The sequence below is a fragment of the Escherichia sp. MOD1-EC6300 genome (assembly GCF_002965045.1).
Classification (GTDB): Bacteria; Pseudomonadota; Gammaproteobacteria; order Enterobacterales; family Enterobacteriaceae; genus Escherichia; species Escherichia coli_F.
The window spans coordinates 1-57671 of sequence record NZ_PTRH01000015.1 but is presented as its reverse complement, the minus strand read 5'-3'; the positions used below and the strand labels follow the sequence as shown (position 1 = coordinate 57671).

At 49.7% G+C, this 57671-nt stretch carries 47 protein-coding genes, 1 tRNA gene, 2 pseudogenes and 1 CRISPR repeat array (1 of these 51 running past the window's edge); of the genes and pseudogenes, 19 read left to right on the top strand and 31 right to left on the bottom strand.

From position 1 onward, the window contains the following. The 3 genes from BGE37_RS19580 to BGE37_RS19570 all read right to left on the bottom strand — a co-directional run. Nucleotides 1-334, bottom strand: partial view of an MFS transporter gene (locus BGE37_RS19580; RefSeq protein WP_161397385.1) — the 5' end (the start) only. It extends 1076 nt beyond the left edge of the window; 334 of the gene's 1410 nt are visible here — the first part of the coding sequence; its start codon is at nt 332-334; the stop codon falls past the left edge of the window. 21 nt (nt 335-355) lie between these two features. Beyond that, nucleotides 356-1810 (bottom strand): FAD-binding oxidoreductase, encoded by a 1455-nt coding sequence (locus tag BGE37_RS19575; protein WP_000059300.1) that lies wholly within the window; start codon nt 1808-1810, stop codon nt 356-358. A 69-nt stretch (nt 1811-1879) separates the two neighbouring features. Continuing rightward, the gene (locus BGE37_RS19570) at nt 1880-2665 is read right to left on the bottom strand and encodes an SDR family oxidoreductase (RefSeq protein WP_105288357.1); all 786 of its coding nucleotides are present in this window, start codon (nt 2663-2665) and stop codon (nt 1880-1882) included. A 318-nt stretch (nt 2666-2983) separates the two neighbouring features. Between BGE37_RS19570 and BGE37_RS19565 the strand changes: the two genes are divergently transcribed. Together BGE37_RS19565 and BGE37_RS19560 are read left to right on the top strand one after the other, a co-directional pair. Next, complete coding sequence (locus BGE37_RS19565; RefSeq protein ID WP_105288356.1) at nt 2984-4261, top strand: MFS transporter; 1278 nt, start codon at nt 2984-2986, stop codon at nt 4259-4261. Between the two features lie 26 nt (nt 4262-4287). After that, nucleotides 4288-5766: an FGGY-family carbohydrate kinase gene (locus BGE37_RS19560; protein ID WP_105288355.1), complete on the top strand. Its 1479-nt coding sequence runs from the start codon at nt 4288-4290 to the stop codon at nt 5764-5766. A 637-nt stretch (nt 5767-6403) separates the two neighbouring features. Then, a CRISPR array of direct repeats spans nt 6404-7287; the repeat unit is 29 nt; unit sequence CGGTTTATCCCCGCTGGCGCGGGGAACTC. Nucleotides 7288-7625: 338 nt separating this feature from the next. On the opposite strand, the gene queE is transcribed toward BGE37_RS19560, so the two are convergent. Beyond that, nucleotides 7626-8297, bottom strand: coding sequence for a 7-carboxy-7-deazaguanine synthase QueE (queE, locus tag BGE37_RS19555; protein ID WP_001199973.1), 672 nt, complete (start codon nt 8295-8297; stop codon nt 7626-7628). Between the two features lie 172 nt (nt 8298-8469). Here queE and BGE37_RS19550 point away from each other — a divergent pair, with 172 nt between their 5' ends. The 4 genes and pseudogenes from BGE37_RS19550 (at nt 8470) to BGE37_RS19535 (ending at nt 12056) form a co-directional block, all read left to right on the top strand. Continuing rightward, nucleotides 8470-9072 carry a LemA family protein gene (locus BGE37_RS19550; RefSeq protein WP_032185013.1) on the top strand — a complete coding sequence of 201 codons (603 nt, stop codon included), beginning with the start codon at nt 8470-8472 and terminating at the stop codon, nt 9070-9072. A gap of 13 nt (nt 9073-9085) precedes the next feature. Next, nucleotides 9086-9757, top strand: a pseudogene (locus BGE37_RS19545) (TPM domain-containing protein); the annotation flags it as partial. Between the two features lie 251 nt (nt 9758-10008). Continuing rightward, nucleotides 10009-11157 carry a TPM domain-containing protein gene (locus tag BGE37_RS19540; RefSeq protein ID WP_032185015.1) on the top strand — a complete coding sequence of 383 codons (1149 nt, stop codon included), beginning with the start codon at nt 10009-10011 and terminating at the stop codon, nt 11155-11157. After that, nucleotides 11154-12056, top strand: a complete 903-nt coding sequence (locus BGE37_RS19535; protein ID WP_123057339.1) for a TPM domain-containing protein — start codon at nt 11154-11156, stop codon at nt 12054-12056. Before BGE37_RS19540 ends, BGE37_RS19535 begins: the two co-directional genes overlap by 4 nt. 59 nt (nt 12057-12115) lie before the next feature. Here BGE37_RS19535 and eno read toward each other — a convergent pair whose 3' ends face one another. From eno to rlmD, 7 genes are all read right to left on the bottom strand, one after another. Then, a complete protein-coding gene (gene eno / locus BGE37_RS19530) occupies nt 12116-13414 on the bottom strand; it encodes a phosphopyruvate hydratase (protein WP_000036723.1) in 1299 nt (432 codons plus the stop codon). Nucleotides 13415-13501: 87 nt separating this feature from the next. After that, entirely contained in the window at nt 13502-15139 is a 1638-nt protein-coding gene (pyrG, locus tag BGE37_RS19525; RefSeq protein WP_000210878.1) for a glutamine hydrolyzing CTP synthase, read from the bottom strand. A 227-nt stretch (nt 15140-15366) separates the two neighbouring features. After that, the gene (gene mazG, locus BGE37_RS19520; RefSeq protein WP_032185017.1) at nt 15367-16158 is read right to left on the bottom strand and encodes a nucleoside triphosphate pyrophosphohydrolase; all 792 of its coding nucleotides are present in this window, start codon (nt 16156-16158) and stop codon (nt 15367-15369) included. Between the two features lie 71 nt (nt 16159-16229). Beyond that, nucleotides 16230-16565 (bottom strand): endoribonuclease MazF, encoded by a 336-nt coding sequence (gene mazF, locus BGE37_RS19515; RefSeq protein WP_000254750.1) that lies wholly within the window; start codon nt 16563-16565, stop codon nt 16230-16232. Further along, the gene (gene mazE, locus BGE37_RS19510) at nt 16565-16813 is read right to left on the bottom strand and encodes a type II toxin-antitoxin system antitoxin MazE (RefSeq protein ID WP_000581937.1); all 249 of its coding nucleotides are present in this window, start codon (nt 16811-16813) and stop codon (nt 16565-16567) included. Before mazE ends, mazF begins: the two co-directional genes overlap by 1 nt. A gap of 77 nt (nt 16814-16890) precedes the next feature. Beyond that, entirely contained in the window at nt 16891-19125 is a 2235-nt protein-coding gene (relA, locus tag BGE37_RS19505; protein WP_000226815.1) for a GTP diphosphokinase, read from the bottom strand. A 47-nt stretch (nt 19126-19172) separates the two neighbouring features. Next, nucleotides 19173-20474: a 23S rRNA (uracil(1939)-C(5))-methyltransferase RlmD gene (gene rlmD / locus BGE37_RS19500; protein ID WP_000046780.1), complete on the bottom strand. Its 1302-nt coding sequence runs from the start codon at nt 20472-20474 to the stop codon at nt 19173-19175. 56 nt (nt 20475-20530) lie between these two features. On the opposite strand from rlmD, the gene barA reads away from it, so the two are divergent. Next, nucleotides 20531-23287, top strand: coding sequence for a two-component sensor histidine kinase BarA (barA, locus tag BGE37_RS19495; RefSeq protein WP_105288354.1), 2757 nt, complete (start codon nt 20531-20533; stop codon nt 23285-23287). Nucleotides 23288-23518: 231 nt separating this feature from the next. Here barA and gudD read toward each other — a convergent pair whose 3' ends face one another. The 7 genes from gudD to syd form a co-directional block, all read right to left on the bottom strand. Then, a complete protein-coding gene (gene gudD, locus BGE37_RS19490; RefSeq protein ID WP_105288353.1) occupies nt 23519-24859 on the bottom strand; it encodes a glucarate dehydratase in 1341 nt (446 codons plus the stop codon). A 20-nt stretch (nt 24860-24879) separates the two neighbouring features. Next, nucleotides 24880-26220 carry an enolase C-terminal domain-like protein gene (locus BGE37_RS19485; RefSeq protein ID WP_105288352.1) on the bottom strand — a complete coding sequence of 447 codons (1341 nt, stop codon included), beginning with the start codon at nt 26218-26220 and terminating at the stop codon, nt 24880-24882. 1 nt (nt 26221) lies between these two features. Further along, nucleotides 26222-27574, bottom strand: a complete 1353-nt coding sequence (gudP, locus tag BGE37_RS19480; RefSeq protein ID WP_000097090.1) for a galactarate/glucarate/glycerate transporter GudP — start codon at nt 27572-27574, stop codon at nt 26222-26224. Nucleotides 27575-27993: 419 nt separating this feature from the next. Next, entirely contained in the window at nt 27994-28443 is a 450-nt protein-coding gene (locus BGE37_RS19475; RefSeq protein WP_032303689.1) for a flavodoxin, read from the bottom strand. Nucleotides 28444-28460: 17 nt separating this feature from the next. Further along, entirely contained in the window at nt 28461-29243 is a 783-nt protein-coding gene (gene truC / locus BGE37_RS19470; protein ID WP_032303690.1) for a tRNA pseudouridine(65) synthase TruC, read from the bottom strand. Next, nucleotides 29243-29572 carry a YqcC family protein gene (locus BGE37_RS19465; RefSeq protein WP_105288351.1) on the bottom strand — a complete coding sequence of 110 codons (330 nt, stop codon included), beginning with the start codon at nt 29570-29572 and terminating at the stop codon, nt 29243-29245. The genes truC and BGE37_RS19465 overlap by 1 nt, the downstream gene beginning before the upstream one ends. A gap of 621 nt (nt 29573-30193) precedes the next feature. Continuing rightward, the gene (gene syd, locus BGE37_RS19460) at nt 30194-30739 is read right to left on the bottom strand and encodes a SecY-interacting protein (protein WP_000342437.1); all 546 of its coding nucleotides are present in this window, start codon (nt 30737-30739) and stop codon (nt 30194-30196) included. A gap of 67 nt (nt 30740-30806) precedes the next feature. On the opposite strand from syd, the gene queF reads away from it, so the two are divergent. From queF to xni, 5 genes are all read left to right on the top strand, one after another. After that, nucleotides 30807-31655, top strand: a complete 849-nt coding sequence (gene queF / locus BGE37_RS19455) for an NADPH-dependent 7-cyano-7-deazaguanine reductase QueF (RefSeq protein ID WP_000100430.1) — start codon at nt 30807-30809, stop codon at nt 31653-31655. Nucleotides 31656-31766: 111 nt separating this feature from the next. Next, a complete protein-coding gene (gene ppnN, locus BGE37_RS19450) occupies nt 31767-33131 on the top strand; it encodes a nucleotide 5'-monophosphate nucleosidase PpnN (RefSeq protein WP_000627995.1) in 1365 nt (454 codons plus the stop codon). Nucleotides 33132-33687: 556 nt separating this feature from the next. Then, nucleotides 33688-34977, top strand: coding sequence for an HAAAP family serine/threonine permease SdaC (gene sdaC / locus BGE37_RS19445; protein ID WP_000450486.1), 1290 nt, complete (start codon nt 33688-33690; stop codon nt 34975-34977). 57 nt (nt 34978-35034) lie between these two features. Further along, the gene (gene sdaB, locus BGE37_RS19440; protein WP_000626401.1) at nt 35035-36402 is read left to right on the top strand and encodes an L-serine ammonia-lyase II; all 1368 of its coding nucleotides are present in this window, start codon (nt 35035-35037) and stop codon (nt 36400-36402) included. 111 nt (nt 36403-36513) lie between these two features. Then, nucleotides 36514-37269, top strand: a complete 756-nt coding sequence (xni, locus tag BGE37_RS19435; protein WP_105288350.1) for a flap endonuclease Xni — start codon at nt 36514-36516, stop codon at nt 37267-37269. 54 nt (nt 37270-37323) lie between these two features. Here the strand turns inward: xni and fucO are convergent, their stop codons facing one another. The 7 genes and pseudogenes from fucO to BGE37_RS19400 form a co-directional block, all read right to left on the bottom strand. Next, nucleotides 37324-38472: a lactaldehyde reductase gene (gene fucO / locus BGE37_RS19430; protein WP_105288349.1), complete on the bottom strand. Its 1149-nt coding sequence runs from the start codon at nt 38470-38472 to the stop codon at nt 37324-37326. 27 nt (nt 38473-38499) lie between these two features. After that, nucleotides 38500-39147, bottom strand: a complete 648-nt coding sequence (gene fucA / locus BGE37_RS19425; RefSeq protein WP_000442593.1) for an L-fuculose-phosphate aldolase — start codon at nt 39145-39147, stop codon at nt 38500-38502. A 132-nt stretch (nt 39148-39279) separates the two neighbouring features. Beyond that, nucleotides 39280-40277 (bottom strand): annotated as a pseudogene (locus BGE37_RS19420) (LacI family DNA-binding transcriptional regulator). Nucleotides 40278-40341: 64 nt separating this feature from the next. Beyond that, the gene (locus BGE37_RS19415) at nt 40342-41922 is read right to left on the bottom strand and encodes an FGGY-family carbohydrate kinase (RefSeq protein ID WP_105288348.1); all 1581 of its coding nucleotides are present in this window, start codon (nt 41920-41922) and stop codon (nt 40342-40344) included. Nucleotides 41923-41975: 53 nt separating this feature from the next. Further along, nucleotides 41976-42926, bottom strand: a complete 951-nt coding sequence (locus BGE37_RS19410) for an ABC transporter substrate-binding protein (RefSeq protein ID WP_105271794.1) — start codon at nt 42924-42926, stop codon at nt 41976-41978. 73 nt (nt 42927-42999) lie between these two features. Next, the gene (locus BGE37_RS19405; protein ID WP_000156205.1) at nt 43000-43983 is read right to left on the bottom strand and encodes an ABC transporter permease; all 984 of its coding nucleotides are present in this window, start codon (nt 43981-43983) and stop codon (nt 43000-43002) included. Between the two features lie 3 nt (nt 43984-43986). Continuing rightward, nucleotides 43987-45486 carry a sugar ABC transporter ATP-binding protein gene (locus BGE37_RS19400; protein WP_105271795.1) on the bottom strand — a complete coding sequence of 500 codons (1500 nt, stop codon included), beginning with the start codon at nt 45484-45486 and terminating at the stop codon, nt 43987-43989. Nucleotides 45487-45955: 469 nt separating this feature from the next. On the opposite strand from BGE37_RS19400, the gene fucI reads away from it, so the two are divergent. From fucI to fucR, 4 genes are all read left to right on the top strand, one after another. Then, complete coding sequence (fucI, locus tag BGE37_RS19395; RefSeq protein WP_038355742.1) at nt 45956-47731, top strand: L-fucose isomerase; 1776 nt, start codon at nt 45956-45958, stop codon at nt 47729-47731. Between the two features lie 108 nt (nt 47732-47839). Continuing rightward, nucleotides 47840-49258, top strand: coding sequence for an L-fuculokinase (gene fucK, locus BGE37_RS19390; RefSeq protein WP_032185025.1), 1419 nt, complete (start codon nt 47840-47842; stop codon nt 49256-49258). 1 nt (nt 49259) lies between these two features. After that, nucleotides 49260-49682 (top strand): L-fucose mutarotase, encoded by a 423-nt coding sequence (gene fucU / locus BGE37_RS19385; protein ID WP_000920840.1) that lies wholly within the window; start codon nt 49260-49262, stop codon nt 49680-49682. A gap of 57 nt (nt 49683-49739) precedes the next feature. Further along, nucleotides 49740-50471: an L-fucose operon activator gene (gene fucR / locus BGE37_RS19380; RefSeq protein WP_010378533.1), complete on the top strand. Its 732-nt coding sequence runs from the start codon at nt 49740-49742 to the stop codon at nt 50469-50471. A gap of 43 nt (nt 50472-50514) precedes the next feature. On the opposite strand, the gene rlmM is transcribed toward fucR, so the two are convergent. From rlmM to BGE37_RS19360, 4 genes are all read right to left on the bottom strand, one after another. Further along, complete coding sequence (rlmM, locus tag BGE37_RS19375) at nt 50515-51615, bottom strand: 23S rRNA (cytidine(2498)-2'-O)-methyltransferase RlmM (RefSeq protein ID WP_001045520.1); 1101 nt, start codon at nt 51613-51615, stop codon at nt 50515-50517. Beyond that, on the bottom strand, nt 51608-52003 hold the full coding sequence (locus BGE37_RS19370) for a DUF423 domain-containing protein (RefSeq protein WP_000203905.1): 396 nt from the start codon (nt 52001-52003) through the stop codon (nt 51608-51610). The genes rlmM and BGE37_RS19370 overlap by 8 nt, the downstream gene beginning before the upstream one ends. Before the next feature lie 18 nt (nt 52004-52021). After that, nucleotides 52022-52939, bottom strand: a complete 918-nt coding sequence (gene gcvA, locus BGE37_RS19365; protein WP_000044401.1) for a glycine cleavage system transcriptional regulator GcvA — start codon at nt 52937-52939, stop codon at nt 52022-52024. Between the two features lie 350 nt (nt 52940-53289). Continuing rightward, the gene (locus BGE37_RS19360) at nt 53290-53517 is read right to left on the bottom strand and encodes a YgdI/YgdR family lipoprotein (protein WP_000750398.1); all 228 of its coding nucleotides are present in this window, start codon (nt 53515-53517) and stop codon (nt 53290-53292) included. A gap of 191 nt (nt 53518-53708) precedes the next feature. On the opposite strand from BGE37_RS19360, the gene csdA reads away from it, so the two are divergent. Further along, entirely contained in the window at nt 53709-54914 is a 1206-nt protein-coding gene (gene csdA / locus BGE37_RS19355) for a cysteine desulfurase CsdA (protein ID WP_105288347.1), read from the top strand. Then, entirely contained in the window at nt 54914-55357 is a 444-nt protein-coding gene (gene csdE, locus BGE37_RS19350; RefSeq protein WP_032185027.1) for a cysteine desulfurase sulfur acceptor subunit CsdE, read from the top strand. The genes csdA and csdE overlap by 1 nt, the downstream gene beginning before the upstream one ends. A gap of 50 nt (nt 55358-55407) precedes the next feature. On the opposite strand, the gene tcdA is transcribed toward csdE, so the two are convergent. After that, nucleotides 55408-56214, bottom strand: coding sequence for a tRNA cyclic N6-threonylcarbamoyladenosine(37) synthase TcdA (tcdA, locus tag BGE37_RS19345; protein ID WP_000117724.1), 807 nt, complete (start codon nt 56212-56214; stop codon nt 55408-55410). Between the two features lie 76 nt (nt 56215-56290). After that, entirely contained in the window at nt 56291-57388 is a 1098-nt protein-coding gene (gene mltA / locus BGE37_RS19340) for a murein transglycosylase A (protein ID WP_000678652.1), read from the bottom strand. A gap of 208 nt (nt 57389-57596) precedes the next feature. Here mltA and BGE37_RS19330 point away from each other — a divergent pair. Continuing rightward, a tRNA-Met gene (locus BGE37_RS19330) sits at nt 57597-57670 on the top strand. Nucleotide 57671 lies beyond the last annotated feature (1 nt).

Sequence of the window (57671 nt, the reverse complement as noted above, 5' to 3'; positions counted from 1 at the left end):
TGAAGATTTTTTGCCGCCCGATATGGTCGGAGATCCAGCCCAAAACCAGGCTGCCGATAAACAGGCCAAGTAGCGCCGAGCCGCCGATCATTCCCGCCATAAACGGCGTCAGTTGCATGGCTGGAGTAAGCTGAATTATGGCGTAACCAATGACGCCGAGAACATAACCGTCGGTCAGGTGTGCGCCGAAAGTCAGCGCAGCAATTCGACAGTGAAAACGGTTAAGTGGTAAATCATCCATTCGCACCGGTGAAGTGTTCATCTTTACCCCTTCATTGTCCGGTAATAAGAACGGCTTCCCGGTTGAGAAGCCGAAAAGGCAACGTCCCGTCATCGCGAAACGCTACCTGACACATTATTTTTCAATCGGATAGATAGTACCCGTATTCATAATGCCGTTAGGATCGAACTGCTTTTTCAGCCCTTCCAGCAACGCCCACGCGCTGCCGTGTTCCAGTTTGCTCCAGTGAACACGATGTTTACCGATACCGTGATGGTGTACCATCGAACCGCCGAGGCGAATGGTTTCTTCGCAGATGATTTTGTTGAGCGGATTGTGGTATTTGTCGATTTCCTCTTCCGGCTTACAGTCAACAACGTTGTAGTCGTAGACAAAATACATGTTGGTGCCGTTCTGATAGCTGTGGGAAGAGTGACCGCCCAGCATAGTGATGTCGTCGGCATGTGGGAACTCGGTACGAATACGGTTAATAACACTTTCGTAGATTTCGTGGATGCAGCTCCAGCAGCCGGAGACTTCGGTGGTAAAGCCCATGTTGCCGGTTTTGAGGATCTGCACACGTTCGGCAGCCACTTTATCCGGTCCCCAGTTCAGGTTGTTAAACCAGGTTTCGATCAGCTTGCTGTCCACGCGCTGGCATTGCGGGTAACGTGCCACGATTTCAGCAATCCCTTCGCCCGTCGCCTTCGCAATGCGAGGGTTACCTTCAGCCATAAAGATCAGCACGCATTTTCCGTCGGCAAAATGGGTGAAGTGTTGGGTGCCATCTTCAGCGTCATACAAACGAGCGATCGACGGACGATATCCTTCCACCATGATTTCACGCAGGATGTTGAAGCCGGTTTTCATGTCTTCCAGGATATAGCCGTAGAAGAGGTTGTTTTCCGGGGTGAATTTAAAGATTTTCACAGTAACTTCAGTGATATAGCACAATGCGCCTTCGTTGCCGATGATGATGTGACGAATGTCCGGACCCGCCGCGCGTCGTGGCACGTTTTTAATGCGTGTCACGGTGCCATCAGCCAGTACTGCTTCCAGGCCAACGACCATATCCTCGATTGCGCCGTAGAGTGTGGAGAACTGCCCGATACTACGGGTCGCCACCAGTCCCCCCATCTGTGCCAACGGTTTTGACTGCGGAGAGTGCCCCGTGGTGTAACCTTTTTCACGCAACGCGTTTTCCAGCACTTCCAGCGGAACGCCACATTGCGCCGTCGCCTGCATATTCTCTATATCAATATTAATGATTTGATTCATTGCAGAGCCATCAAGCACCACCGAGTTTTCCACAACGGTTTCCAGCCCGCCTTCGGTAGCGGAAGCACCGGTACGTGGTACGCCGTTAATTTTGTGTGCATTCATAAAATTCAGCACACGGGACACTTGCTCAGTGGAACCGAGTTTTACGACCGCTGCCGGAATAGGCAAAGTATAAATACCATGAATATCCGGAAATTTACGAAAACGATCAATACTGTTTTTCTTCAATACCGTTTCATCGGTAATTACGCGATCTGCACCAACAATTTCCTTTAGCTGGTCGACAATCGCTGCGCGAGATAAAGACATAGTAATTCCTTCCTGATAATAAAAATGGAATAGTCATTAATAAAAGAAATCAGAAACCACCGTTATGGATTAGCGCACTAAATAACCGCCATCAACCACTAATAAATGCCCGTTGACATAATTCGATGCCGGACTTGCGAGAAATATGGCTGCGCCCATTAAATCCTGAGTATCGCCCCAACGGTTTGCTGGAATATGATCAAGAACGCGCTGATTGGTTTCTGGATTACTGCGTGTCGCCAGGGTGATATCGGTAGCGTAATATCCTGGGGCAATACCATTTACCTGAATATTATATTGACCTAATTCATCGCAATAGGCTTTGGTAAATCCGGCAAGGGCGTGTTTAGTGGCAGAATAAGCAGGTGACCATTGACCACCTAAGTAAGAGAATAATGAACAGATATTAATGATTTTACCGCTTTTCTGCGGGATCATAATTTTTGCCGCTTCATAGCTTAACTCGAATGCGGCGGTCAGGTTCACGTCAATCATCGGGTCCCAGTCGGCACGACCGAAATCCAGCACCTTATTCAGCTTACATATACCGGCATTGTTAACCAGAATATCGACGGTGCCGAAACGTTCACAACAGGCGGTAATTATCTTCTGCGGCGCGCCTTCTGCGGTGATATCCACCTGCATGAAGTCCACCTCAACACCCTGTTTTTCAATCATTTCCTTTGTTTCGCCATTATCTTTAACGAAACTTGGAATAAAGATATTTGCGCCTGCTTTTGCCAGCGCCATGGCAAATGCCTGGCCTAAACCGCTATTCCCGCCGGTAACAATTGCGGTTTTACCTTTCAGGGAGAAAAGATCCATTGAGAACGCATTGAGAGATTCGATTGACATAGTTAGCTCCAATTTCCGTAAGGCAAAAAAAAAGAAAGGTAACTTCCCCCGCGAGAGGGAAGTTACCTTTCTCATTATCTCTGGTAACTGGAGATAATTTTTAGCATAAGGGCATAAGCGCTAATGTGATCGTAATCACAGTGTGATATTCGTATTATCAAATAATTTTAAAAAGCAGAAGCGTGACTACTCTCACACAACCCCCCTGCTTTCCATGTTATTTCTTATTGCAATTACTAGAGACCTGAGAAAAGTAATCCACCTGAAAGGGCGGCTTACTTTTCTCTTTTTTTTGTCTATTACAAATGGGAATACGATATGCAACACAACTCATATCGCCGTTGGATAACCCTAGCGATAATTAGTTTTAGTGGCGGCGTTAGTTTTGATCTGGCTTATTTACGTTATATTTATCAAATTCCCATGGCGAAATTTATGGGATTCAGCAATACCGAGATAGGTTTAATAATGAGTACCTTTGGTATTGCGGCTATTATTCTTTATGCCCCCAGCGGCGTTATTGCCGATAAATTTTCGCATCGCAAAATGATTACTTCCGCGATGATCATTACCGGATTGCTGGGTCTGTTAATGGCAACGTATCCACCGCTGTGGGTAATGCTCTGTATTCAGGTCGCCTTTGCGATAACGACGATTTTAATGCTGTGGTCGGTGTCGATTAAAGCCGCATCGTTGCTTGGCGATCATAGCGAGCAAGGGAAAATTATGGGCTGGATGGAAGGGCTGCGCGGCGTCGGTGTAATGTCGCTGGCGGTGTTTACCATGTGGGTCTTTTCTCGCTTTGCACCGGATGACAGCGCCAGCCTGAAAACGGTCATTATCATCTATAGTGTGGTTTACATCTTGTTGGGGATTCTGTGCTGGTTTTTTGTTAGCGATAACAACAACCTGTGCAATACCAACACCGAAGAAAAACAGTCATTCCAGCTTAGCGACATCCTTGCCGTTTTGCGTATCAGCACCACATGGTACTGCAGCATGGTGATTTTTGGCGTCTTCACCATCTACGCCATTCTGAGTTACTCCACCAACTATCTGACCGAAATGTACGGCATGTCGCTGGTGGCGGCGAGCTACATGGGGATTGTGATCAACAAAATCTTCCGCGCACTGTGCGGCCCACTTGGTGGCATTATCACCACCTACAGCAAAGTGAAATCCCCTACCCGCGTGATCCAAATCCTTTCCGTACTCGGCCTGCTGGCGTTAACTGCCCTGCTCATCACGAACTCTAACCCGCAATCGGTCGCGATGGGGATTGGTCTGATTTTACTTCTGGGATTCACCTGTTACGCCTCACGCGGGCTGTACTGGGCCTGCCCTGGCGAAGCGAGAACACCGTCTTACATTATGGGCACCACGGTAGGTATTTGTTCGGTGATTGGATTTCTGCCGGATGTCTTCGTTTACCCAATTATCGGCCACTGGCAAGACACCCTGCCCGCAGCAGAAGCCTACCGCAATATGTGGCTGATGGGCATGGCGGCGCTTGCCATGGTGATCGTCTTTACCTTTTTGCTGTTCCAAAAAATTCGTACTGCTGATAGCGCCCCCGCAATGGCTAGCAGCAAGTAAGCCAGGAAAATTACAGGAGAAAAATCATGTCGAAAAAATACATCATAGGGATTGATGGCGGAAGTCAGAGCACAAAAGTGGTGATGTACGATCTGGAAGGTAACGTGGTTTGCGAAGGCAAAGGCTTATTACAACCGATGCACACTCCAGATGCCGATACCGCAGAACATCCTGACGATGATTTATGGGCATCATTATGTTTTGCTGGTCACGATTTGATGAGCCAGTTTGCCGGGAATAAAGAAGATATTGTCGGCATTGGTCTGGGATCTATCCGTTGCTGCCGTGCGTTATTGAAAGCCGATGGCACGCCAGCTGCGCCGTTGATTAGCTGGCAGGATGCACGCGTAACACGTCCCTACGAGCACATCAATCCTGATGTGGCATATGTCACCTCTTTTTCAGGTTATCTGACACACCGTTTAACCGGCGAGTTTAAAGACAATATCGCCAACTATTTTGGTCAGTGGCCGGTGGATTATAAGACCTGGGCATGGAGCGAAGATACCGCGGTAATGGAGAAGTTTAATATTCCCCGACAGATGCTTTTTGATGTGCAAATGCCGGGCACTGTACTTGGGCATATCACACCACAAGCCGCGCTGGCGACACATTTCCCGGTTGGACTGCCCGTTGTTTGTACCACCAGTGATAAACCGGTAGAAGCACTGGGAGCAGGGTTACTGGATGATGAAACGGCGGTAATTTCTCTTGGTACCTACATCGCGTTGATGATGAACGGCAAAGCACTGCCGAAAGATCCGGTTGCGTACTGGCCGATCATGTCTTCTATTCCGGAAACCTTGCTGTATGAAGGTTATGGTATTCGAAAAGGTATGTGGACGGTGAGTTGGCTGCGCGACATGCTAGGCGAATCGTTAATTCAGGATGCCAGGGCGCAGGATCTTTCACCGGAAGATTTGCTCAACAAAAAAGCTTGTTGTGTGCCGCCTGGCTGTAATGGTCTGATGACGGTGCTGGACTGGCTGACCAATCCGTGGGAACCGTACAAACGCGGAATTATGATCGGCTTTGATTCCAGCATGGATTACGCATGGATTTATCGTTCGATACTGGAAAGCGTGGCGCTGACGCTGAAGAACAATTACGACAATATGTGTCATGAAATGAATCACTTTGCGAAACATGTGATCATTACTGGCGGTGGTTCGAACAGCGATCTGTTTATGCAGATTTTTGCCGACGTGTTCAACCTTCCGGCACGCCGTAACGCCATTAACGGTTGCGCAAGTCTGGGGGCCGCGATTAATACAGCGATAGGTCTGGGGCTATACCCGGATTACGCAACGGCTGTCGACAAAATGGTTCGCGTGAAAGATATCTTTATGCCGATTGAGAGCAATGCCAAACGCTACGACGCGATGAATAAAGGCATTTTCAAAGACCTAACCAAACACACTGATGTGATCCTGAAAAAATCGTATGAAGTGATGCATGGTGAGTTGGGGAATGCAGATTCGATCCAGAGCTGGTCGAATGCGTAAGTGAGGAAGGCCGGGCGGGAAACTGCCCGGCCTGAACATACCTGAATGGTTATCCCCGCTGGCGCGGGGAACATAAGTTCGACAACTTAAAAAATGATAACAAGTCCGGTTTATCCCCGCTGATGCAGGGAACATAATAAAAACTTTAACTAGTTCGGTTTATCCCTGTTTTTACAAGGAATATTAACTACACTCGATGTCTTTAGAATAAAAGACAATACGAATCGCACTTTATCAATTTTCACTTAAAGTATGAACTGGATATCTTTATTCATAAGAACTATTCATCAACAGCGTATAGAGGCGGTTATGTAAAACCACTCATTAGCCTCAAAACAAAGACAAACTTCCAGATTTATTACTTAATCAATGAATAACAAGCTTAAAAAATACACTGTTATTCTAAAGAAAAAATTAACAGGCATTAATTAATATTAAAAAAATAATATATTAAAATTTCTTAACGGTTTAAGGATTATACATATAACACTTTGATTAAATTTGATTTTTTGTATCGATAATTGTGAACTTATCTGGCATGGGGAACTATTTTGAACATGAGGTGTTATGTGGATATGTTGCTTATTACAAGTACAGCTAATATAAAAACTTGAGAAAGAGATAACGGGTTATATGGTGGTTTATCCCCGCTGGCGCGGGGAACACATGACGACCCATGACAGATGGCGTTTAACGTACGGTTTATCCCCGCTGGCGCGGGGAACACATCATATTTATGAAATTCGCTATTTGCTGAATCGGTTTATCCCCGCTGGCGCGGGGAACTCCTGTGAGTTATTCAAATGGGCGTCCAGTGATGCGGTTTATCCCCGCTGGCGCGGGGAACTCAACAGTTAACTGGATCTTGTCACGGGAAAAAGCGGTTTATCCCCGCTGGCGCGGGGAACTCCGTATTCAGATGTTGGCGCAGCTGCTGCAAGCCGGTTTATCCCCGCTGGCGCGGGGAACTCAAGGAAGATGCCTATAAAAAGGTTAACGCCCGCGGTTTATCCCCGCTGGCGCGGGGAACTCATAATTGATCGTGATTATCACGTTAGCGCCGCCGGTTTATCCCCGCTGGCGCGGGGAACTCTGTATCGTCTTCTACTAATTGCAGCTGAATGCCGGTTTATCCCCGCTGGCGCGGGGAACTCCGCTACACACTGTCCAGGAAATAGCGGGACGTCGGTTTATCCCCGCTGGCGCGGGGAACTCCACATTGTAAGGTTATAGCTGACAATGTCAGCCGGTTTATCCCCGCTGGCGCGGGGAACTCTACCAATCCGCACACTCCCACCACAAAAACGACGGTTTATCCCCGCTGGCGCGGGGAACTCCTGGCGGCGGAGCGGGAATAATCCTGATAACTCGGTTTATCCCCGCTGGCGCGGGGAACTCATCGCGAGCAAGAATTACAGATCCTGCACCGTCGGTTTATCCCCGCTGGCGCGGGGAACTCGCAAGGGCCAGACGGTAGCAACAATTTTACCGCCGGTTTATCCCCGCTGGCGCGGGGAACTCTCTAAACATAACCTATTATTAATTAATGATTTTTTAAGCCAGTCACAATCTACCAACTTTACAGGATCACACAAACAACACATCCATTATGTTAAAGAACACTTAATCCATTGATTAAAAAGGTAAATGTTTAAGATAACTCTATACCCACTAAAATCTACCAAACTTCACTGCAATAATTTTCACTCCAGCGAAAAATTAACGCCAGAGAATTTGTAGAGAATGATAATGATTAGTCCAGGACGGGCAAAATGGAGGTTTTTCAGAGGCGACAAAGAATATAAATGAGCAGAAGTCTTTACAGGTTCCACCCATTTATAACGCTTATAAATGTTTAATCAGGCAATATTTAAATATTTATGTGTTTGCATCGACAAACGCCAGTTGCGTGCAATGCAGGTTTCAATGCACAAACGTGTGGCATCATCCTTTTGGCTAATCGGCTGCAGTGCAATGACTCGTGGTTTATCATCGGTCAGCGTTGCCAGTAGTTCATCCAGTGCTTCAATATCACGTACGCGTCCCACTGGATGCTTGATTTCGTTGGCTCGCTCCAGTGCCTGTGACAACACTTCATAGCCGCCGCGCATGTTCAGCTTTGGCGATACGGTAACCCAGGTATTCGGCGTGCAGCGTACTTCATGAGTACCGCTGGTTTCGATCTGGCAGCTAAAACCGTTCTTTTCGAGCAGGTCAGTCAGTGGCAGCAAATCATGAATGCAAGGCTCACCACCCGTAATCACCACATGCCGCGCGGTGTATCCCTGACGACCAATGACAGCCAGCAAATCTTCACTGCTCGCCGCCCCCCACTTATCACTCTCTTTGGTCTTCGCCAGAATGCTGAAAAGGGAGACTTCCCGATCCTCAAGCTTTTCCCAGGTGTGTTTGGTGTCGCACCAGGCACAGCCGACCGGGCATCCCTGTAAACGAATAAAAATGGCGGGGACGCCGGTAAAGTAACCCTCACCTTGCAGGGTCTGGAACATCTCGTTAATCGGGTACTGCATAGCATTCTCTGTGAAGTGGATAATTGTTAATTATTGCAGATCCTGCCACAACAATCATGCCTTATTAACATTCTGTTACAGGCAGGTTTAAGGCAAAAAGTGGATTAGATCATAAAGAATAAAATGAAGTGGCGTATTATGTTTTAAGGAATTAATTAAAAGGGATTTAACCATGCTCAGAACATTCATCGTAATTATATTTATTTTCAATTTATCAGGCTGTGGATATAACGATATTCAAACCTATGATGAGCAGGTTAACGCTTCCTGGTCTGAGGTATTAAATCAATATCAACGTCGCGCCGATCTTATTCCTAATCTTGTCGCCAGTATTAAAGGTTATTCCAGCCATGAACAAGAGGTACTGGAAGCCGTAACATTGGCACGTAGTCAGGCTAATCGCGCCAGTAACGCTCTTCAGCAAACTCCGGGAGATGAACAAAAATTACAAACCTGGCAACAAGCTCAGGCGCAGGTGTCTCGCACTCTCGGTCAGTTAACGATAATTAGTGAACGTTACCCTGAGCTAAAGGCCCAGGAACTCTATCAAAATTTGATGGTACAGCTCGAAGGAAGTGAAAATCGAATTGCCGTTGCGCGAGGAAGATATATTAAAGCCATCGAACAATATAATGTCACTATCCGCAAATTCCCCGCAGTGTTAACCGCAAAAGTCATGGATTACACACCAAAGAAAAATTATTTGCCGGATGATGTCGCCGCTGTGAGTAAAGCCCCGACAATAGATTTTAGCCAGAATACTAATGCTCATTAAGCGAGGAAGTCCTGTGCGAAATTTTATCTTCCTTATGGCTTTCTTTTGTTCATCTGTGTTTGCCATACAAATTCCAGTGCCTGAATCACCCAGGTATGTGAATGACTTAACCGGTAAATTGACGAACGATGAAGTAAATACTTTGACCAATCAGATTAAAGAGCTGACGCAAAAAAGCCACGCACAACTGGTCGTGTTAGTGGTTGAAACAACGGGCGATGAAACCATCGAGCAGTACGCTACGCGGGTATTCGATAGCTGGAAACCGGGTGATAAAGACCGCGATGATGGCGTTCTACTGTTAGTCGCCTGGCAGGATCATACCGTGCGTATTGAAATCGGTTACGGACTGGAAGGCGTTATTACGGATGCGCAGTCCGGGAAAATTATTCGCAACAGTATTATTCCGGCATTTAAAAATGGCGACCTTGCTGGCGGCTTGCAAAAGGGAATAAGCGATATTGATAATCGTCTGACGGGGAATAATTTAGCAACGATAACACCGACCGATCACCCTTTGCCCTTTAGCGGTTGGTGGGCTTTGTTAGTCTGGGCAATAGTACTGACCTTTATTTCCGCCAGAGGATATTTCAAAACGCTGGGACTAATTTGCTTCACAGCTATTGTACTGGCCTTTGTTTTACCTATAGCAGGTTTCGGCGGAAGCTGGGGAGTACTCGCAACATTACTCTGCTTCGCCACACCGTTCCTGGCTGTCGCTATCGCTTTTACCCCCTTCGGCAAAAAGGTTCGGGATTCGATGCGCAGTGCCAACCGACCGTCACGCTACGAAAGAAGTAACTCGGCCTCCTGGCGTTCTTCATCATCGTCGTCATCTTCCTCTTCATCCTCTTTTGACAATGATAATTTCAGCGGCGGCGGCGGTTCATCTGGCGGCGGTGGCGCCTCCGGGCGCTGGTAACAAAAGGAATTGAAATGCGTATTTTTCTCTTACTTCTGATGCTATGTGGTTTCCAGGCATTCGCTGAACAATTGCCTTCAGTAACTGACTTAACCGGGACATTAACGACAGAAGAACAAACTGCTTTAACTCAACAATTACAGACTCTCGAGCAGCAAAACCACTTTCAGGTGGCCGTGTTGGTAACGCCGACCACTGGGGGTAAAGACATTAAACTTGCAGCCTCGCAAAGCTACGGGTTATATCACTGGAAACCTGTTGGAGAGAAGCGGTACGGCGAAGGTATCTTAATTCTCGTCGTTTGGCCGGAAGGGCTGGCGTCAATGAAGATTGGGCATGGACTGGAAGAGATGCTGCCACCGGAACAAGCTGCGCAAATTGTTCATTACCATATGCAACCGGAATTCAAAAAAAATAATCTCTTCTCCGGGTTAACGCAGGGAATTGAAGGCATCGCACAGTTTACCTATATAAAAGCGAATCTTAGCCCTTTGGATGCTTTAGCCAATCATCTGTTTGCTAATCCGCAACGCTCTCTGCCATGTCTTGCCTGGACACTGCTGATGATCGTTGCCATCGTTGTCCTCTGGCGATTTACCACCCATCCAGGGCCTGGCATATGGATGATATCGATGATTACCCCTATGGTCTGGTTTTTCTGCTTTCAGAACGATGTCATCATTCGACGGATATCGGTCGTTTGTTTTAGTTTATTTTTCGCAGCAATCTGCTGGCAGCGTCTCGCGGTAGTTTTTAATATATGCCGCGCATTTCCTATGATGCTGGCCCCCCAAAATAAAAACGCTAAAGTGAAAAAACAAAAGAAGGCTCCGCAGGTTCGTGAATCAGGACGAAATTCATTGTTTGTCGTGCTGCTGATAATTGTTGTGGGATGGTGCCTGGTATTTGCCAGTAATAAAGATATTGCGTTCATCTCAACAATTATTGGGCTAATTGATCATTTTATCGGCCCAATAACCATTGCTGGCATCGTTCTGCTGATCATTGTGGCCAAATCTACTGGCAATCTTAAACTGGGATCAGGGCATAAAAGCAACAAGAAAACGGGGAATCGTAATGCTCATTCTCGTTCTTCGTCGAAAAACTCTTTCCGCGGTGGCGGCGGTTCTTCTGGCGGTGGCGGTTCATCCGACCGTTGGTGATCGTTATGCGTATAATCCTTTTTCTACTCACTTTATGGTGCCTTCCTGTGCTTGCCCAGCAAATTGCTGTGCCGGAGCTGCGCCAACAGGTGACCGATATTACTGGTACCTTAAGCACGTCTGAACAACAATCACTGACACAACAGCTGCAGGATATTACACAAAAAACACGGGCACAGGTTGCCGTATTAATAGTGCCATCCACCGGAGACGATACCATTGAACAATATGCAACACGCGTTTTTGATAGCTGGAAACTGGGAGATAAGCAGCGAAACGATGGCATTTTACTTCTGGTTGCCTGGGAAGATCATGCTGTTCGTATAGAAGTCGGCTATGGGCTGGAAGGGGTGGTTACCGACCTGCAAGCGGCAAAGATTATCCGTGATATATTAATCCCTGCTTTCAAAAGTGATGACCTGATGGGGGGGTTAACACTGGCAAGCGAAAATATCGGCGCACTTCTGATGAATGGTGAATTACCGGAAGGCAGGGGGAATTATTACAGTATCAATCCCCCTATCCCATTTTCGCTTGCTGTAATTATATTGCTGGCAGTGCTTTCATATTTTATTGTTTTTACCGATCCGTCGAATTTACCCTGGATAACTCTCACTGCCGCAATTTACGGGATGGTATTCCTCTATGTTGCCGAGCCAGGACCATGGACGAATTTAATCGTTGCCTGCGGTATGTTAACGCCTTTTGCGATCGTAGCGCTGCTTATCTTTTGGCTTATCGTTAATAAAAAGCTACGAGCCAAATACAAGACGCTCGGTAAAGAAAGAGCTTCAAGAAAAGGTTCTTCTTCATCCTCTTCCGGTGGCGGCTCAAGTGGCGGCGGATTTAGCGGAGGTGGCGGTTCTTCTGGCGGTGGCGGCGCGTCTGGCCGCTGGTAACTCAACCATAAAAAATGCCAGCCCGAAGGCTGGCATTTTTAAATCAGATAAAGTCAGGCTTATGCCTGGCCTTTGATCTCTTTACGACCGTTGTACGGTGCTTTTTCGCCCAGAGCTTCTTCGATACGAATCAGCTGGTTGTATTTAGCAACACGGTCAGAACGGCTCATAGAACCCGTTTTGATCTGGCCTGCAGCAGTACCAACAGCCAGGTCAGCGATGGTAGCATCTTCAGTTTCGCCAGAACGGTGAGAGATTACTGCAGTGTAGCCAGCGTCTTTCGCCATCTTGATTGCAGCCAGAGTTTCGGTCAGAGAACCGATCTGGTTGAATTTGATCAGGATGGAGTTAGCGATACCTTTTTCGATACCTTCTTTCAGGATCTTGGTGTTAGTTACGAACAGGTCGTCACCAACCAGCTGGATTTTGTCGCCCAGAACTTTGGTCTGGTATGCGAAACCGTCCCAGTCAGATTCGTCCAGACCGTCTTCGATAGAAACGATCGGGTACTGTTTGGTCAGTTCTTCCAGGAAGTGAGTGAATTCTTCAGAGGTGAACGCTTTGTTGCCTTCGCCAGCCAGAACGTATTTACCGTCTTTGTAGAATTCAGAAGCTGCGCAGTCCATCGCCAGAGTGATGTCTTTGCCCAGTTCATAACCAGCAGCTTTAACAGCTTCAGCGATAACAGCCAGAGCTTCAGCGTTGGAACCCAGGTTCGGCGCATAGCCACCTTCGTCACCAACAGCAGTGTTCATGCCTTTCGCTTTCAGAACTTTTGCCAGGTGATGGAAAACTTCAGAACCCATGCGGATGGCTTCTTTCACAGTTTTCGCGCCAACCGGCTGAATCATGAATTCCTGGATATCAACGTTGTTGTCAGCGTGCTCACCACCGTTGATGATGTTCATCATCGGAACCGGCATGGAGTATTTGCCCGGAGTACCGTTCAGTTCAGCGATGTGCTCGTACAGCGGCATGCCTTTAGCGGCAGCAGCAGCTTTGGCGTTAGCCAGAGATACAGCCAGGATTGCGTTCGCGCCGAATTTGGATTTGTTTTCGGTGCCGTCCAGGTCGATCATGATCTTGTCAATGCCAGCCTGATCTTTGGCATCTTTGCCAATCAGCGCCTGAGCGATCGGGCCGTTAACTGCAGCAACAGCTTTAGTTACGCCTTTGCCCAGGAAACGGGATTTGTCACCATCGCGCAGTTCCAGAGCTTCACGGGAACCAGTAGAAGCACCTGACGGAGCAGCTGCCATACCGACGAAACCACCCTCCAGATGTACTTCGGCTTCAACAGTCGGGTTACCACGGGAGTCGATGATTTCACGACCGATGATTTTTACGATTTTGGACATTAGGTTTTCCTCAAGTCACTAGTTAAACTGAAACTCCAGACAAACAACGCGTACCCTGGGTACGCGTTGCCGTTCTAACTTTTTTACTTACTTCGCCTGACGTTTCTGGAACTCACTGGCGGCTTTCACAAAGCCTGCAAACAGCGGGTGGCCATCACGTGGAGTAGAAGTAAACTCCGGATGGAACTGACAAGCCACGAACCACGGATGATTCGGAACTTCGATGATCTCGACCAACTGATCATCCCCGGAACGGCCCGCAACGCGCAGACCTGCATCTTCAATCTGTTTCAACAGCATGTTGTTGACTTCGTAACGGTGACGATGACGCTCAACAATTGTCGGCGCATTGTACAGCTGGCGAACCAGGCTATCGTCAACCAACTGGCACTGCTGTGCGCCGAGACGCATGGTACCGCCGAGATCGCTCTTCTCGCTACGAACTTCAACGTTGCCGTTTTCATCGCGCCACTCGGTAATCAGCGCCACAACCGGGTACTTACAGTCTGGCACAAATTCCGTAGAGTTGGCGTTCTCCATGTTGGCAACATGGCGAGCGTAATCAATTAACGCCACCTGCATACCCAGGCAAATGCCCAGATAAGGAATATTGTTCTCACGCGCAAAACGCGCGGTCGTAATCATGCCTTCTACGCCACGATAGCCGAAACCGCCAGGTACGAGGATTGCGTCCAGACCTTTAAGGATTTCAACGCCGCGCGTTTCAACATCTTGTGAATCGATCAGTTTGATGTTGACGCTGACACGATTCTTCAGCCCACCGTGTTTCAGTGCTTCGATCACGGATTTGTAGGCGTCCGGCAGTTCAATGTACTTGCCGACCATACCAATGGTGACTTCACTTACCGGATTCGCTTCTTCGAAGATAACCTGTTCCCATTCGGACAGATTCGCTTCCGGGCAGTTTAAGCTGAATCGTTTACAAATATAATCGTCCAGCCCCTGCGATTTCAACAGGCCCGGAATTTTATAGATGGAATCGACGTCTTTCAGAGAAATAACCGCTTTTTCCGGAACATTACAGAACAATGCAATCTTCGCACGTTCGTTCGCCGGAACAGCGCGATCTGAACGACAAATCAGAATGTCAGGCTGGATACCGATGGAGAGCAGTTCTTTTACAGAGTGCTGAGTCGGTTTGGTTTTGACTTCACCAGACGCTGCCATGTACGGCACCAGCGTCAGGTGCATAAACAGGGTGTGCTCACGGCCAATTTCAACAGCCATCTGGCGAATCGCTTCAAGGAACGGCAGGGATTCGATATCACCTACAGTACCGCCGATTTCTACCAGTACCACGTCATGACCTTCGCCGCCTTCCAGCACGCGCTCTTTGATAGCGTTAGTGATGTGCGGAATAACCTGTACGGTTGCGCCGAGGTAGTCGCCGCGGCGTTCTTTGCGCAGAACGTCAGAGTAGATACGACCCGTGGTGAAGTTGTTGCGGCGGCTCATTTTGGTACGAATGAAACGCTCGTAGTGCCCCAGGTCCAGGTCGGTTTCAGCGCCGTCTTCAGTAACGAACACTTCCCCGTGTTGGATTGGGCTCATAGTACCTGGATCGACGTTGATGTACGGATCCAGTTTCATGATGGTCACATTGAGGCCACGGGCTTCAAGAATGGCTGCGAGGGAGGCTGCGGCAATGCCTTTACCCAGAGAGGATACGACCCCGCCGGTCACAAAAATATAGTTCGTTGTCATGCTGAACCTGAGAAGTTAGGTTGAAAAGACGATGGAATAACCAGGACGGGAAAGCAGTATACCCGAACATGACCTGTGCCACAAACTTTCATTATCCCTCCTCTTCGCCAGCGCACTATTGAAATCAGGAGTGAGAAAATAGCCCCTTTGGGGTAAATGTTTTTGACGCAAATCAAGCGCTTGTCATTTAAAAAATGACACAAATCGCGCTTGACCGCGTAATTCCCTTAGAGATCAATTTCCTGCCGTTTTACCTGTTGCCAGACTTCTTCCATTGTTTCGAGGTCAACACCTGTCATTTCCAGTCCACGCGCGGCAACAATACGCTCCACTTCGCGAAAACGGCGCTCGAATTTTTCATTGGCTTTTTGCAATGCGATTTCCGCTTTTGTCCCTAAATGACGAGCCAGATTGACCGTGGCAAACAGCAGGTCACCCATTTCCTCCTCCAGTTTAGCCTGGTCGACAACAGCCTGCCGCGCCTCGTACATCACCTCGTCGATCTCTTCGTAGACCTTATCGACTACCGGGCCGAGCGTCGTCCAGTCAAAGCCAACGTTGGCGCAACGTTTCTGGATTTTTTGCGCACGCATTAAAGCCGGCAAACTACGAGGAATATCGTCCAGCGCCGAATGCTGCGCTTTCTGCGCGCGCTCTTCGGTTTTGATTTGCTCCCAACGGGCGAGCACTTCATTACTGTTTTCGGCAGAACTGTCAGCAAAAACATGCGGATGGCGACGCTCTAATTTATCGCTAATCGCAGCGCAAATATCATTAAAGTCAAAGCGCCCTTCTTCCTGAGCCATTTGCGCGTAAAACACCACCTGGAACAACAGATCGCCGAGTTCACCGCGCAGATCGTCAAAGTCTTCGCGGGCGATGGCGTCCAGCACTTCGTAGGTTTCTTCAAGGGTGTAAGGTGCAATGGTGGCAAATGTCTGCTCTTTATCCCACGGGCAGCCGTTTTCCGGGTCGCGAAGACGCTGCATAATAGTGAGCAAACGGTCGATTTGATTCATTAGAATGTCCTGAAAATTGCGGGTCTGTCAGGTGGAAACCTGTGACCAGAATAGAAGTGAGTTAGTAACACCTAGCCAATCAGCACGTTAATTTTGGCTTTAATGAGTTGTAATTCCTCTGGGGCAACCGTTCCTTTCTTCGTTGCTCCTCTTGCCCGCCAGGCGATACTTTTTACCTGATCAGCTAACGCTACACCATCACGTTCCTGACCGGATAAAACAACTTCGAACGGATATCCTTTTGATTGCGTTGTACAAGGAACACACAGACACATACCTGTTTTGTTGTTGTACATGAACGGACTCAGGACAACAGCCGGACGATGTCCGGCTTGCTCGCTACCTTTTGTCGGGTCAAAATCAACCCAAATCAGATCGCCCGTATCGGGTACGTATCGGCTTACCATTACCAGACTTCCTTATCTTTCGGCTCCCCCCAGTCGATATTCTCGTGGAGGTTTTCCGGCGTGATGTCGTTGACCAGTTCAGCAAGCGTAAATACGGGCTCTTTACGCACTGGCTCAATAATTAATTTGCCATCCACCAGGTCAATCTTCACTTCATCATCAATATTCAGATTGAGCGCCTGCATTAACGTAGCCGGGATCCGCACCGCCGGTGAATTTCCCCAACGCTTTACGCTACTGTGGATCATAACCCTTTCCTCAAACCGCTATCATATGTAGATACAGTATATATCAATCTACATTGTAGATACGAGCTAATTTCGGCCTAACTCCCGTGCAACCGACGCGCGTCGATAACATCCGGCACCTGGTTGAGTTTACCCAGCACGCGGCCCAGCACTTGCAGGTTGTAAATCTCAATAGTCATGTCGATGGTTGCCAGTTGCTGTTTGGTGTCGCTACGGCTGGCAACGCCAAGCACGTTCACTTTCTCGTTGGCGAGAATGGTCGTGATATCACGTAACAACCCACTACGATCATTAGCCACCACGCGGACCACCAGCGAATATCCGGCGGAGTAGCTCTCACCCCATACCGCGTCAACAATGCGTTCTGGCGCATGGGAGCGCAGTTCCGCCAGTTGTTCGCAATCGGCGCGGTGTACTGAAATACCGCGCCCCTGGGTAATGAAGCCGACAATCTCATCTCCAGGAATCGGCTGGCAGCAACGCGCGATGTGGTGCATCAGGTTGCCGACACCTTCTACCACCACACGACCGTTATCTTTACTGCGGTTTTGCGGCGTATAGCTTTTTTGCTGAAGTTGCTTCAGCGCGGCGGCATCCTGCTCTTCGGCACTCGGCTTATTAAATTGCGATTGCAGGAAGTTCACCATCTGATTGAGACGGATATCCCCGCCACCAATCGCTGCTAACAACTCGTCGACATCATTGAAGTTGTAACGCGGCAGCAGATGTTTTTCTGCTTCTTTCAGGCTGATCCCCAGATGTTCCAGCTCGTCGTCAAGGATTTGCCGCCCTGCCAGAATGTTTTTGTCACGGTCCTGTTTACGGAACCAGGCGTGAATTTTCGAACGCCCACGGCTGGTTGTGACGTAACCGAGGTTTGGGTTTAACCAGTCACGGCTGGGGTTCGGCTGTTTCTGGGTGATAATTTCAATCTGGTCGCCCATCTGCAACTGGTAGGTGAACGGCACAATGCGCCCGCCTATTTTTGCCCCGATGCAGCGGTGTCCGACATCACTGTGGATGTGGTAAGCGAAGTCCAGCGGCGTTGATCCCGCAGGCAAATCAACGACATCACCTTTCGGCGTAAAGACATACACCCGGTCGTCAAAGACCTGGCTGCGTACTTCGTCGAGCATTTCGCCGGAATCAGCCATCTCTTCCTGCCACGCAATCAGTTTACGCAGCCAGGCAATTCGGTCTTCATGTCCCGAACGTGCGCCGCCAGCTGCCGCGCCTTCTTTATATTTCCAGTGCGCAGCAACACCCAACTCTGCATCTTCATGCATCTGTTTGGTGCGGATTTGGATCTCAACGGTTTTGCCACCCGGCCCCAGAACCACGGTATGAATAGACTGATAACCGTTTGGTTTCGGGTTAGCAACGTAATCGTCAAACTCATCCGGCAGGTGGCGATAGTGAGTGTGCACTATCCCCAGTGCGGCATAACAATCCTGTAAACGCTCGGCGACAATACGTACCGCACGCACATCAAACAGCTCATCGAAGGCGAGGTTCTTTTTCTGCATTTTGCGCCAGATACTGTAGATGTGTTTCGGACGACCATACACTTCAGCTTTAACGCCTTCAGCTTTCATCTCAGCGCGCAGATGACCGACAAACTCTTCGATATAGTGTTCGCGGTCGAGACGGCGTTCATGCAGCAGTTTTGCGATGCGTTTGTATTCGGTCGGGTGGAGATAACGGAAGCAGTAATCTTCCAGCTCCCATTTCAGTTGTCCAATCCCAAGACGGTTCGCCAACGGCGCGTAGATATTGGTGCACTCTTTTGCCGCCAGTACGCGCTCATCTTCCGGCGCGTCTTTTACTTCGCGCAGATGAGCAATACGCTCTGCCAGTTTGATGACCACGCAGCGGAAATCATCGACCATCGCCAATAACATCCGGCGAACGTTATCGACCTGTTCGGAGGAAACAGAATCAGTATGCGTCGCTTTCAGCTGGCGGATCGCCGCCATATCACGCACGCCGTGAATAAGGTTAACGACCGACTTACCGACGCTCTCACGCAGCACATCTTCGCTAACTACGTTGGCATCCGCCAGAGGGAACAGCAGCGCCGCCCGCAGCGTGTCAATGTCCATACTTAATGTCGAGAGGATCTCCACCATCTCAACACCACGCCACAATAACAGACTGGCATCCGGATGCCCCTGCGTCTGTTGCAGACAATACGCCCAGGTTTCGGCTAAGCACTCACACGACTTCTGGCTGGTAATACCCAGACTTGCGATCCATTTTTCCGGATCAAATTCACCAGCCTTATTGATATGTGCACTTCTTACCGCAACCATCGTCCTCTCCTTTAGGGACCAGACCTGCCGAAATCGGCAAATCGTAACTATTTAACGCGCGAGAAAAGTACCATCGATTCCAGATGTCCCGTGTGTGGGAACATATCCAGCATCGCCAGTCGCGCAATGGTATATCCTGCTTTTAATAACGCTTCGCTATCCCGAGCCAGCGTTGCAGGATTACAGGATACATAAACTATACGAATAGGTTCCAGTTTTATAATTTGCTGCATAACACCTGCGGCACCTGCTCGCGCCGGGTCCAGCAACACTTTATCGAAGCCGTTTTTCGCCCACGGCTGCTTTGTGACATCTTCTTCAAGATTTTCGTGATAAAACGTCACATTGTGTAAGCCATTAAGACGCGCATTCTGCTGGCCTTTTTCAACCAGCGCCGGAACGCCTTCTACACCCACCACACTGGCAGCTTGTGTCGCCAATGGCAGTGTAAAGTTGCCCATACCGCAGAACAGATCCAGTACGCGATCTTCAGGTTGTACATCCAGCCATTCCAACGCACGCGCTACCATTTTTTGGTTCACACCCGCATTGACCTGAATAAAATCGCGCGGGCTAAAAGTTAAGCGCAACCCGTTTGAGTCATACCAGGGCATCTCACCAGAGACGGTTTCGAGTATCTCACTATCGGGGGCGAGATACAGATCCAGGCCTTCAGAATGCGAAAAGCGTTCCAGTTTTTCGCGATCTGCCGAACTTAGCGGTGCGGTATGGCGCAAAATCATCAGCGTGCCGCTGGTTGCCTGTACCAGTTCAACATGACCAAGATGGCGCATAGCTTGTAAGCTGCCCAGGCATGCCCTGACTTTGGGCAGCAATGCTTCAAGTTGGGGCACTAAAATGGGGCATTGTTTAACGTCGACAATGTCACTGGAGCCCGCTTTGCGAAACCCCATCTGAAGTTGCTGTGTTTTCGGTAAGTAGTTCAGACTTAAACGCGCGCGACGGCGATAGCCCCAGGGAACATCGGCGATCACTTCAGAGACTTCGTGTTTCATTAATCGGGCGAGTGCCGCACTTTTGCTTCGCTGCTGTAAATCCTCGCTGGCGTGTTGTTGCTGACAGCCACCGCATACGCCAAAATGAGGGCAGCGTGGCGTTTCGCGTTCCGGGCTATCGCTTAACCGGCGCACGACTTTAGCGCGGGCGTACTGTTTTTTATCTTCAGTAACAGTAACTTCCGCGTTTTCCTGTGGCAATAATCCAGGAATAAATAACGCTTTGCCGTTATGTCGTGCCACGCCCTGACCAAAAGAGTCGAGGTCGTTGACTGAAACAGTTATGATCTGACGCGTCGTCGTGCGTCGTTTTGCAGAGTAGAATTGCGCCATTGGCGAGACTTTCTCAATTTAACAGTGTGACCTTAATTGTCCCATAACGGAACTCCATGACCAACTACAGCCTGCGCGCACGCATGATGATTCTGATCCTGGCACCGACCGTCCTTATTGGTTTATTGCTGAGTATCTTTTTCGTCGTGCATCGCTATAACGACTTGCAGCGTCAACTGGAAGATGCCGGAGCCAGCATTATTGAGCCGCTTGCAGTTTCTACTGAATATGGCATGAGCCTGCAAAATCGCGAATCTATCGGTCAGTTAATAAGCGTACTGCATCGTCGCCATTCCGATATTGTTCGCGCGATTTCGGTTTATGATGAAAATAACCGACTCTTTGTCACCTCCAATTTTCATCTTGATCCCTCATCAATGCAGCTCGGCAGCAACGTGCCGTTTCCTCGCCAGCTCACTGTCACTCGTGACGGCGATATTATGATCCTCCGCACGCCGATTATTTCTGAGAGTTACTCCCCCGACGAATCGCCCAGTAGCGATGCCAAAAATAGTCAAAATATGTTGGGATATATTGCGCTTGAGCTGGATCTTAAATCGGTTCGCTTGCAGCAATATAAAGAGATCTTTATTTCCAGCGTGATGATGCTGTTTTGTATCGGTATTGCGCTTATTTTTGGCTGGCGACTCATGCGTGATGTAACCGGTCCAATTCGCAACATGGTGAATACCGTCGACCGTATCCGTCGCGGACAACTCGACAGCCGAGTGGAAGGATTTATGCTCGGCGAGCTGGATATGCTGAAAAATGGCATCAACTCGATGGCAATGTCGCTGGCAGCTTATCACGAAGAGATGCAGCACAATATCGACCAGGCGACGTCCGATCTGCGTGAAACGCTGGAGCAGATGGAAATTCAGAACGTTGAGTTGGATCTGGCGAAAAAGCGCGCCCAGGAAGCGGCGCGTATTAAATCCGAGTTTCTGGCAAATATGTCACACGAGCTGCGTACACCACTGAATGGTGTTATTGGCTTTACCCGCCTGACGCTGAAAACAGAATTAACACCAACGCAGCGCGATCACCTGAATACGATTGAACGTTCGGCAAATAATTTGCTGGCAATTATTAATGATGTTCTCGACTTCTCGAAACTGGAAGCAGGTAAGCTGATTCTGGAAAGTATTCCATTCCCACTACGCAGCACGCTGGATGAAGTCGTTACCCTGCTGGCACATTCTTCTCACGATAAAGGGCTGGAACTGACGCTCAATATTAAGAGCGACGTGCCCGATAACGTAATTGGCGACCCACTGCGATTACAGCAAATCATCACTAACCTGGTAGGGAATGCAATTAAATTCACCGAGAATGGCAACATTGATATTCTGGTAGAAAAACGTGCGCTGAGTAATACCAAAGTGCAGATTGAAGTGCAGATTCGGGATACCGGCATTGGTATTCCTGAACGCGATCAATCGCGCTTATTCCAGGCCTTCCGACAGGCTGATGCCAGTATTTCCCGCCGTCATGGTGGCACCGGGCTGGGGCTGGTGATCACACAGAAACTGGTTAATGAAATGGGCGGCGATATTTCGTTCCATAGCCAGCCGAATCGCGGTTCAACTTTCTGGTTCCACATTAATCTCGATCTGAATCCGAACATTATTATCGAAGGGCCATCCACCCAGTGCCTCGCCGGCAAGCGCCTGGCCTATGTCGAACCAAACTCCGCAGCAGCGCAATGCACGCTGGATATTTTAAGTGAAACGCCGCTGGAAGTGGTTTATAGCCCAACGTTCTCCGCGCTGCCTCCCGCGCATTACGACATGATGTTATTAGGCATTGCGGTGACCTTCCGCGAGCCGCTAACAATGCAACATGAGCGATTAGCGAAAGCGGTATCGATGACCGATTTTCTGATGCTGGCACTTCCTTGCCATGCACAAGTCAATGCTGAAAAACTTAAGCAAGATGGTATCGGCGCGTGTCTGCTGAAACCATTAACACCTACGCGCCTGTTCCCTGCCCTGACGGAATTTTGTCATCACAAACAAAACACGCTTTTGCCTGTAACCGATGAAAGTAAGCTGGCAATGACAGTCATGGCGGTTGATGACAACCCCGCTAACCTGAAACTTATCGGCGCATTGCTGGAAGATATGGTGCAACATGTGGAACTTTGCGATAGCGGGCATCAGGCGGTTGAACGGGCGAAACAGATGCCGTTCGATTTGATCTTAATGGATATTCAAATGCCGGACATGGACGGTATTCGGGCCTGCGAACTCATCCACCAGCTCCCCCATCAGCAACAAACGCCGGTTATCGCGGTAACGGCGCATGCAATGGCCGGGCAAAAAGAGAAGCTGCTTGGCGCAGGGATGAGCGATTATCTGGCGAAACCGATTGAAGAAGAACGATTGCATAATTTGCTGTTGCGCTACAAGCCTGGCAGCGGTATTTCCTCTCGCGTCGTGACCCCCGAATTCAATGAAATTGTGGTGAACCCGAATGCGACCCTCGACTGGCAACTGGCACTACGCCAGGCAGCAGGAAAAACCGATTTAGCGCGCGATATGCTGCAAATGTTACTCGATTTCCTGCCTGAAGTTCGCAACAAAGTTGAGGAACAGCTGGTTGGAGAAAACCCGGAAGGCCTGGTTGATTTGATTCATAAACTGCATGGCAGTTGCGGCTATAGCGGTGTGCCGCGTATGAAGAATCTCTGCCAACTGATCGAACAACAGCTACGCAGCGGTACTAAAGAAGAAGATTTGGAGCCAGAGCTTCTGGAACTGCTGGACGAGATGGATAATGTGGCGCGCGAAGCCAGCAAAATTCTTGGGTAATGGACGTCTTGTCGAGTAGCAATCGGCTTTTTATAACGCTGGTTTCAGACTGGTGACAAGGTGCCTGTGTTTATGCCGGATGCGGCGTTAACGCCTTATCCGGCATAAACACCAATTAAATTCAATGAATTAAAAAAATAATGTAGGCCTGATACGTAGCGCAACAAGCAATTTTGCGTTTGGCATCAGACTCAACCCGGCTCCTGACAGAGCCGGTTTTGGTTTTCTGTCTTAACGCACCATGCACGGACGCTTGTTATCGAACGTCCAGCCAGGAATCAGATACTGCATTCCCATTGCATCGTCACGCGCGCCAAGCCCGTGTTTCTGATACAGCTCGTGGGCTTTCATCACCTGATCCATATCGATTTCTACGCCCAATCCTGGTTTTTGCGGCACCTGTACCAGCCCGCCTTTGATCTCAAACGGTTCTTTGGTCAGACGCTGATTGCCTTCCTGCCAGATCCAGTGCGTATCAATAGCAGTAATTTTACCCGGTGCAGCAGCGGCTACATGGGTAAACATCGCCAGGGAAATATCGAAGTGGTTGTTAGAGTGTGACCCCCAGGTCAGGCCAAATTCATGGCACATTTGCGCCACACGTACCGAACCTTGCATCGTCCAGAAATGCGGATCCGCCAGCGGGATATCAACGGATTGTAACGAGAGCGTATGGCCCATCTGCCGCCAGTCGGTGGCGATCATATTGGTTGCGGTCGGCAGGCCAGTCGCGCGACGGAACTCTGCCATCACTTCACGCCCGGAGAAACCTTGCTCCGCACCACACGGATCTTCTGCATAAGCCAGCGAACCTTTCAGGTATTTACCGATTTTAATCGCTTCGTTCAGCGACCAGGCACCGTTAGGATCGAGGGTAATACGCGCCTGCGGGAAGCGTTGCGCCAGTGCCACAATAGATTCGGCTTCTTCTTCTCCGGCCAGTACACCGCCCTTCAGTTTGAAATCGTTGAAGCCATATTTTTCATATGCCGCTTCCGCCAGGCGCACCACCGCATCCGGCGTCATCGCTTCTTCGTGACGCAGGCGATACCAGTCGCATGAGTCATCCGGCTGGCTTTGATACGGCAGCGGTGTGGCTTTGCGATTACCGACGAAGAACAGATAACCGAGCATTTCGACTTCGCTACGCTGTTGACCATCGCCCAGCAGCGATGCCACGTTAACCCCCAGATGCTGCCCCAGCAGATCCAGCATTGCCGCTTCTATCCCAGTAACCACATGAATAGTGGTCCGCAAATCAAATGTCTGCAAACCGCGCCCGCCGGCATCACGATCGGCAAATGTATTACGCACCAGCGTCAGAACGTTTTTGTATTCACCCAGCGTTTTACCCACCACCAGCGGAATTGCATCTTCCAGCGTTTTACGGATTTTCTCGCCGCCGGGAATTTCCCCTACGCCAGTGTGACCAGAATTATCTTTGATAATCAAAATATTACGCGTGAAGAACGGTGCGTGTGCACCACTCAGATTCATCAGCATACTGTCATGGCCCGCCACCGGGATGACCTGCATTTCAGTAACAACAGGCGTCGTAAATTGAAAACTCATATCTATGTCCTTTTTCAAAATCAATGACGGCCGAAAACGGGACGTTTACGGTCAAAGGTCCAGCCGGGGATCAGGTATTGCATCGGGCCTGCGTCGTTACGCGCACCGCCAGGCAGACGTTTATAGGCCTCATGTGCCTTTTGTACCTGTTCCCAGTCCAGTTCCACGCCCAGACCGGGCGCATCAGGAACGGCAATTTTTCCGTTTTTAATCTCCAGCGGATTTTTGGTCAGACGACAATCGCCCTCCTGCCAAATCCAGTGGGTATCGATAGCGGTAGGATTACCCGGTGCCGCCGCGCCCACATGGGTAAACATCGCCAGAGAGATATCAAAGTGGTTATTAGAATGGCAGCCCCAGGTCAGCCCCCAGTCGTCGCAAAGTTGCGCCACGCGGACTGCACCGGAAAGCGTCCAGAAATGCGGATCGGCAAGTGGAATATCTACCGCATTGAGCATCACCGCATGGCCCATTTCGCGCCAGTTGGTGGCGATCATGTTAGTCGCGACGGGCAAGCCGGTCGCCCGTCGAAACTCCGCCATCACTTCACGTCCGGAGAAACCCTGCTCAGCGCCGCACGGGTCTTCGGCATAGGTGAGAACATCATTCAGCCCTTTGCACAGAGAAATGGCTTCATCAAGCAGCCATGCACCGTTGGGATCAACGGTAATTCGCGCATCCGGGAAGCGTTTCTTCAATGCACGAACAGTGTCGATTTCTTGCTCGCCAGGTAACACTCCGCCCTTAAGTTTGAAATCTTTAAAGCCATAGCGATCCTGTGAAGCTTCCGCCAGACGCACAACGGCTTCGCTGTTCATCGCTTTCTGATGCCGCAATTGATACCACTCATGGTTGCCCGGCGTATTTTCCAGATAAGGAAGATCGGTTTTGGTCCGATCACCGATATAAAACAGATAACCAAGGACAGTAATAGCATCGCGTTGCTTGCCTGGCCCTAACAGTTCGCAGACCGGAACATTCAGCGCCTTACCTAGCAGGTCAAGCAAGGCAGCTTCCAGCGCCGCCACGGCATTAACGCGCAATTCAAAAGTCCAGGCACCTTTGCCGAAGGTATCAAAATCGGCTGCCTGATTACCTTTATGCACCTGCTGAACCACTTTATTCAGTCGTGCGATCTCCTGGCCCAGCACCATCGGAATAGCATCGACCAGTGTTTGATAAATCACCTCTCCGCCGGGCGCTTCACCAATACCGGTATGCCCGGCGTTATCGGTGAGTACCACAATATTGCGGGTGAAATATGCGTTATGTGCACCACCAATATTAAGCAACATGCTGTCGTGCCCGGCGACCGGAATAACCTTCATATCAGTAATAACAGGACTGGATTGTGTCGTCATCTTATTGCCCCGCGACAGGTTTCAGCTCGATACGCTTGATATCGCCCACCAGCACCAGGTAGCTCAGTACCGCGATTAGGGCATGAACACCAACATAAATCAGCGCCCCATTAAAGGAGCCAGTCGTGCCAACGATATAACCAATTGCGATTGGCGTGACGATACCGGAAATGTTACCAAACATATTGAACAGGCCACCGGAAAGACCGCTGATCTCTTTTGGCGCGGTATCTGCCATTACTGCCCAACCCAGCGCCCCAATGCCCTTACCGAAGAAGGCCAGCGCCATAAAGCCGATGATCATCCACTCAACGTTGACGTAGTTACAGAACACCATCACCATTGATAGCAACATGCCCATCACGATCGGTGTTTTACGCGCAATGTTCAGCGAACCTGTGCGGCGCATCAGCCAGTCTGAAATAATCCCCCCCAACACGCCGCCGATAAAACCGCAAACCGCCGGTACGGAAGCCACAAAGCCCGCTTTCAGAATCGACATCCCGCGTGCCTGCACCAGATAAACCGGAAACCAGGTAATGAAGAAGTAAGTCAGGGCGTTGATACAGTACTGACCGATATAAACGCCGATCATCATCCGTGACCCGAGCAGCTGTTTGATCTGCCCCCACTTCACGCTGAACGACACTTTAACTTTGGTATTTTGCTGATCCATATTGATCAGCGCACCACCCGCGGCGATGTACTCCAGCTCTTTCTGATTTACGCCCGGATGTTGATTTGGCTCATGGATGACTTTCAACCAGATAAAGCTGATGACAATGCCCAGACCGCCCATGAAGAAGAAGACATGTGACCAACCCACTTCATGAGTCAGCCAGCCCATAATCGGCGCGAAGATCACCGTTGCGAAGTATTGGGCGGAGTTAAAAATAGACACTGCAGTTCCCCTTTCCTGCGCCGGAAACCAGGCCGCTACAATGCGACTGTTACCGGGGAAAGATGGCGCTTCAGCAAGCCCGACCAGGAAGCGCAGCGTAAACAGGGCAACGATAATGCCGAATCCACTAAAGATATCGACGAAGCCTTGCAGCAAGGTAAACATCGACCAGATAAAGATCGACCAGAAGTAGACGCGTTTTGAACCAAAACGGTCCAGCAACCAGCCACCAGGGATCTGCCCGATAACATAAGCCCATGAGAAAGCAGAGAACACATAGCCCATTCCCACAGGATCAAGGCCGATATCTTTGGCCATTTCCGAACCGGCGATAGAGAGCGTAGCGCGGTCGCCGTAGTTGAAGGATGTGACGATAAACAACATCACCACTATCCAGTAACGAGCATTCGTGCGTTTTTCCACACTGCTCGCAGCCTGACTTAAAGAACTCATTGTTGCACTCCTGAAAATTCGCGTTAGCCACGCTCACTCTGGACTGCGACATCGCCAGGAAATCAGAGGTGACGTAGGGTGTTTTTTGCCGTTTTTATAGGTCGTTCGCCGAATACGGCGCGTGTTTATATCTGGCAATAGCAGTATAAAAAGCGCGCCATAGCGGCTCACCGTGCAACAACACAACATTAATGCGTTCAATGAGGCCCGATTTTGGCATTAGCCCTGGACGGTGGAATCCACTTCACGGAAATGAAAACAAGAACAAGAAAGGAAGGATTAAAACGAAGAAATAAAGAAGAGTATGAAATGGATCGCTTGACTCCAGGCAAACGCCAGTAAAAATCCGCGCTATGAAGCAGTTTTTACTGGCATTTGCCTGAAAAGATTCGATTCAGTTTGCTTAAAACGGCAATTTTTCAGGACAACAGCGTGCCCCACTGTTCGACCCACGGATTTGATTCCGTTTCCGGTTCCGGGTTATCACTGGCGTCAATCAGCAGCATTTCCCCTATCCGCTGCGCACTCTGTTCCTGCAACAAGGCATCGAACTGTTTGCCGCCATTGCAGAAATTCACATAACTACTGTCGCCGAGCGCAATCACGCCATAACGCAGATTCGGCTGGAAGCCCAGGGTATCTTTAATTCCCTGAAAGAGCGGCACAATGCTATCAGGAAGGTCGCCCTGCCCGGTCGTGGACGTAACCACCAGAACATACTTATCCTGATAGGGCAGCCAGTCGCTTAATTCAGGATCTTCAAATACCGTTGCTTTGTGGCCCTGCGCGGTCAGAATTGCTTCCGCTTCTTCCGCCACTAACAGCGAATTTCCGTACATTGTGCCCACAAAAATACCAATTTCCGCCATACCGTTTTCTCCCTGGATTAGGAACTTATCTCTCCATCCTGACCCGATGGCGCACTGAACTCAACCCTTTCATTTTCAGGAAGCAGACCCCGCCAGCCAAATTGTGATAACGCCTGCATCCAGGTGCCGTCCAGGCCCGCGTGAATAGTCAACGGCTCGCCAGTAAAAGGATGTGTCAATGACAACTGACTGGCATGCAGCATTAACCGCTGAAGGCCAAAATGTTCAGCACCGCTACGATTTTGACGTAAATCACCATGTTTGCTGTCGCCAATAATCGGATGGCGCAAGTGGGCAAGATGGCGACGGAGCTGATGCTTGCGTCCTGTTTTCGGCTCCAGTTCCACCAGACCGTAGCGCGTAGTCGGGTAACGTCCGGTCGCTACAGGCATTTCTACGGTCGCCAGACCGCGATAATGTGTCACCGCTGGCTGTGGACCTTTATCTTCGCGGACGAATTTATCAGCGATTTTGTCCAGTTCTTCCACCAGCGGATAATCCAGCACAGCCTCTTCCATCAGCCAGCCGCGCACAATCGCATGGTAACGTTTCTGGATTTGGTGCTGTTCAAACTGTTGTGCCAACAGCCGTCCGGCCTCGCTGGATAGTCCCATCAGCAATACGCCGGACGTCGGTCGATCCAGCCGATGCGCGGTAAATACATGCTGACCAATCTGGTCACGCACGGTTTGCATGACCACTACTTTCTCGTCGCGATCCAGCCAGCTGCGGTGAACCAGCCAGCCGGAGGGTTTATTTACCGCAACCAGCCATTCATCCTGGTAGATTATTTCCAGCATCAGCTCGCATCATCCGCAAAAAGAGCATCCAGTTTTTCCAGCTCAGCCAGAATAAGCGCGCGTTGCGGATGGTCCGTCGCCAGCGCCATTTCATAATAGGGTGCAACAGCAAAAGCGCCCGGTAATGGCTGGTTATTATCTAACAAATCGTGCATTCGCGGGATCAGCCCCCACTGCAACCACTCCAGTGGTTCCATGGTGTCCATAAAGAACGGTTGGGTACTGTTAAATTGATGCGGCTGGGGTTCATCGTTTCGCCAGTGCTGATGTTCACGCAGTAACGCTTCAAGCGCCTGCAACTGGAGACGAACGCGGTCATGAGTGGTCATAAAGCAACCTCAATAAGAAAAACTGCCGCGAAGGATAGCAGGAATAAAAAAAGGGAGCACTGTATTCACAGTGCTCCCGGTTCGTTTCGCAGCATTCCAGCTACTTTTGTTGCTCCCTGCTCATCCTTGACAACTTTTCCTCTGGCCTTGCGGCCAATCGTTCATCCTGAACTATTGCTTCCTGCTCACACCACCCCGATATGATACTTCATCCTGAAGTGTCCTTGGCCTTCCTGACCCACCGAATCATCCTGACCGGTTCTCATTCTCCATCCTGGAGGTGTCCTTTAACGCGTCCTGCGTCATCCTCTTCGCTTCATCCAGAAGCCTTTCCCTGAAACACCCTCCTGGTGTGTCCTTCAGAAGTGTCATCATCCTGATGTTCACTTCGTTGTCTGACTCCCTGTCGACGAAGATAGAATCGTCTTTTTCGCGAAGTCTTACAAGGCGCTTACAGACAATGCCTTAAGGAAAATTTCATATGAAAGTTAAGAATTAACAAGCAATATATTGATTTTAAATGAAAATAACGATTCTTATCTTTTTAAGTATTCGCTTATTTCCTGGCGATCTCCTACAGAGTCTGTAAGAGATCTCTCACAACAAGATGGGGTATTTGGATTACAGAAGAGGCTTAAGTTGATTAAGGAATTCCGCAAGATTTGAGGCTAAATGCGTCCGTTTGCGTGTTCCCAGCGTCTCTTTGCACACTTCACCGGAGAGATTACACACCGAGATGACCTCTAACTCTTCTTCCAGCGTTGCGATAAATAGCGTGGGCGGCAGTTTTAGCCTTTTCTGAGTCACCAGATGACCAATCAGATTTTCCTGCACCCGACGGAAGTCGTCTTCACTCCAGGTTTGCAGCAATGTCAGTTTGATATCGCCAAACTGCGCGTGCATATCCCCGGCAAACTGGGTCGTGTAAAAAGTATGAACCGTGGGTTGTATCACAATATCAAAAGCACGTTCAACCGCGTTTACATTTTGTTCACCGGTAAACGGCTGGGGTTGCCAGTATACAGCGTCTTCGGTGGTTGAAATAATGCACGGTGAAGGAACGCCGTACAGTTCCTCACTTAACGGCCAGCTTTTATGCTCTTCATGCCACGCATCGCAGTAGCGTGCAGTAAAATCTTTCAGGGCTTGTGCGGTCAAATCGTCCACTAATTTCTCTCTTCACTTAAACCAGATACACTTGTCGTTTAGTTTATCTGGTTTATGACGGTGAAACATGTCTTCTTATGCAAACCATCAGGCACTTGCGGGCCTGACTCTTGGAAAATCAACCGATTACCGGGATACCTATGACGCTAGCCTACTGCAAGGCGTTCCACGCAGCCTGAATCGCGACCCGCTGGGTCTGAAAGCGGATAACCTGCCTTTTCACGGTACGGATATCTGGACGCTGTATGAACTTTCCTGGCTGAATGCGAAAGGTTTGCCGCAGGTCGCTGTCGGTCATGTTGAACTTGATTACACCAGCGTAAATCTGATTGAGTCGAAGAGTTTTAAGCTTTATCTCAACAGTTTTAACCAGACGCGTTTTAATAACTGGGATGAGGTGCGCCAGACGCTGGAGCGCGACTTAAGCACTTGCGCTCAGGGTAAGGTTAGCGTGGCGTTATATCGTCTTGATGAACTGGAAGGCCAGCCGATAGGTCATTTCAATGGCACCTGCATTGATGACCAGGATATCACTATCGATAACTATGAATTCACTACTGACTATCTTGAGAATGCCACCAGTGGTGAAAAAGTAGTAGAAGAGACGCTCGTCAGCCACCTGCTGAAATCAAACTGCCTGATCACCCATCAACCAGATTGGGGTTCGATCCAAATTCAGTATCGTGGACGCCAAATTGACAGAGAAAAACTGCTGCGTTACCTGGTCTCATTCCGTCATCACAACGAGTTCCACGAACAGTGCGTGGAACGCATCTTTAATGACCTGTTACGCTTCTGCCAGCCAGAGAAATTGAGCGTTTACGCACGTTATACCCGTCGTGGCGGTCTGGACATTAACCCGTGGCGCAGTAATAGCGATTTTGTCCCATCGACCACAAGACTGGTTCGGCAATAAATTTTTTCTCAATTTTGCGTGCTGGATTCACGCAGAAGGTTGTGAAAGGTCATCAGGCAGGGCTATTGTAATCAAAGGGAATGACGATATTCGTCCCATAAGGAGTTTTTCTTGATTACACATATTAGCCCGCTTGGCTCCATGGATATGTTGTCGCAGCTGGAAGTGGATATGCTTAAACGCACCGCCAGCAGCGACCTCTATCAACTGTTTCGCAACTGTTCACTTGCCGTACTGAACTCCGGTAGTTTGACCGATAACAGCAAAGAATTGCTGTCTCGTTTTGAAAATTTCGATATTAACGTCCTGCGCCGTGAACGCGGCGTAAAGCTGGAACTGATTAATCCCCCGGAAGAAGCTTTTGTCGATGGGCGTATTATCCGCGCTTTGCAGGCCAACTTGTTCGCGGTTCTGCGTGACATTCTCTTCGTTTACGGGCAAATCCATAACACCGTTCGTTTTCCCAACCTGAATCTCGACAACTCCGTCCACATCACTAACCTGGTCTTTTCCATCTTGCGTAACGCTCGCGCACTGCATGTCGGTGAAGCGCCAAATATGGTGGTCTGCTGGGGCGGGCACTCAATTAACGAAAACGAGTATTTGTATGCCCGTCGCGTCGGGAATCAGCTGGGCCTGCGTGAGCTGAATATCTGCACCGGCTGTGGTCCGGGAGCGATGGAAGCGCCGATGAAAGGTGCTGCGGTCGGACACGCACAGCAGCGTTACAAAGACAGTCGTTTTATTGGTATGACAGAGCCGTCGATTATCGCCGCTGAACCGCCTAACCCGCTGGTCAACGAATTGATCATCATGCCAGATATCGAAAAACGTCTGGAAGCGTTTGTCCGTATCGCTCACGGTATCATTATCTTCCCTGGCGGTGTGGGTACGGCAGAAGAGTTGCTGTATTTGCTGGGAATTTTAATGAACCCGGCCAACAAAGATCAGGTTTTACCATTGATCCTCACCGGCCCGAAAGAGAGCGCAGACTACTTCCGCGTACTGGACGAGTTTGTCGTGCATACGCTGGGAGAAAACGCGCGACGCCATTATCGCATCATCATTGATGACGCCGCTGAAGTCGCTCGTCAGATGAAAAAATCGATGCCGCTGGTGAAAGAAAACCGTCGCGATACGGGCGATGCCTACAGCTTTAACTGGTCAATGCGCATTGCGCCCGATCTGCAAATGCCGTTTGAGCCGTCTCACGAGAACATGGCTAATCTGAAACTGTATCCGGATCAGCCAGTAGAAGTTTTGGCCGCTGATCTGCGTCGTGCGTTCTCCGGTATTGTGGCGGGTAACGTAAAAGAAGTCGGTATTCGCGCCATTGAAGAGTTTGGTCCTTACAAAATCAACGGCGATAAAGAGATTATGCGTCGTATGGACGACCTGCTACAGGGTTTTGTTGCCCAGCATCGTATGAAGTTGCCAGGCTCAGCCTACATCCCTTGCTACGAAATCTGCACGTAATCTCCCCTTCCCCGGTGACGTTTGTTGCCGGGTTTTCTCGTTTTTGGTTACTTACTCATCAATTCATTTCATTTGTTATATAAATGTTTCTTACCATCCTCACGCGATAAATATCATCACAGTTAATATGTCATACAATTTATATTGCAACGCAAACGTTTCCCTGTTTTCACAAACCACATTTTATCGCTATGAAAAATAAATTATCCCCATTATTCACTAAAAGTATTGATTTTTTCAGCTCAACCTACATATATTGCGCGCCCCGGAAGAGGTCAGATGTCGTTTAATGGGCAAATATTGCCCTTAAATTCTCTTTTACTTTTGATTTACAGAGTAAAGCGTTGAGATTATCTATCTTCCAAGTAGATTATTGTATTTGAGATCAAGATCACTGATAGATACATAACTTGTGTGTATCTTTCCGCCCTCAAATTATTACGGCGGAAAATGATTAAGCCATCGCCGATAGACAGATTTCATTTTTACGGTCAGGCACCTTCCCGGGCTGAACTGGCTAAAAGCTGAATTATTTGCATTCCTCCAGGAGAAATTGATGGAAACGACTCAAACCAGCACGATTGTGTCGAAAGACTCACGTAGTGCATGGCGCAAGACAGACACCATGTGGATGCTGGGCCTTTACGGCACGGCAATCGGCGCGGGCGTGCTGTTCCTGCCAATCAACGCCGGTGTTGGCGGTATGATCCCGCTGATCATCATGGCTATCCTTGCGTTCCCGATGACGTTTTTTGCTCACCGCGGCCTGACTCGCTTCGTACTGTCTGGTAAAAACCCGGGCGAAGACATCACCGAGGTTGTAGAAGAACACTTTGGTATTGGTGCAGGTAAACTGATTACCCTGCTCTACTTCTTTGCTATCTACCCGATCCTGCTGGTTTACAGTGTGGCAATCACCAACACGGTTGAAAGCTTCATGTCTCACCAGCTGGGTATGACGCCGCCGCCGCGTGCGATTCTGTCTCTGATCCTGATCGTGGGTATGATGACCATTGTTCGCTTCGGTGAGCAGATGATCGTGAAGGCGATGAGTATTCTGGTATTCCCGTTTGTTGGTGTACTGATGCTGCTGGCTCTGTACCTGATCCCGCAGTGGAACGGCGCAGCACTGGAAACGCTGTCTCTGGACACTGCATCGGCAACCGGCAACGGTCTGTGGATGACCCTGTGGCTGGCGATTCCGGTCATGGTGTTCTCGTTCAACCACTCTCCAATCATCTCTTCTTTCGCCGTTGCGAAGCGTGAAGAGTACGGCGATATGGCAGAACAGAAATGCTCGAAGATCCTGGCATTCGCACACATCATGATGGTGCTGACCGTAATGTTCTTCGTATTCAGCTGCGTACTGAGCCTGACTCCGGCAGACCTGGCTGCGGCTAAAGAGCAGAACATCTCGATTCTGTCTTACTTGGCTAACCACTTTAACGCACCGGTTATCGCGTGGATGGCTCCGATTATCGCGATTATCGCTATCACCAAATCCTTCCTCGGCCACTACCTGGGTGCACGTGAAGGCTTCAACGGTATGGTGATTAAATCTCTGCGTGGTAAAGGTAAGTCTATCGAAATCAACAAGCTGAACCGTATCACTGCGCTGTTCATGCTGGTAACGACCTGGATTGTTGCCACCCTGAACCCGAGCATCCTGGGTATGATTGAAACCCTGGGCGGCCCAATCATCGCGATGATCCTGTTCCTGATGCCGATGTACGCAATTCAGAAAGTACCGGCAATGCGTAAATACAGCGGTCACATCAGCAACGTATTCGTTGTCGTGATGGGTCTGATTGCAATCTCCGCAATCTTCTACTCTCTGTTCAGCTAAGTCCTTTCGCGCCGCTTTCGGGCGGCGCTTCCTCCGTTTTAACGCGATGTATTTCCTATGATTAGCGTATTCGATATTTTCAAAATCGGCATTGGCCCTTCCAGTTCTCATACCGTTGGACCAATGAAAGCGGGTAAGCAATTTACCGACGATCTGATTGCCCGTAACCTGCTTAAAGACGTGACCCGCGTGGTGGTTGACGTGTACGGCTCGCTCTCTCTGACCGGTAAAGGCCACCACACAGATATCGCCATAATTATGGGTCTGGCGGGTAACCTGCCGGATACCGTGGATATCGATTCCATCCCTGGTTTTATTCAGGATGTGAATACTCATGGTCGCCTGATGTTGGCAAACGGTCAGCACGAAGTGGAGTTCCCGGTTGATCAGTGCATGAACTTCCATGCCGATAACCTTTCTCTGCATGAAAACGGCATGCGCATTACCGCGCTGGCGGGCGATAAAGTCGTTTACAGCCAGACTTACTACTCTATCGGCGGTGGCTTTATTGTTGATGAAGAACATTTTGGCCAGCAGGATAGCGCACCGGTTGAAGTTCCTTATCCGTACAGTTCCGCTGCCGATCTTCAAAAACATTGTCAGGAGACCGGGCTGTCACTCTCTGGTCTGATGATGAAAAACGAGCTGGCGCTGCACAGCAAAGAAGAACTGGAACAGCACCTGGCGAACGTCTGGGAAGTAATGCGTGGCGGTATTGAGCGCGGTATTGCCACCGAAGGCGTGTTGCCAGGCAAACTGCGCGTTCCACGCCGCGCTGCGGCACTGCGCCGGATGCTGGTCAGCCAGGATAAAACCACCACTGACCCGATGGCGGTTGTTGATTGGATCAACATGTTCGCACTGGCAGTGAACGAAGAGAACGCTGCGGGCGGTCGCGTGGTGACTGCGCCGACTAACGGTGCGTGCGGGATTATCCCGGCAGTGCTGGCGTACTACGACAAGTTTATCCGCGAAGTGAACGCTAACTCACTGGCTCGTTACCTGCTGGTTGCCAGCGCCATTGGCTCTCTTTATAAAATGAACGCCTCGATTTCTGGTGCTGAAGTGGGTTGCCAGGGTGAAGTTGGCGTGGCGTGCTCTATGGCGGCAGCTGGTCTGGCAGAACTGTTAGGCGCAAGCCCGGCGCAGGTGTGCATCGCGGCGGAAATCGCCATGGAACACAACCTCGGTCTGACTTGTGACCCGGTTGCTGGACAAGTTCAGGTACCGTGCATTGAGCGTAACGCCATTGCGGCAGTAAAAGCGGTGAACGCTGCACGTATGGCGCTACGCCGTACCAGCGAACCACGTGTCTGCCTCGATAAAGTTATCGAAACCATGTACGAAACAGGTAAAGATATGAATGCCAAGTACCGCGAAACCTCTCGTGGTGGCCTGGCGATGAAGATCGTTGCCTGCGATTAATCGCTCTCCAGAGGCCTCGATTTGCGAGGCCTCTTCCCGTTTTCTCATCCAGCCGTAGCCTCTTCCAGTAGTGAATGTTACCCTTATCACCTGATCTTTAAGGGGGTTATCGTGGCTGTTCATTTGCTTATTGTCGATGCACTGAATCTTATCCGTCGCATTCATGCCGTTCAGGGGTCGCCTTGTGTCGAAACCTGCCAGCACGCGCTCGATCAGCTCATTATGCACAGCCAGCCAACCCACGCGGTCGCCGTTTTTGATGATGAAAACCGCAGTAGCGGCTGGCGTCATCAGCGTTTACCAGATTACAAAGCGGGTCGACCGCCAATGCCGGAAGAGTTGCACAACGAAATGCCTGTATTACGCGCCGCCTTTGAGCAACGAGGCGTCCCGTGCTGGTCAGCCAGCGGCAACGAAGCCGATGACTTAGCCGCCACGCTGGCGGTCAAAGTAACTCAGGCCGGGCATCAGGCAACGATTGTTTCGACAGATAAAGGCTACTGCCAGTTACTTTCACCGACATTACGTATTCGTGATTACTTCCAGAAACGTTGGCTGGATGCACCATTTATTGATAAAGAATTTGGCGTTCAACCGCAGCAGTTACCCGATTACTGGGGGCTGGCGGGGATCAGCAGTTCAAAGGTGCCAGGCGTTGCGGGGATTGGCCCCAAAAGCGCCACGCAGTTGCTGGTCGAGTTTCAGAGTCTGGAAGGGATCTATGAGAATCTGGATGCGGTTGCCGAAAAGTGGCGCAAGAAATTAGAAATGCATAAAGAGATGGCATTTCTGTGCCGCGATATTGCCCGCTTACAGACTGATTTGCATATCGACGGCAATTTACAGCAATTGCGGTTGGTACGGTAACGGCGTGCCGGATACGGCGCAAACGTCGCATCCGGCATCGTCACATCAGCGCAATTACCAGGCGGTATGGTAAAGCGCTACAATATCCTCAAGCGTTGCTTCACGCGGGTTGCCACCGGTACAAACATCGTCCAGAGCCGCCTGCGCCAGTGCCGGAATGTCTTCCTTGCGTACACCAACATCACGCAAATGTGGCGGAATACCGACATCACGGTTGAGAGCAAATACCGCTTCAACAGCGGCATTACGCGCCTCTTCCAGGCTCATACCTTCCACTTTCACGCCCATAACGCGCGCGATATCGCGGTACTTCTCACCGGTAAAGTCAGCGTTATAGCGCATGACATGCGGTAACAGGATGGCGTTCGCAACACCGTGTGGCGTGTTATAAAACGCGCCCAGTGGATGCGCCATACCATGCACCAACCCTAACCCAACATTCGAGAAGCCCATACCCGCAACATACTGCCCGAGCGCCATTTCTTCTCCGGCATCCTTATCACCAGCAACCGATCCTCGCAGCGCCCCAGCAATGATTTCAATCGCTTTAATGTGCAGTGCATCGGTTAGCGCCCACGCGCCACGGGTAATATACCCCTCAATAGCATGAGTGAGCGCATCGACACCCGTCGCGGCTTTCAGCGCAGGCGGCATACCATCCATCATGTCAGCGTCAATAAATGCCACCTGCGGGATATCATGCGGATCAACACAAACGAACTTGCGTCGTTTTTCTTCGTCAGTGATCACATAGTTAATGGTCACTTCTGCCGCAGTGCCTGCTGTGGTGGGGATTGCCAGAATCGGTACACTGGGTTTATTGGTCGGGGAAAGCCCTTCCAGACTGCGCACATCGGCGAATTCCGGGTTGTTGCTGATGATGCCAATCGCTTTACACGTGTCCTGTGGAGAACCACCACCAATAGCGATCAGGTAATCCGCACCGCTACTCTGGAATACACCAAGCCCTTCTTTGACGACAGTAATTGTCGGGTTGGGCACTACACCATCGTAAATCGCCCATGCCAGCCCTGCAGCATCCATCTTATCGGTCACTTTCGCCACCACGCCGCATTGCACCAGCGTTTTATCGGTGACGATCAGTGCCTTCTGATAACCACGGCGTTTCACCTCATCGGTTAAAGCTCCAACAGCCCCCCGACCAAACCATGCCGTTTCGTTCAGAATCATTCTGTTAGCCATCATCCTTCTCCTTGTTGCTTTACGAAATTACTCTTCAATCCGTAACCCGTAGGTTTTGAATTTCTCCAGCACTACGGCAATCTCTTCATCGCTCAGCACTGGCACCGGGTCCGTAATCGCCAGGGTCGTCAGGTAAAGTTGCGCCAGCACTTCAACTTCATGCGCCAGCCATAACGCTTTCTCCAGATTCACCTCACAAGCGATAAGCCCATGATGTTGTAACAAAGTTGCCTTACGATTTTTGAGAGCCAGCGCAACATGTTCAGAAAGTTCCCGAGTTCCAAAGGTCGCATAAGGCGCGCAAGGAATAGAATTACCGCCAGCCGCCGCAATCATGTAGTGAATAGCAGGGATCGGTCGGTTAAGAATGGAAACTGCCGTGCAATGAACGGCATGATTGTGAACAACCGCGTTGGCATCCGGTCTGCTTTGATAGGCCGCCATATGGAAACGCCATTCGCTGGAAGGAATCTTACCTTCTTCGTATTTGCCGTTGCCATCAACATAGACAATCATATTCTCCGTCATTCTTTCATAAGGAATACCGCTGGGAGTAATCAACATGCCGTTTTCAAAACGTGTGCTGACATTCCCCGCTGTCCCCTGATTTAACCCAAGGCGCGTCATTTCCAGACAGGTTTCAATTATTTCACGGGATAAACGTGTTCTTTCCATTTCTATTCTCCAGATACAGTTTCAGCTCGCCTTGTTGCGTAAAACAGCACCGCAAATGAAGACGGGGTTATTTTTAGTAAGGGGAGGCCACTGAATATCATTGTTCAGTAGCCTGATATCTTTTGGCGATTATTATTTTTTTCTTATGCGCTTAATTAATTTCATTTCTACTTTAACTGTTTTTTTACTGGTCTTTCTTCGATCGCGCTTAACATCATTTCGAACGCTTTTTCTGCCCAGGCATTTTCATCCTGCTGCATTGACCAGACATTGTTGGCGAGAAATCCCAGCATAGGATGTTCATCGAAAGTGCCAATATTGATTTCTGGCGGTACAGCGCCAAGACGGTCGCGAATCGCGCGGACAGCGCCTTCAAGCACAGGTAAAGACGAGGCGATAAATGCCTGCGGACATCCCTGCTCTTCAATGAGTTTTTCCATAATGACATAGCCGCCTTCCGGAGTATTTACCGGACCTTCCCGCACCCAATCGCGATGGGTAATCCCTTTTTTTGCCAACGCATTCAAATAACCTGTCAGACGATCGCTGATACTCGGCAAACCGGCATCTCCCAGCAAAAACCATACTGGAGCCTGCCCGGCCTCAAGAATATTTTGCGTCAGCTTTTCTCCGCCAGAAATATTATTACTCTCTACCAATGCGTTATCGGTATATTTAAAATCACGATCGAGTAAAACCATTGGCTTACGAATTTTGCGTAAATGATGCTGCTGATTTTCCAGCGTCGAAGGAACAATAAAAAGACCATCTACATTTCGTGCGATAAATGCTTTCGTCAATTTATTTTCATAGTCAACATCATCATAAGTGCAACTGATTGTAAGTTGATATCCGGAACGTCGACAGCGTTGTTCGAGTTTTTCTGCCAGCGTAGCAAAAAAGACGTTGGATATGTTGGGAACAATCAACCCTAATGTATCAGTTTTGTTAAGCTTAAGGCTGCGAGCGGAATGATTAATGATATAACCATAGCGTTCAACATATTCATTGATACGCGTTTGGGTTTTGACGCTGATTCGATATTGTTCCGCTTTTCCATTTAGCACCAGTCGCACGGTCGTAACCGATAAATTCAGGTCGCTGGCTATCTGCTCTACTGTTTTAGCCATAGGTATTTCCCAGTTAACATCCAGACGTCAAATCACAATCATAAAAGTATTTTCAACTTTTGTCTTATTGCATCAGTTGGTTAACCGCCTGTTGTTGCTCCCAAAGCGTCAGGTAAACCCGGTATTTACGCTCTAAAAATTCACGGCGTTGTGGATTTACCTGAATAACCTCTCCGGCTTCAACCATTGCTTTACACGCAGATGTAAAATCCCCCCATGCTCCGCTGGCAACAGCGCCGCTAATTGCTGCGCCCAACGTAACGGCATCTTCTTCTTGCATCAGGTGGATATCGCAACCTGTCACGTCTGCATATTCGCGTAGCCATAAAGGGTTGTGCGTTGCACCACCACATAATGTTAATCGGGTAATGGTATGCCCATTTTCCCGCAGAGTTTCAATAATATGTCTGGTGCCAAAGGCTATTGCCTGTAAAGTCGCAAGATAAAGCCGCGCGAGCTGATTTTCACCACGCTCCAGTGTTAAGCCATAAACACTGCCTCTGGCATCGGGCCGCGCTCGTGGCGAACGGTTGCCGTGATGATCGGCAAGCACATGTAAATTTCGTGTGGGTTCTGACTCGTTAGCTTCCAGGGCGGCTACCCATTCATTAATCAGTTGAATCGGATGACACCCGCGTTGCTGCGCCTTGTTAAAAAGATTTGCGCTTGCCCCGGACTCCTGAAGCGTCCACTCCACCAGCGCCCCTGCGGCGCTTTGCCCGCCTTCAGTTAGCCAGTAATTTGGCAACATGGCCGACCAGTATGGCCCCCAGACGCCAGGGGTGAATATTTCTTTTTCACTGCACAACATGTGGCAATTCGACGTTCCGCTTATCAATGCCAGCGTTCCTGATGGCTGCGCGCCAGCCAGCGCCATGCCACCGGCATGGGCATCAATCAAACCACTGGCCACGATAACATTGGTCGTTAATCCTAATTCTTCAGCAGCTGTGGCAGTTAAAGTTCCCACGGCAGCACCAGGCGGAAGAATTTCGGCGGGAATTCTTTCGAGCATGTCGGTCAGGTCTACCGATTCCAGTAAGCTATGGCTAAAGCGTTGTTCATGAGCCAGATAATTCCATTTACACGTTAGCGTGCACAATCCCGCGACGTCTCGCCCTGTTGCTTTCCAGACCAGAAAATCCGCCAGATCGAAAAAGCGATGAGCGGCCTGCCAGGTTTGCGGTAGATGCGTCTTCAACCAACGTAACTTTGGTAACTCCATCTCGACGCTCACTTCGCCGCCAACGTAGCGCAATACGGGATCCTTCGTTGCGTTAATCTGCGCCGTCTCGACAGTTGCACGATGATCCATCCACATAATAATGTCGTGATTCGCAGATCCACCGGACGAAACCGCTAAACCCTGGCCTTGTTCATCAAGAACAACCAGCGAGCAGGTAGCGTCAAAACCCAGTGAGCGAATTGCGGAAATGGGGATGCCTGCCAAAGCTGTCGCCTCTTTCACCGTTTTACAAACTTGTTGCCAGATCTCTGCCGAAGACTGTTCGACACGCTCGCCGCCAGGGCGAAACTGGGAGACGGGCGCAGTAGCGAATGCCAGCCTGTGGCCACTGGCACTGTAAACGCCTGCCCTGACACTGGCCGATCCGACATCGACACCGAGAAAATAACCGTTGTGCATAAAGCCTCCCTGACGCTGGAGATAACGGGGATGAGAATTCATCCCCAATTTTTTTATTTCTTACCGAATGGGTGCAGGAGTTTGTCGATTTCTGGCGTGTTAATATTCTCGGCATTAACAAATTTCACGGGAATATCGATCTCTTTTTCAACGGCTTGCCCCGAAAGGGCCGCGTTCAACGTTTTGATCCCTTGATAGCCAATCTGGTATGCATCCTGAACAACAAAGCCCTGAATGACCCCGTTCTTCAGGAAGTTAATAATCGCTTCCGTACTATCAAAACCAATGACCTTCACCTTACCTTTCAGATTCTGGCTATCAATGGCATTCGCCACCCCGAGCGTTGAACCTTCATTGGTGCCATAGATCCCAGCAAGATCGGGATTGGCCTGAATCATATCGATAGTTTTATCCATCGCTTTTTGCGGGTCACCATCGCTGTACTGAACGGGTAAGACTTTAATGTCAGGATATTTTTCTTTCATACGCTCCATGAAGCCTTCCGAGCGTTCAATAGCGGAAGATGTTCCTGCAACGTGCGCGATAATCCCAACTTTCCCTTTATTATTTACCTGCGCAGCTAAGGCATCAGCTGCCTGAGCACCTGCTTTACGGTTATTGGTGGCGACAAAACTCACCGGAATGTCTGAATTGATGCCTGAATCAAAGGTCACCACTTTGATACCGCGTGAATTTGCCGTTTCTACCAGTGGGGCGAGCGCATTCGCGTCGAGGGCTGCCAGAAGCAAGCCATTCGGTTTCTGCGCCATCGCATTTTCGACTAACTGAATTTGCTCGGCTATTTGCGTTTCATCAGCCGGGCCAACATAGCTGGTTTTATCCCCCAACTCTTTAGCCGCAGCTTCAGTCCCCATTTTTACGGTTTGCCAGAATTCATGTTGGAAACCTTTACTAACAACCGGAAGATTTAAATCCTTCGCCAGTGCGCTGGAACTTACGCAAGCCAGCAGAGATAACGCATAGATAAAATGCCTGGTTTTCATTGTTGTACTCCGTTCTGAGTGAATCACCCTTAACGTCAGGGCAGTTGTTTCCCGATAAAACAGGGAGCCTAAGTCAACGAATCTTTTTGCGTAATGTATCGAGGTAAACGGCAGCGACCACAACTACGCCCATCGCGACCATTTGCCAGAACTGAGAGACCCCCATTAAATTGAGGCCATTTTTCAGTACACTCATAATGAAAGCGCCAATGATTGTGCCGCCAATAGTGCCAATACCGCCCATTAAGCTGGTTCCGCCGATCACTACCGCAGCAATAGCTTCCAGCTCATAACCCACACCCACCGTCGGTTGTCCGGAGTTGAGACGAGAAGCGAGAATGACACCCGCAATCCCGGTTAATAAACCACAGAAGGCATAGACGAAAATTTTCACGCGCTGAACTTTAATACCAGAAAGATGAGCAGCAACTTCATTACTGCCTACGGCATAGACATAGCGACCAATAACCGTTTTCTTCAGGATGTAAGCGCCGACAAGCGCCACAATGACCAGGTAGAAAACAGGATAAGGCAGCACATCAAACAAGCGTCCCTGAGCGAGCGTTTTGAACATCGGGTAATCGGCAAAATAGATGGCGCGCCCGTCGGTCATCACCATATTGATACCTCTGACGGACATCATCAGGCCCAAGGTAGCGATAAACGGTGGAATAGTCATTTTAGTGACCAACAAACCATTCACATAGCCGCACATTCCACCGGCTAAAACACCGGCAATAATACACACTGGCAGCGGCAGGCCCAGTGTGGCGCAAATCCCCACGGCGACACCAGAAAAAGCCACCACGGAACCCAATGAAAGATCGATGCCCGCGGTAATAATGACGAAAGTTACCCCAATGGCCATAATGCCGATAACCGACGTTTGCAGAGCAATCGTCATGATATTTTCGGTATTAAAGAAAAAGGGAGAGCTGAAACTAAAAAACAGCACTAATATAATTAAGCTAAAAAGAGGCGCAAGGCGCATCAAAAGTTCTTTATTTATCTTTATTTTCTTATTATTGCTGTCTGGAGAGGTTACAGAGATAGTCATAATTTAATCCTCTAACGTCGCGTATTGCATGATTTTTTCTTGTGTCGCTTCATTTGCGCTAAGTTCGCCAGTAATTCGACCACTGCGCATCACTAAAATACGGTCGCACATTCCTAACACCTCCGGCAATTCAGAGGAGATCATGATGATTGATTTCCCTTTTGCCACCAGGCGATTCATTAACTCATAGATTTCCAGTTTGGCGCCAACATCAATGCCGCGAGTGGGTTCATCGAAGATTAAAATATCAGTATCTTTACACACCCAACGTGCAATTATAATTTTCTGCTGATTTCCTCCACTTAGATTTAATGCAGCCTGTTCAAGATTTGGCGTTTTAATCCTTAACGCTTTTACCTGTTCCTCACTGGTTTGTTGGCAACGACGCGAATCGACATTCCCAAAACGATCGGAATACTCAGGGTAATTTCCTAACATAATATTTCGTTCAACAGATAAATTCAGTGCCAACCCTTCTTTTTTTCGGTCTTCCGTCAGGTAACTAATTCCCTGCTGAATAGCATCCGAAATATCTTTAATAACGGTTTCCTTACCATTTAACTTTAGCGTTCCGCTGTCAATGGAGTCCGCACCAAAAATCGCACGCGCAAGTTCAGTACGACCTGCCCCCATCAGTCCGGCAAAGCCGAGGATCTCGCCACGATAAAGCGTAAAATTAATATCGTTCAGTACGCCTTTGCGCGTCAGTCCGTTGACCTCCAGAACCGGCATCCGCTGCTGTATGGCCTCGCGGCGGGGATAGATATTCCCTAAATCGCGACCAACCATCATGGCAATCAGATCGCTGATTTTTACGCACTCATAATCTACTGTGCTGATGTACTGACCATCACGCATTACAGTCGCGCGGTCGGCAATTAGCGCCAACTCTTCCAGACGGTGGGATATATACACAATGCCGGTCCCCTGTTCTTTCAATAACCGGGTGACGCGAAATAAGCTTTCAATTTCAGTTTCTGTTAACGCCGCAGTAGGTTCATCCATAATGAGAATCCTGGCGTTAACCGAAATGGCCTTGGCAATTTCTACCATCTGTTGTTGAGCTACCGTAAGGTCGGCAACCAGAGTATCTGGTTTGATCGCCAAATTTAATTTTTGCAAAATTTCAATCGTCGCCTTGCGTTGCTGTTTCTCATCCAGACGCCAGCGATTTTTTTTACAAAACTCCCTGCCGATAAAAATATTTTCTTCTACTGTAAGCTCGGGAAATAAATTAAATTCCTGGTGAATAATAGTAATACCTACGTTTTGCGCACTTAACGGATCAGAAAATGAGACTAATTTATCTTCAAAAATTATTTCGCCTTCATCAGGTTGATAAACCCCCGACAAAATTTTCATTAATGTAGATTTTCCTGCACCATTTTCACCTAATAATGCATGAACCTCGCCCCGGCGTAGGGTAAATTGCACGTCATTAAGCGCCAACACTCCAGGAAAGCGTTTGGTGATATGCTTCATTTGCAAAAATGTTTCGGACATTGCAGCTTTCCTCAATAATCAGAAACTGAAAATGTGAAGTACGGCATAAACGTCGCTACTAAAGCCATCTCCACTGTGATACGAATAACCTTTGAATAAATATTCATCGTATCAATCTATTCTTCGCATTTTGCTAACTCGAGTTAGCGATCGCCTTTTAAAGCTATTTTAGGTATACAAATTAGCCAAATCATTTGAGTTAAAACTGTGATGCATAACCATTAAAATCTAATAACCATTTGATTATACGTAAAATTTATTTTTATCCCGCTAAATAATAATTTGACAGAGATCGTATTTTAACCACTTCTCGTGAAGCCCCTCACATTTCAACAACAAAAAAGTTGTGCATAAAAAGCCTACAAACCTAAGCTAACTCGAGTTAGCAAATAATGACCAATACTACTGCTTCGGTGGTTTCCTTTCTCCGCCTTAGCAGAGCGCCAATAAAGCGAGATGAGGAATCCTGATGAAAATTAATACGTTACCGAAAATTGGTATCCGCCCGGTTATTGACGGTCGTCGCATGGGTGTTCGTGAGTCGCTTGAAGAACAAACAATGAATATGGCGAAAGCTACGGCCGCACTGCTGACCGAGAAACTGCGCCATGCCTGCGGAGCTGCCGTCGAGTGTGTCATTTCCGATACCTGTATCGCGGGTATGGCTGAAGCTGCTGCTTGCGAAGAAAAATTCAGCAGCCAGAATGTAGGCCTCACCATTACGGTAACGCCTTGCTGGTGCTATGGCAGTGAAACCATTGACATGGACCCTACCCGCCCGAAAGCCATTTGGGGCTTTAACGGCACTGAACGTCCCGGCGCTGTTTACCTGGCAGCGGCTCTGGCAGCTCACAGCCAGAAAGGCATCCCGGCATTCTCCATTTACGGTCATGACGTTCAGGATGCCGATGACACATCGATTCCTGCCGACGTTGAAGAAAAACTGCTGCGCTTTGCCCGCGCCGGTTTGGCAGTCGCCAGTATGAAAGGTAAAAGCTATCTGTCGCTGGGCGGCGTTTCGATGGGGATCGCCGGTTCCATCGTTGACCACAACTTCTTTGAATCCTGGCTGGGAATGAAAGTCCAGGCGGTGGATATGACCGAACTGCGTCGCCGTATTGATCAGAAGATTTACGACGAAGCAGAACTGGAAATGGCGCTGGCCTGGGCTGATAAAAACTTCCGCTATGGCGAAGATGAAAATAACAAACAGTATCAACGCAATGCCGAGCAAAGCCGCGCAGTTCTACGCGAAAGTTTACTGATGGCGATGTGTATCCGCGACATGATGCAAGGCAACAGCAAACTGGCCGATATTGGTCGCGTGGAAGAATCACTTGGCTACAACGCCATCGCTGCGGGCTTCCAGGGACAACGTCACTGGACCGATCAATATCCCAATGGCGACACCGCCGAAGCGATCCTTAACAGTTCATTTGACTGGAATGGCGTGCGTGAACCCTTCGTCGTGGCGACCGAAAACGACAGTCTTAACGGCGTGGCAATGCTAATGGGCCACCAGCTCACCGGTACCGCTCAGGTATTTGCCGATGTGCGTACCTACTGGTCACCAGAAGCAATTGAGCGAGTAACGGGGCATAAACTGGACGGACTGGCAGAACACGGCATCATCCACTTGATCAACTCCGGTTCTGCTGCGCTGGACGGATCCTGTAAACAACGCGACAGCGAAGGTAAACCGACGATGAAGCCGCACTGGGAAATCTCTCAGCAAGAGGCTGACGCTTGCCTCGCCGCGACCGAATGGTGCCCGGCTATCCACGAATATTTCCGTGGCGGTGGTTACTCTTCCCGCTTCCTTACTGAAGGCGGTGTCCCGTTCACCATGACCCGTGTCAACATCATCAAAGGCCTGGGACCGGTACTGCAAATCGCGGAAGGCTGGAGCGTTGAGTTACCGAAGGATGTGCATGACATCCTCAACAAACGCACCAACTCAACCTGGCCAACCACCTGGTTTGCACCGCGCCTCACCGGTAAAGGGCCGTTTACGGATGTGTACTCGGTAATGGCGAACTGGGGCGCTAACCATGGGGTTCTGACCATCGGCCACGTTGGCGCAGACTTTATCACTCTCGCCTCCATGCTGCGTATCCCGGTATGTATGCACAACGTTGAAGAGACCAAAGTGTATCGTCCTTCTGCCTGGGCTGCGCACGGCATGGATATTGAAGGCCAGGATTACCGCGCTTGCCAGAACTACGGTCCGTTGTACAAGCGTTAATACATTACTCCCTGATGTGATGCCCGGTCGCTCCGGCTACCGGGCCTGAACAAGCAAGAGTGGTTAGCCGGATAAACAATGTTATCCGGCTATATTGCAGGAGCGATTATGAAACAAGAAGTTATCCTGGTACTCGACTGTGGCGCAACCAATGTCAGGGCCATCGCGGTTAATCGGCAGGGAAAAATTGTTGCCCGCGCCTCAACGCCTAATGCCAGCGATATCGCGATGGAAAACAACACCTGGCACCAGTGGTCTTTAGACGCCATTTTGCAACGCTTTGCTGATTGCTGTCGGCAAATCAATAGTGAACTGACTGAATGCCACATCCGCGGTATCGCCGTCACCACCTTTGGTGTGGATGGCGCTCTGGTAGATAAGCAAGGCGATTTGCTCTATCCGATCATTAGCTGGAAATGTCCGCGAACAGCAGCGGTAATGGACAATATTGAACGGTTGATCTCCGCACAGCAGTTGCAGGCTATTTCTGGCGTCGGAGCCTTTAGTTTCAATACGTTATATAAATTGGTGTGGTTGAAAGAAAATCATCCACAACTGCTGGAACGCGCGCACGCCTGGCTCTTTATTTCGTCGCTGATTAACCACCGTTTAACCGGCGAATTCACTACTGATATCACGATGGCCGGAACCAGCCAGATGCTGGATATCCAGCAACGCGATTTCAGTCCGCAAATTTTACAAGCCACCGGTATTCCACGCCGACTCTTCCCTCGTCTGGTGGAAGCGGGTGAACAGATTGGTACGCTACAGAACAGCGCCGCAGCAATGCTCGGCTTACCCGTTGGCATACCGGTAATTTCTGCAGGTCATGATACCCAGTTCGCCCTTTTTGGTGCTGGTGCCGAACAAAATGAACCCGTGCTCTCTTCCGGTACCTGGGAAATTTTAATGGTCCGCAGTACGCAGGTTGATACTTCACTGCTAAGTCAGTACGCCGGTTCCACCTGCGAACTGGATAGCCAGGCAGGATTGTATAACCCCGGTATGCAATGGCTGGCATCCGGCGTGCTGGAATGGGTGAGAAAACTGTTCTGGACTACTGAAACGCCCTGGCAAATGTTGATTGAAGAGGCTCGTCTGATCGCGCCTGGCGCGGATGGCGTGAAAATGCAGTGTGATTTATTGTCGTGTCAGAACGCTGGCTGGCAAGGAGTGACGCTCAATACCACGCGCGGACATTTCTATCGCGCGGCGCTGGAAGGGTTAACCGCGCAATTACAGCGCAATCTACAGATGCTGGAAAAAATCGGGCACTTTAAAGCCTCTGAATTATTGTTAGTAGGTGGAGGAAGTCGCAACACATTGTGGAATCAGATTAAAGCCAATATGCTTGATATTCCGGTAAAAGTTCTCGACGACGCCGAAACGACCGTCGCAGGAGCTGCGCTGTTCGGTTGGTATGGCGTAGGGGAATTTAACAGCCCGGAAGAAGCTCGCGCGCAGATTCATTATCAGTACCGTTATTTCTACCCACAAACTGAACCTGAATTTATAGAGGAAGTGTGAAATGCTGAAAACAATTTCGCCGTTAATTTCTCCCGAACTATTGAAAGTGCTGGCAGAGATGGGACATGGAGATGAAATTATTTTTTCCGATGCTCACTTTCCCGCCCATTCGATGGGACCGCAGGTGATCCGTGCTGATGGCCTGTTGGTGAGCGACTTACTCCAGGCGATTATCCCGTTATTTGAACTGGACAGTTATGCACCGCCGCTGGTGATGATGGCGGCGGTAGAAGGTGACACTCTCGATCCTGAAGTAGAACGACGTTATCGTAATGCGCTTTCACTACAAGCCCCCTGTCCTGACATCATCCGCATCAATCGTTTTGCGTTTTATGAGCGGGCGCAAAAAGCCTTTGCGATCGTTATCACAGGCGAACGAGCGAAGTACGGGAATATTCTTTTAAAAAAAGGGGTAACACCGTAATCTCATACCGGTACGCCCGCATGACGCGGGCGGTTATCGAATGATGGGGTGAAAAATATGAAAGCGGCACGCCAGCAAGCGATAGTCGACCTGCTGCTGAACCATACCAGCCTGACCACGGAAGCTCTCTCTGAACAGCTAAAGGTCAGTAAAGAAACCATTCGTCGCGATCTCAATGAATTACAGACGCAGGGTAAAATTCTGCGCAATCATGGGCGCGCTAAATATATCCACCGTCAAAATCAAGACAGTGGCGATCCCTTTCACATCCGGCTGAAAAGCCATTATGCGCATAAAGCAGATATCGCGCGCGAAGCGCTCGCGTGGATTGAAGAAGGGATGGTGATAGCCTTAGACGCCAGTTCAACTTGCTGGTATCTGGCACGCCAGTTGCCTGACATCGACATTCAGGTCTTCACCAATAGCCATCCGATTTGCCATGAACTCGGTAAACGTGAACGCATTCAACTGATCAGTTCCGGCGGCACACTTGAGCGCAAATATGGCTGTTACGTCAATCCCTCGCTGATTTCCCAACTTAAATCGCTGGAAATCGATCTGTTTATTTTTTCTTGTGAAGGGATCGATAGCAGCGGTGCACTGTGGGACTCCAATGCCATCAACGCTGATTACAAATCGATGCTATTAAAACGTGCCGCGCAATCGTTGTTATTGATTGATAAAAGTAAATTTAATCGTTCAGGGGAAGCCCGCATCGGGCATCTGGATGAGGTCACGCACATTATTTCTGATGAGCGCCAGGTTGCGGCTTCTTTGGTAACAGCCTGACGGAAAGGGTAGCAGGCCGGAGACGACGCCCCGGCCTTGCCTGTTATCGCTCGTCGCGACGACCACCCACCGCAGCCCAGATACGGCGGACGTGCACCGTCACTTCTTCACGATCGTGATACAACTGTCGCGCCTGAATCTGAGCATTTATGCCATGTTCATCAAGCTGTGCCTGAATATACGCCAGATTATGTGACACTTCTTCGTAGCGTTTTTTCATCGGCAGTTTGAGGTTGAAGATTGTTTCACGGCACCAGCCATTAACCAGCCACTGCGCCATCAATGCCGCAACTTTCGCCGGTTTTTCAACCATATCGCATACCATCCAGGAGATATTGCTGCGTGTCGGACGGAATTTGAAACCGTCTTCCCGCAGCCACGTCACCTGTCCGGTATCCATCAGACTTTGCGCCATCGGGCCGTTGTCGACGGAATAAACCCACATGTTGCGCTTCACCAGTTGGTAGGTCCAGCCGCCTGGGCAAGCGCCTAAATCCACCGCCCACATCCCGTTCGCCAGACGTTCATCCCACTCATCCGCCGGAATAAACACATGAAATGCCTCTTCCAGTTTGAGCGTGGAACGACTCGGCGCATCTGCCGGAAATTTCAGGCGCGGAATGCCCATATAGAACGGCGAATTATTGTTGCTGTATGAGTAACCGGTATAGCAGCAACCTGGTGCAATAAAGAATACATGCACAACCGGACGCTTCGGCGTTTCATAGTTCGCCAGCACCCCGGCATCGCGCAAGGCAGCGCGTAGCGGCACGGTGAATTTACGGCAGAATTTCAGCAACTCTTTGCTTTCGTTGGTATCGGCAACTTCAACACGCAGTTCACCGCCCTTCTCTACTACGCCCTGTAACATGCCGACAATGGGGGTAATACGATCTTCTGGCGGCAAATGCTGCAGGAGTTCCCCGACCACAAACCACTGGCGGGCAAAAATTAATGAACTGAACGGCAGCTCACGGATTAACTTATCGCCATCATCAGGTTGATAACATTCATAAATGACATAACCCGCATTCTCTTTCACGCGGGCAAAACCGAAAATTTCCCGCTGGCCGGCTTTATCGGTAATTTCTGCGGCGCACTCTTTTTCAAAGCCCGGACGGCACAGCAATACAACCTTATTCATGACTTACGCCCTTGCGCTTTAAACGGATAGCACCAACTAACATTAACGCCCAGCCCGCGAGGAAGCTCACGCCGCCAACCGGTGTGACAAATGCCCACAAACGCAGATGGGACAGCGCCAGGCAATAAAGGCTGCCGCTGAACAGCACCGTGCCTAACGCAAGGAAAACGCTACTCCAGTAAAACCAGATACTGATGCGACGCTGCATTGCCACCGCCAGACCTAAGATCGCCAGCGTATGGAACGCCTGGTATTCGAGGCCGGTCTGGATCCAGCCCATCTCAACGGCACCCATGGTTTTACTTAACACATGCGCGCCAAAAGCGCCCAGAGCCACAAAAATGAAGCCGCTAATGGCGGCAAAAATCAGCATAAAACGGCTGGTCATGGTCGTACCCTACGTAAATTATTGTTCATAACGAAAGCGGAATTTTTCTTGTTCAGCAGCGGCTTTCGCCAGGATCCATTGACGAAAGGCGGCTATTTTACCCAGTTCTGCCTGACTGTCATGACAAACCAGATAAAAAGCATTTTTACTGACCAGAACATCATTAAACGGGCAAACAAGACGTCCGGCCTCGATTTCAGATTGCGCCATCACGTTATTTGCCAGCGCCACTCCCTGCCCGTGGATAGCCGCTTGCAGCACCATGGCGCTATGACTAAATATTGGTCCTTGCTGAACGTTGATATGATTTAACCCCAATTGGCGAGTATATGTCTGCCAGTCACGGCGAGACGCATCATGTAATAACGTATGTTTAGCCAGATCTTCCGGGGTCTTCAAGGGTTTTTCGCCAGTCAGCAGTAGCGGCGAACACACCGGCAATAAATATTCGGCGTACAGTTTTTCCACCCGTAGCCCCGGCCAGTTGCCCCGACCATAAAATATCGCCACATCAACATCATCCGCCAGCTTATCTTCCTGACGATCAACCGCCTGGATTCGAACGTCAATTCCCGGATAAGCTGAATTAAAGCTGGAAAGTCGTGGAACCAACCAATGAATGGCGAAACTGGGGAGTAAACTGACCGTCAACGCCCCCTTGGCGCTACGGGCCTGGAGTTTACGTGTCGCTTCGGTTAATTGCGAAAATATCTCTTTGATATCGAGGAAATAGCTTTGCCCTTCCTCGGTCAGCAGGAGTGAACGATTACGGCGGCGGAACAGTTTTAGCCCCAGAAAATCCTCAAGAGACTTGATTTGATGACTTACTGCGGCCTGAGTCACAAAAAGCTCTTCTGCTGCGCGAGTGAAACTTAAATGGCGTGCTGCGGCATCAAAAACTCGTAAGGCATTTAGCGGTGGTAATCGTTTAGACATGGCTTTTAAACTTTGATGTTAAATGAATTTAACAATTAGATCACTCTGTGTAACCTATTAGTTTTTTTAATCTGAGCCATTATAAATTGTCCGTTGAGCTTCTACCAGCAAATACCTATAGTGGCGGCACTTCCTGAGCCGGAACGAAAAGTTTTATCGGAATGCGTGTTCTGGTGAACTTTTGGCTTACGGTTGTGATGTTGTGTTGTTGTGTTTGCAATTGGTCTGCGATTCAGACCATGGTAGCAAAGCTACCTTTTTTCACTTCCTGTACATTTACCCTGTCTGTCCATAGTGATTAATGTAGCACCGCCTAATTGCGGTGCTTTTTTTTACCTTGCGATCGCGAATTACTGATCCAGTTCGACCATCTCTTTCACGTCGGTACGGTTGATCTGCTGTTTGTTGCCATTAGCGTCTTTATACGAAATCATACCGGTATCGTTATCAGTCTGTGGTTTGCCGTCAGAGACGATGGTACGTCCGTCATTGGTGTGCATCACATAGTTCGAACCGGAACAGGCGCTCAGGGCAAAAGTCAGCATACAGGCAGAAATAATTGCGGCAGTCTTTTTCATCATCTTCTCCTTAAAGCGATTAATAAATCTTAATAGTATTGATTAACAGGCTAAAATTAACGCCTAACACTATTTAGCATATGTTACTTACGCGGCTTCGCCAGGATATCCAGATAATTCTGATGGTTAGCACTCTCCTTGTATCAAAGTGAATTTTGCGTCACGATCGGTGCATCAAGCCGAGGAGTACCATGAACGTTTTTAATCCCGCGCAATTTCGCGCCCAGTTTCCCGCGCTACAGGATGCGGGCGTCTATCTCGACAGTGCCGCGACCGCGCTTAAACCTGAAGCCGTGGTTGAAGCAACCCGACAGTTTTACAGCCTGAGCGCCGGAAACGTCCATCGTAGCCAGTTTGCCGAGGCCCAACGCCTGACCGCGCGTTACGAAGCTGCACGGGAAAAAGTGGCGCAATTACTGAATGCACCAGATGACAAAACTATCGTCTGGACGCGTGGCACCACTGAATCCATCAACATGGTGGCGCAATGCTATGCGCGTCCGCGTCTGCAACCGGGCGATGAAATTATTGTCAGTGTGGCAGAGCATCACGCCAACCTCGTCCCCTGGCTGATGGTCGCCCAACAAACCGGAGCCAAAGTGCTGAAATTGCCGCTTAATGCGCAGCGGTTGCCAGATATCGATTTGTTGCCTGAACTGATTACTCCCCATAGTCGGATTCTGGCGTTGGGTCAGATGTCGAACGTTACTGGCGGTTGCCCGGATCTGGCGCGAGCGATTACCTTTGCTCATTCAGCCGGGATGGTGGTGATGGTTGATGGTGCTCAGGGGGCGGTGCATTTCCCCGCGGATGTTCAGCAACTGGATATTGATTTCTATGCTTTTTCAGGTCACAAACTGTATGGCCCGACAGGTATCGGCGTGCTGTATGGCAAATCAGAACTGCTGGAAGCGATGTCGCCCTGGCTGGGCGGCGGCAAAATGGTTCACGAAGTGAGTTTTGACGGCTTCACGACTCAATCTGCGCCGTGGAAACTGGAAGCTGGAACGCCAAATGTCGCTGGTGTCATAGGATTAAGCGCGGCGCTGGAATGGCTGGCAGATTATGATATCAACCAGGCCGAAAGCTGGAGCCGTAGCTTAGCAACGCTGGCAGAAGAAGCGCTGGCGAAACGTCCAGGCTTTCGTTCATTCCGCTGCCAGGATTCCAGCCTGCTGGCCTTTGATTTTGCTGGCGTTCATCACAGCGATATGGTGACGCTGTTGGCAGAGTACGGCATTGCCCTGCGGGCCGGGCAGCATTGCGCTCAGCCGCTACTGGCAGAATTAGGCGTAACCGGCACACTGCGCGCCTCTTTTGCGCCATATAATACAAAGAGTGATGTAGATGCGCTGGTGAATGCCGTTGACCGTGCGCTGGAATTATTGGTGGATTAATGACGAACCCGCAATACGCCGGACATCCGTTCGGCACAACCGTTACCGTAAAGACGTTACACGAAACTTTCGCGCCGTTGACTCAATGGGAAGACAAATATCGTCAGCTAATTATGTTGGGGAAACAGCTTCCAGCTTTGCCAGACGAGTTAAAAGCGCAGGCTAAAGAGATCGCCGGATGCGAAAACCGCGTCTGGCTGGGATATACCGTGGCTGAAAACGGCACGATGCATTTCTTTGGCGACAGCGAAGGACGCATTGTGCGCGGCCTGCTGGCGGTGTTGTTGACTGCCGTTGAGGGGAAAACCGCCGCCGAATTGCAAGCACAGTCGCCGCTGGCATTGTTTGATGAGCTGGGATTGCGTGCGCAACTTAGCGCCTCTCGCAGTCAGGGGTTGAATGCGTTAAGCGAGGCGATTATCGCGGCGGCAAAGCAGGGTTAAGCACAAAACCAGGTCGGATAAGACGTTCGCGTCGCATCCGACCTGATTGTTTACCCCTGACGCGCCGCTTTCGCCATCATCTTCTTCAACGCATGAGAAACCGCAACAAAACCAAAGGTGGCGGTCACCATCGTCGCCGCACCAAATCCAGATGCACAATCCATCCGCTTCGGCCCTTCTGCCGTGGCTTTCATCGCGCACACCGTACCGTCTGACTGCGGGTACACCAGCGCTTCGGTAGAGAACACGCAATCCACGCCGAGCTTACCTTTGCTGTTTTTCACTACGCCAAAATCGCTTTTCAGGCGCTCGCGCAACTTCGCCGCCAGCGGGTCCTGAATCGTTTTCGCCAGATCGGTAACCTGAATCTGCGTCGGATCAATCTGCCCACCAGCACCACCAGTCGTGACCAGAGGGATTTTGTTGCGCCGACAATAAGCAATCAGCGCCGCTTTGGGTCGCACACTATCAATGGCATCAATCACGTACGAATAACCGGCACTCATATATTGCGCTACGTTATCCGGCGTCACGAAGTCATCCACCACCGTTACACGGCACTCCGGGTTAATCTGGCGAATACGTTCGGCCATGACTTCCGCTTTGGCCAGCCCGACGTTATCTCGCAGCGCGTGAATTTGCCGATTGGTATTAGTGACGCACACATCATCCATATCGATAAGTGTGATTGCGCCAATACCCGTGCGCGCCAGCGCTTCCGCCGCCCAGGAACCAACGCCACCGATACCGACCACACAAATATGCGCATCAGCAAACAGTTGCAACGCTTTTTCACCATACAGACGCGCAGTGCCACCAAAACGCTGACGCCATGCATCACTAATTACCACAGACATAGCACCTCAGAATTAAAAAGGGCGAGGTTATCCCTCACCCTGTCGTATCCGTCAAAACGGTATACAGAATAACACATCAGCCGCTAAAGACGTTACCTGCGCCCGGGGCGGTTTTCAGCACCCAAACACGTCCATAGTGGTTGTACCAACCTGCGCGGTGTCCGGCTTCCGGCCCGATACCTTGATAAATATCGAAGTGTTGGCCTTTGATTGCACCACCGACATCCAGCGCCACCATCAGCCGCAGTTCGTACTGACCGTTAAATTTGCCGTTATTATCCAGCAGCGGCACTTCTGCCAGTAAGGTTGTACCAGGCGGGATAATGGAACGATCGGACGCAACTGAAGCGCGACCAACCAGCGGCACCGCACTTGCCCCTTTCACCGGAGCAAAAGATTGCGGTTTAAAGAAGACGAAAGACGGGTTCTGTTCCAGCAGCTCGCGAACCTCGGCTTCACTGTGTGTTTCACCCCAGTGACGAATCGCCTGCATCGACATATCTTCTTTTTTCACTTCGCCACGGTCAATCAGCACCTTACCAATACTGCGATAGGCATGACCATTCTTTCCGGCATAGCTGAAGAAGTTAAGCGGACTGCCATCACCAAAATCGATATACCCGCTACCCTGCACATCCATAATGAAGTTATCCATCAGAGAGTTGCTGTAAGCGAGGATGTATTTATCGCTCAATGCTCCCGCGTAGATCTCCGCACGAGACGGCAGACGACCACGTTTTGGCGGCATACGGTAAATAGGATACTGGAACTCGCCCTGACGGGTATGGCGCGCCTGAATGACAGGCGTGTAATAGCCCGTAAACTGCACGTTGCCATAGTTGTCGGCACCTTCCATCTGCCAGGCGTCAATGCCGAACTGACGCATATTGCGGGTATCACCGCCTGCGCGTAGCCACTCCTGCACCGCATTATAAACATTACTCTGGTTGCCATACAGACGCGGTGACGAAGTACGGATATGGTTAATTTGCTCGGCAAAATCACCGGCGTTAATTGGCGCGCCAACGGCATCTGGCTGGTTTACCAGAGAGAAAGGCTGGGTAAATTTCCCGTCTTTATATTGCTGTCCGCGATCGGTTGGTTTGGAAGAGCAGGCGGCAAGCATTGCCACAACCGTGCCCATAAGAAGGTACTTTACCCAACGTCCTTTCATTGTTCTCTTCTTCAGTTTAAAAAATAAGGCGCAATGAAGATAACAAACCGCTGCGTTTAATGAAATGAGCAGCCTCTCCCTGACGCAAATTTTGCACAAAAAACAGGCTTTAGTGATTTGTTTTTGCTCAAAATCATACCAAATCCGTGATCTGGGTAAAAAAAAGGTTGCATGAAAACGCGAGCGGAGTATAGTGCGCATCCACGGACGCGGGGTGGAGCAGCCTGGTAGCTCGTCGGGCTCATAACCCGAAGGTCGTCGGTTCAAATCCGGCCCCCGCAAC

Excerpts from the sequence above, each read along its gene's own strand:
- mltA (WP_000678652.1), bottom strand. The coding sequence starts at position 57,388 with ATGAAAGGACGTTGGGTAAAGTACCTTCTTATGGGCACGGTTGTGGCA.
- fucK (WP_032185025.1), top strand. The coding sequence starts at position 47,840 with ATGAAACAAGAAGTTATCCTGGTACTCGACTGTGGCGCAACCAATGTC.
- relA (WP_000226815.1), bottom strand. The coding sequence starts at position 19,125 with ATGGTTGCGGTAAGAAGTGCACATATCAATAAGGCTGGTGAATTTGAT.
- gudD (WP_105288353.1), bottom strand. The coding sequence starts at position 24,859 with ATGAGTTTTCAATTTACGACGCCTGTTGTTACTGAAATGCAGGTCATC.
- fucO (WP_105288349.1), bottom strand. The coding sequence starts at position 38,472 with ATGGCTAACAGAATGATTCTGAACGAAACGGCATGGTTTGGTCGGGGG.
- mazG (WP_032185017.1), bottom strand. The coding sequence starts at position 16,158 with ATGAATCAAATCGACCGTTTGCTCACTATTATGCAGCGTCTTCGCGAC.
- gudP (WP_000097090.1), bottom strand. The coding sequence starts at position 27,574 with ATGAGTTCTTTAAGTCAGGCTGCGAGCAGTGTGGAAAAACGCACGAAT.
- truC (WP_032303690.1), bottom strand. The coding sequence starts at position 29,243 with ATGCTGGAAATAATCTACCAGGATGAATGGCTGGTTGCGGTAAATAAA.
- queE (WP_001199973.1), bottom strand. The coding sequence starts at position 8,297 with ATGCAGTACCCGATTAACGAGATGTTCCAGACCCTGCAAGGTGAGGGT.
- BGE37_RS19415 (WP_105288348.1), bottom strand. The coding sequence starts at position 41,922 with ATGCACAACGGTTATTTTCTCGGTGTCGATGTCGGATCGGCCAGTGTC.
- fucR (WP_010378533.1), top strand. The coding sequence starts at position 49,740 with ATGAAAGCGGCACGCCAGCAAGCGATAGTCGACCTGCTGCTGAACCAT.
- sdaC (WP_000450486.1), top strand. The coding sequence starts at position 33,688 with ATGGAAACGACTCAAACCAGCACGATTGTGTCGAAAGACTCACGTAGT.
- BGE37_RS19405 (WP_000156205.1), bottom strand. The coding sequence starts at position 43,983 with ATGACTATCTCTGTAACCTCTCCAGACAGCAATAATAAGAAAATAAAG.
- queF (WP_000100430.1), top strand. The coding sequence starts at position 30,807 with ATGTCTTCTTATGCAAACCATCAGGCACTTGCGGGCCTGACTCTTGGA.
- gcvA (WP_000044401.1), bottom strand. The coding sequence starts at position 52,939 with ATGTCTAAACGATTACCACCGCTAAATGCCTTACGAGTTTTTGATGCC.
- fucU (WP_000920840.1), top strand. The coding sequence starts at position 49,260 with ATGCTGAAAACAATTTCGCCGTTAATTTCTCCCGAACTATTGAAAGTG.
- mazE (WP_000581937.1), bottom strand. The coding sequence starts at position 16,813 with ATGATCCACAGTAGCGTAAAGCGTTGGGGAAATTCACCGGCGGTGCGG.
- BGE37_RS19475 (WP_032303689.1), bottom strand. The coding sequence starts at position 28,443 with ATGGCGGAAATTGGTATTTTTGTGGGCACAATGTACGGAAATTCGCTG.
- BGE37_RS19465 (WP_105288351.1), bottom strand. The coding sequence starts at position 29,572 with ATGACCACTCATGACCGCGTTCGTCTCCAGTTGCAGGCGCTTGAAGCG.
- sdaB (WP_000626401.1), top strand. The coding sequence starts at position 35,035 with ATGATTAGCGTATTCGATATTTTCAAAATCGGCATTGGCCCTTCCAGT.
- BGE37_RS19540 (WP_032185015.1), top strand. The coding sequence starts at position 10,009 with ATGCGTATTTTTCTCTTACTTCTGATGCTATGTGGTTTCCAGGCATTC.
- pyrG (WP_000210878.1), bottom strand. The coding sequence starts at position 15,139 with ATGACAACGAACTATATTTTTGTGACCGGCGGGGTCGTATCCTCTCTG.
- rlmD (WP_000046780.1), bottom strand. The coding sequence starts at position 20,474 with ATGGCGCAATTCTACTCTGCAAAACGACGCACGACGACGCGTCAGATC.
- BGE37_RS19570 (WP_105288357.1), bottom strand. The coding sequence starts at position 2,665 with ATGTCAATCGAATCTCTCAATGCGTTCTCAATGGATCTTTTCTCCCTG.
- csdA (WP_105288347.1), top strand. The coding sequence starts at position 53,709 with ATGAACGTTTTTAATCCCGCGCAATTTCGCGCCCAGTTTCCCGCGCTA.
- BGE37_RS19485 (WP_105288352.1), bottom strand. The coding sequence starts at position 26,220 with ATGACGACACAATCCAGTCCTGTTATTACTGATATGAAGGTTATTCCG.
- csdE (WP_032185027.1), top strand. The coding sequence starts at position 54,914 with ATGACGAACCCGCAATACGCCGGACATCCGTTCGGCACAACCGTTACC.
- barA (WP_105288354.1), top strand. The coding sequence starts at position 20,531 with ATGACCAACTACAGCCTGCGCGCACGCATGATGATTCTGATCCTGGCA.
- BGE37_RS19410 (WP_105271794.1), bottom strand. The coding sequence starts at position 42,926 with ATGAAAACCAGGCATTTTATCTATGCGTTATCTCTGCTGGCTTGCGTA.
- BGE37_RS19370 (WP_000203905.1), bottom strand. The coding sequence starts at position 52,003 with ATGACCAGCCGTTTTATGCTGATTTTTGCCGCCATTAGCGGCTTCATT.
- BGE37_RS19575 (WP_000059300.1), bottom strand. The coding sequence starts at position 1,810 with ATGTCTTTATCTCGCGCAGCGATTGTCGACCAGCTAAAGGAAATTGTT.
- rlmM (WP_001045520.1), bottom strand. The coding sequence starts at position 51,615 with ATGAATAAGGTTGTATTGCTGTGCCGTCCGGGCTTTGAAAAAGAGTGC.
- BGE37_RS19360 (WP_000750398.1), bottom strand. The coding sequence starts at position 53,517 with ATGAAAAAGACTGCCGCAATTATTTCTGCCTGTATGCTGACTTTTGCC.
- BGE37_RS19400 (WP_105271795.1), bottom strand. The coding sequence starts at position 45,486 with ATGTCCGAAACATTTTTGCAAATGAAGCATATCACCAAACGCTTTCCT.
- tcdA (WP_000117724.1), bottom strand. The coding sequence starts at position 56,214 with ATGTCTGTGGTAATTAGTGATGCATGGCGTCAGCGTTTTGGTGGCACT.
- mazF (WP_000254750.1), bottom strand. The coding sequence starts at position 16,565 with ATGGTAAGCCGATACGTACCCGATACGGGCGATCTGATTTGGGTTGAT.
- BGE37_RS19550 (WP_032185013.1), top strand. The coding sequence starts at position 8,470 with ATGCTCAGAACATTCATCGTAATTATATTTATTTTCAATTTATCAGGC.
- eno (WP_000036723.1), bottom strand. The coding sequence starts at position 13,414 with ATGTCCAAAATCGTAAAAATCATCGGTCGTGAAATCATCGACTCCCGT.
- BGE37_RS19565 (WP_105288356.1), top strand. The coding sequence starts at position 2,984 with ATGCAACACAACTCATATCGCCGTTGGATAACCCTAGCGATAATTAGT.
- fucA (WP_000442593.1), bottom strand. The coding sequence starts at position 39,147 with ATGGAAAGAACACGTTTATCCCGTGAAATAATTGAAACCTGTCTGGAA.
- BGE37_RS19560 (WP_105288355.1), top strand. The coding sequence starts at position 4,288 with ATGTCGAAAAAATACATCATAGGGATTGATGGCGGAAGTCAGAGCACA.
- fucI (WP_038355742.1), top strand. The coding sequence starts at position 45,956 with ATGAAAATTAATACGTTACCGAAAATTGGTATCCGCCCGGTTATTGAC.